Source organism: [Clostridium] clostridioforme AGR2157 (genome assembly GCF_000424325.1).
GTDB classification, from domain to species: Bacteria; Bacillota; Clostridia; order Lachnospirales; family Lachnospiraceae; genus Enterocloster; species Enterocloster clostridioformis_A.
The window spans coordinates 1-57,671 of record NZ_AUJR01000029.1; the positions used below are offsets into that span (position 1 = coordinate 1).

Annotated in this window: 46 protein-coding genes and 2 pseudogenes (1 of these 48 running past the window's edge); 42 read left to right on the plus strand and 6 right to left on the minus strand. The window is 52.7% G+C overall.

Annotation, left to right across the window (positions count from 1 at the left end; translation table 11 throughout):
• The 6 genes from G614_RS27430 to G614_RS0112960 form a co-directional block, all read left to right on the plus strand.
• Window positions 1-166 (plus strand): transposase (locus tag G614_RS27430; RefSeq protein WP_044917739.1); only part of this gene is annotated, 166 nt, incomplete at its 5' end.
• 225 nt (window positions 167-391) lie between these two features.
• Window positions 392-1,711, plus strand: a complete 1,320-nt coding sequence (locus G614_RS0112940; protein WP_027642281.1) for an aspartate kinase — start codon at window positions 392-394, stop codon at window positions 1,709-1,711.
• Window positions 1,712-1,959: 248 nt separating this feature from the next.
• Complete coding sequence (pap, locus tag G614_RS0112945; RefSeq protein WP_027642282.1) at window positions 1,960-3,462, plus strand: polyphosphate:AMP phosphotransferase; 1,503 nt, start codon at window positions 1,960-1,962, stop codon at window positions 3,460-3,462.
• Entirely contained in the window at window positions 3,459-4,700 is a 1,242-nt protein-coding gene (locus G614_RS0112950) for an NAD(P)/FAD-dependent oxidoreductase (RefSeq protein WP_027642283.1), read from the plus strand. Before pap ends, G614_RS0112950 begins: the two co-directional genes overlap by 4 nt.
• An 87-nt stretch (window positions 4,701-4,787) precedes the next feature.
• Complete coding sequence (gene cmk / locus G614_RS0112955; RefSeq protein WP_027642284.1) at window positions 4,788-5,465, plus strand: (d)CMP kinase; 678 nt, start codon at window positions 4,788-4,790, stop codon at window positions 5,463-5,465.
• A gap of 2 nt (window positions 5,466-5,467) precedes the next feature.
• Window positions 5,468-7,459 carry a bifunctional 4-hydroxy-3-methylbut-2-enyl diphosphate reductase/30S ribosomal protein S1 gene (locus G614_RS0112960; protein WP_027642285.1) on the plus strand — a complete coding sequence of 664 codons (1,992 nt, stop codon included), beginning with the start codon at window positions 5,468-5,470 and terminating at the stop codon, window positions 7,457-7,459.
• 108 nt (window positions 7,460-7,567) lie between these two features.
• Here G614_RS0112960 and G614_RS0112965 read toward each other — a convergent pair.
• Window positions 7,568-7,915 (minus strand): annotated as a pseudogene (locus tag G614_RS0112965) (ATP-binding protein); the annotation flags it as partial.
• 8 nt (window positions 7,916-7,923) lie between these two features.
• Window positions 7,924-8,652: a LytR/AlgR family response regulator transcription factor gene (locus G614_RS0112970; protein WP_027642287.1), complete on the minus strand. Its 729-nt coding sequence runs from the start codon at window positions 8,650-8,652 to the stop codon at window positions 7,924-7,926.
• 224 nt (window positions 8,653-8,876) lie between these two features.
• Between G614_RS0112970 and G614_RS0112975 the strand changes: the two genes are divergently transcribed.
• The 15 genes from G614_RS0112975 to G614_RS0113045 all read left to right on the plus strand — a co-directional run bounded on the left by G614_RS0112975 (window position 8,877) and on the right by G614_RS0113045 (window position 24,146).
• Window positions 8,877-9,089, plus strand: coding sequence for a small, acid-soluble spore protein, alpha/beta type (locus tag G614_RS0112975; protein ID WP_002567278.1), 213 nt, complete (start codon window positions 8,877-8,879; stop codon window positions 9,087-9,089).
• A gap of 55 nt (window positions 9,090-9,144) precedes the next feature.
• The gene (locus G614_RS0112980; protein ID WP_027642288.1) at window positions 9,145-10,284 is read left to right on the plus strand and encodes a cobalt-precorrin 5A hydrolase; all 1,140 of its coding nucleotides are present in this window, start codon (window positions 9,145-9,147) and stop codon (window positions 10,282-10,284) included.
• Window positions 10,285-10,350: 66 nt separating this feature from the next.
• On the plus strand, window positions 10,351-11,553 hold the full coding sequence (gene cbiD / locus G614_RS0112985) for a cobalt-precorrin-5B (C(1))-methyltransferase CbiD (RefSeq protein ID WP_027642289.1): 1,203 nt from the start codon (window positions 10,351-10,353) through the stop codon (window positions 11,551-11,553).
• A gap of 13 nt (window positions 11,554-11,566) precedes the next feature.
• Window positions 11,567-13,081: a precorrin-4 C(11)-methyltransferase gene (gene cobM, locus G614_RS0112990; protein WP_027642290.1), complete on the plus strand. Its 1,515-nt coding sequence runs from the start codon at window positions 11,567-11,569 to the stop codon at window positions 13,079-13,081.
• Window positions 13,068-13,889 carry a precorrin-6A reductase gene (gene cobK, locus G614_RS0112995; protein ID WP_027642291.1) on the plus strand — a complete coding sequence of 274 codons (822 nt, stop codon included), beginning with the start codon at window positions 13,068-13,070 and terminating at the stop codon, window positions 13,887-13,889. The genes cobM and cobK overlap by 14 nt, the downstream gene beginning before the upstream one ends.
• On the plus strand, window positions 13,861-15,180 hold the full coding sequence (locus G614_RS0113000; protein ID WP_027642292.1) for a bifunctional cobalt-precorrin-7 (C(5))-methyltransferase/cobalt-precorrin-6B (C(15))-methyltransferase: 1,320 nt from the start codon (window positions 13,861-13,863) through the stop codon (window positions 15,178-15,180). Before cobK ends, G614_RS0113000 begins: the two co-directional genes overlap by 29 nt.
• Window positions 15,165-16,712, plus strand: coding sequence for a cobyrinate/hydrogenobyrinate a,c-diamide synthase (locus G614_RS0113005; RefSeq protein ID WP_027642293.1), 1,548 nt, complete (start codon window positions 15,165-15,167; stop codon window positions 16,710-16,712). The genes G614_RS0113000 and G614_RS0113005 overlap by 16 nt, the downstream gene beginning before the upstream one ends.
• The gene (gene cobT, locus G614_RS0113010; protein WP_027642294.1) at window positions 16,709-17,767 is read left to right on the plus strand and encodes a nicotinate-nucleotide--dimethylbenzimidazole phosphoribosyltransferase; all 1,059 of its coding nucleotides are present in this window, start codon (window positions 16,709-16,711) and stop codon (window positions 17,765-17,767) included. Before G614_RS0113005 ends, cobT begins: the two co-directional genes overlap by 4 nt.
• A gap of 39 nt (window positions 17,768-17,806) precedes the next feature.
• Entirely contained in the window at window positions 17,807-18,451 is a 645-nt protein-coding gene (locus G614_RS0113015; protein ID WP_027642295.1) for a bifunctional adenosylcobinamide kinase/adenosylcobinamide-phosphate guanylyltransferase, read from the plus strand.
• The gene (locus G614_RS0113020; RefSeq protein WP_027642296.1) at window positions 18,448-19,281 is read left to right on the plus strand and encodes an adenosylcobinamide-GDP ribazoletransferase; all 834 of its coding nucleotides are present in this window, start codon (window positions 18,448-18,450) and stop codon (window positions 19,279-19,281) included. The genes G614_RS0113015 and G614_RS0113020 overlap by 4 nt, the downstream gene beginning before the upstream one ends.
• Before the next feature lie 2 nt (window positions 19,282-19,283).
• The gene (locus tag G614_RS0113025) at window positions 19,284-19,703 is read left to right on the plus strand and encodes a bifunctional adenosylcobinamide kinase/adenosylcobinamide-phosphate guanylyltransferase (protein ID WP_027642297.1); all 420 of its coding nucleotides are present in this window, start codon (window positions 19,284-19,286) and stop codon (window positions 19,701-19,703) included.
• A gap of 14 nt (window positions 19,704-19,717) precedes the next feature.
• On the plus strand, window positions 19,718-20,716 hold the full coding sequence (cbiB, locus tag G614_RS0113030) for an adenosylcobinamide-phosphate synthase CbiB (RefSeq protein ID WP_027642298.1): 999 nt from the start codon (window positions 19,718-19,720) through the stop codon (window positions 20,714-20,716).
• A gap of 55 nt (window positions 20,717-20,771) precedes the next feature.
• A complete protein-coding gene (locus G614_RS0113035) occupies window positions 20,772-21,896 on the plus strand; it encodes a pyridoxal phosphate-dependent aminotransferase (protein WP_027642299.1) in 1,125 nt (374 codons plus the stop codon).
• On the plus strand, window positions 21,869-23,533 hold the full coding sequence (locus G614_RS0113040) for a cobyric acid synthase (protein WP_027642300.1): 1,665 nt from the start codon (window positions 21,869-21,871) through the stop codon (window positions 23,531-23,533). Before G614_RS0113035 ends, G614_RS0113040 begins: the two co-directional genes overlap by 28 nt.
• Window positions 23,490-24,146 (plus strand): precorrin-8X methylmutase, encoded by a 657-nt coding sequence (locus G614_RS0113045; protein WP_027642301.1) that lies wholly within the window; start codon window positions 23,490-23,492, stop codon window positions 24,144-24,146. Before G614_RS0113040 ends, G614_RS0113045 begins: the two co-directional genes overlap by 44 nt.
• A gap of 36 nt (window positions 24,147-24,182) precedes the next feature.
• Here the strand turns inward: G614_RS0113045 and G614_RS0113050 are convergent, their stop codons facing one another.
• Complete coding sequence (locus G614_RS0113050) at window positions 24,183-25,589, minus strand: amidophosphoribosyltransferase (RefSeq protein WP_027642302.1); 1,407 nt, start codon at window positions 25,587-25,589, stop codon at window positions 24,183-24,185.
• A gap of 239 nt (window positions 25,590-25,828) precedes the next feature.
• Between G614_RS0113050 and G614_RS0113055 the strand changes: the two are divergent.
• The 8 genes and pseudogenes from G614_RS0113055 to G614_RS0113090 all read left to right on the plus strand — a co-directional run.
• Window positions 25,829-26,167 (plus strand): annotated as a pseudogene (locus G614_RS0113055) (pectinesterase family protein); the annotation flags it as partial.
• A 4-nt stretch (window positions 26,168-26,171) separates the two neighbouring features.
• Window positions 26,172-27,809, plus strand: a complete 1,638-nt coding sequence (locus tag G614_RS0113060) for a response regulator (protein WP_027642304.1) — start codon at window positions 26,172-26,174, stop codon at window positions 27,807-27,809.
• 65 nt (window positions 27,810-27,874) lie between these two features.
• Entirely contained in the window at window positions 27,875-29,671 is a 1,797-nt protein-coding gene (locus G614_RS0113065; RefSeq protein WP_027642305.1) for a sensor histidine kinase, read from the plus strand.
• Window positions 29,661-30,629, plus strand: coding sequence for a substrate-binding domain-containing protein (locus tag G614_RS0113070; protein ID WP_027642306.1), 969 nt, complete (start codon window positions 29,661-29,663; stop codon window positions 30,627-30,629). Before G614_RS0113065 ends, G614_RS0113070 begins: the two co-directional genes overlap by 11 nt.
• A gap of 50 nt (window positions 30,630-30,679) precedes the next feature.
• Window positions 30,680-31,732: a galactose ABC transporter substrate-binding protein gene (locus tag G614_RS0113075; protein ID WP_304053075.1), complete on the plus strand. Its 1,053-nt coding sequence runs from the start codon at window positions 30,680-30,682 to the stop codon at window positions 31,730-31,732.
• Between the two features lie 158 nt (window positions 31,733-31,890).
• Window positions 31,891-33,231, plus strand: a complete 1,341-nt coding sequence (locus G614_RS0113080; RefSeq protein WP_027642308.1) for a substrate-binding domain-containing protein — start codon at window positions 31,891-31,893, stop codon at window positions 33,229-33,231.
• 98 nt (window positions 33,232-33,329) lie between these two features.
• Window positions 33,330-34,838, plus strand: coding sequence for a sugar ABC transporter ATP-binding protein (locus G614_RS0113085; RefSeq protein ID WP_027642309.1), 1,509 nt, complete (start codon window positions 33,330-33,332; stop codon window positions 34,836-34,838).
• Between the two features lie 15 nt (window positions 34,839-34,853).
• Window positions 34,854-36,509, plus strand: coding sequence for a galactose/methyl galactoside ABC transporter permease MglC (locus tag G614_RS0113090; RefSeq protein ID WP_027642310.1), 1,656 nt, complete (start codon window positions 34,854-34,856; stop codon window positions 36,507-36,509).
• 638 nt (window positions 36,510-37,147) lie between these two features.
• On the opposite strand, the gene G614_RS0113095 is transcribed toward G614_RS0113090, so the two are convergent.
• Window positions 37,148-37,600, minus strand: a complete 453-nt coding sequence (locus G614_RS0113095) for a CYTH domain-containing protein (protein ID WP_027642311.1) — start codon at window positions 37,598-37,600, stop codon at window positions 37,148-37,150.
• Between the two features lie 157 nt (window positions 37,601-37,757).
• Here G614_RS0113095 and G614_RS0113100 point away from each other — a divergent pair, with 157 nt between their 5' ends.
• From G614_RS0113100 to G614_RS0113130, 7 genes are all read left to right on the plus strand, one after another.
• The gene (locus G614_RS0113100) at window positions 37,758-38,312 is read left to right on the plus strand and encodes a DJ-1 family glyoxalase III (protein ID WP_027642312.1); all 555 of its coding nucleotides are present in this window, start codon (window positions 37,758-37,760) and stop codon (window positions 38,310-38,312) included.
• A gap of 181 nt (window positions 38,313-38,493) precedes the next feature.
• On the plus strand, window positions 38,494-39,780 hold the full coding sequence (gene tig / locus G614_RS0113105) for a trigger factor (protein WP_027642313.1): 1,287 nt from the start codon (window positions 38,494-38,496) through the stop codon (window positions 39,778-39,780).
• Between the two features lie 184 nt (window positions 39,781-39,964).
• Window positions 39,965-40,546: an ATP-dependent Clp endopeptidase proteolytic subunit ClpP gene (gene clpP / locus G614_RS0113110; RefSeq protein WP_027642314.1), complete on the plus strand. Its 582-nt coding sequence runs from the start codon at window positions 39,965-39,967 to the stop codon at window positions 40,544-40,546.
• A gap of 71 nt (window positions 40,547-40,617) precedes the next feature.
• Window positions 40,618-41,937 (plus strand): ATP-dependent Clp protease ATP-binding subunit ClpX, encoded by a 1,320-nt coding sequence (gene clpX / locus G614_RS0113115; RefSeq protein ID WP_027642315.1) that lies wholly within the window; start codon window positions 40,618-40,620, stop codon window positions 41,935-41,937.
• Window positions 41,938-42,086: 149 nt separating this feature from the next.
• A complete protein-coding gene (gene lon, locus G614_RS0113120; protein ID WP_027642316.1) occupies window positions 42,087-44,393 on the plus strand; it encodes an endopeptidase La in 2,307 nt (768 codons plus the stop codon).
• Between the two features lie 85 nt (window positions 44,394-44,478).
• Window positions 44,479-45,060: a ribosome biogenesis GTP-binding protein YihA/YsxC gene (yihA, locus tag G614_RS0113125; protein WP_027642317.1), complete on the plus strand. Its 582-nt coding sequence runs from the start codon at window positions 44,479-44,481 to the stop codon at window positions 45,058-45,060.
• A gap of 207 nt (window positions 45,061-45,267) precedes the next feature.
• Window positions 45,268-46,167 carry a metallophosphoesterase family protein gene (locus G614_RS0113130; protein ID WP_027642318.1) on the plus strand — a complete coding sequence of 300 codons (900 nt, stop codon included), beginning with the start codon at window positions 45,268-45,270 and terminating at the stop codon, window positions 46,165-46,167.
• A gap of 42 nt (window positions 46,168-46,209) precedes the next feature.
• Here G614_RS0113130 and G614_RS0113135 read toward each other — a convergent pair whose 3' ends face one another.
• Both G614_RS0113135 and G614_RS0113140 read right to left on the minus strand, forming a co-directional pair.
• Window positions 46,210-46,728 (minus strand): DUF4364 family protein, encoded by a 519-nt coding sequence (locus tag G614_RS0113135; protein ID WP_027642319.1) that lies wholly within the window; start codon window positions 46,726-46,728, stop codon window positions 46,210-46,212.
• Between the two features lie 29 nt (window positions 46,729-46,757).
• Window positions 46,758-47,912, minus strand: coding sequence for an NAD(P)-dependent malic enzyme (locus G614_RS0113140; protein WP_027642320.1), 1,155 nt, complete (start codon window positions 47,910-47,912; stop codon window positions 46,758-46,760).
• Window positions 47,913-48,199: 287 nt separating this feature from the next.
• On the opposite strand from G614_RS0113140, the gene G614_RS0113145 reads away from it, so the two are divergent.
• The 6 genes from G614_RS0113145 to G614_RS0113180 form a co-directional block, all read left to right on the plus strand.
• Window positions 48,200-51,790, plus strand: coding sequence for a DUF5717 family protein (locus tag G614_RS0113145; RefSeq protein ID WP_027642321.1), 3,591 nt, complete (start codon window positions 48,200-48,202; stop codon window positions 51,788-51,790).
• A gap of 14 nt (window positions 51,791-51,804) precedes the next feature.
• On the plus strand, window positions 51,805-53,028 hold the full coding sequence (locus G614_RS0113150; protein WP_027642322.1) for a DUF5716 family protein: 1,224 nt from the start codon (window positions 51,805-51,807) through the stop codon (window positions 53,026-53,028).
• Window positions 53,025-53,837 (plus strand): tetratricopeptide repeat protein, encoded by an 813-nt coding sequence (locus G614_RS0113155; protein WP_027642323.1) that lies wholly within the window; start codon window positions 53,025-53,027, stop codon window positions 53,835-53,837. Before G614_RS0113150 ends, G614_RS0113155 begins: the two co-directional genes overlap by 4 nt.
• Before the next feature lie 61 nt (window positions 53,838-53,898).
• Complete coding sequence (locus tag G614_RS0113160) at window positions 53,899-54,381, plus strand: YbaK/EbsC family protein (protein ID WP_027642324.1); 483 nt, start codon at window positions 53,899-53,901, stop codon at window positions 54,379-54,381.
• A 505-nt stretch (window positions 54,382-54,886) separates the two neighbouring features.
• Window positions 54,887-57,526, plus strand: a complete 2,640-nt coding sequence (locus tag G614_RS0113170) for a valine--tRNA ligase (RefSeq protein ID WP_027642325.1) — start codon at window positions 54,887-54,889, stop codon at window positions 57,524-57,526.
• Between the two features lie 111 nt (window positions 57,527-57,637).
• A protein-coding gene (locus tag G614_RS0113180) for a BTAD domain-containing putative transcriptional regulator (RefSeq protein WP_027642326.1) crosses the window boundary here: on the plus strand, window positions 57,638-57,671 show its 5' portion. Its footprint extends 1,178 nt past the window's final position; 34 of the gene's 1,212 nt are visible here — the first part of the coding sequence; its start codon is at window positions 57,638-57,640; its stop codon lies off the right edge, out of view.

The following is a 57,671-nucleotide window of genomic DNA, read 5'->3' on the forward strand; positions in this document are numbered from 1 at the left end:
GGAAGAATTCCCGAAGTTGAAAAAGAAATATTGGGGACAGCATATATGGGGAAGAGGATATTTTTGCGGAACGGTAGGGGAAGTAGATCAAAAAATGATAGAAGAATATATAGAGAAGCAGGGAAAAGAAGAAGGCTACGATAATTTTTCGATAGGAGAAGAATGACTACTTCAGTAGGGCTTTAGTAGACTACAGTCTAAGAAGAAAGGGCTTCAGCCCTGCTGTGAGTTCAGTCGCAAAAGCAGGGGCTTTAGCCCCCACTGCGACTTTCAGTCGCTTAACGGCGGCCTTTAGGCCGCATCAACCCACCGGCTTTAGCCGGTGGTAGTTGAGTTTATGAAATACGTTCCATATCCGGCGCATAGCAAAGAAACAAGGGAGACAGACAAGATGAAAAAAGTGGTGAAGTTCGGCGGAAGTTCATTGGCCAGTGCAAGACAGTTTAAGAAAGTAGCGGATATCATTAAATCGGATAAGTCCAGAAGATACGTGGTTCCTTCCGCGCCAGGCAAGCGAAGCGACAAGGATGAGAAGGTGACGGACCTGCTCTATGCCTGTTACGACGCAGTGACAGAAGGAAGGTCCTATAAGAAAATCCTGGAGAAGATTAAGAGCAGGTATATGGATATCATCGACGGCCTGGATTTAAACCTGAACCTGGACCACGAATTTGACAGGATAGAGGAGAATTTTCTGGCAAAGGCAGGCAGGGATTACGCTGCTTCCCGCGGGGAATACTTAAACGGCATCGTGGCAGCCCACTTCCTGGGATTTGAATTTGTGGATGCGGCGGAAGTCATTTTCTTTGATGAAAACGGAAATTTTGAGTCAGATCACACCAACCGGGAGCTGTCCGAGCGCCTGGAGCATGTGGAAAAGGCTGTCATCCCTGGTTTTTATGGTTCCAAGCCGGACGGGACCATCAAAACATTTTCCAGAGGCGGTTCAGATGTTACAGGATCCATTGTGGCCAAGGCCATTCACGCAGATATGTACGAGAACTGGACAGACGTATCCGGTGTTCTGGTGACAGACCCCAGAATCGTGGAGAATCCGGAAGTCATTGAGACCATTACATACAAGGAACTGAGGGAACTTTCATACATGGGAGCCAGCGTCCTTCACGAGGACGCCATTTTCCCGGTGCGCAAGGAAGGCATCCCCATCAATATCAGGAACACTAACCGTCCTGAGGACAAGGGAACCCTTATTGTGGAGAGCACCTGCCGCAAGCCGCGTTACACCATCACCGGCATTGCAGGCAAGAAGGGATTCTGCTCCATCAACATAGAAAAGGCCATGATGAATGCCGAGGTTGGTTTTGGGAGAAAGGTGCTCAGCGTGTTTGAGCAGTACGGCATCTCCTTTGAGCACATGCCCTCCGGCATCGACACCATGACCGTCTATGTGCACCAGTCGGAATTCGAGGAGTTTGAGCAGTCCGTCATAGCCGGAATCCACAGGGCTGTGGAGCCGGACACAGTGGAACTGGAGTCAGACCTGGCGCTGATTGCAGTGGTGGGACGGGGCATGCGTTCCACCAGAGGAACAGCCGGCCGCATCTTTTCCGCCCTGGCCCATGCAAGAGTCAATGTGAAGATGATCGACCAGGGATCCAGTGAGTGGAACATCATCATCGGCGTGGAGAACGATGATTTTGAGACGGCAATCAGGGCCATCTATGATATATTCGTGACCACGGAACTGTAGGAAGTCTGCTTATTGTATAGTACACAAGAAGCTTCGCGGGGAATGATTTCTCTGCGGGGCTTTTTCTGAGGTGAGGCAGAGCGGGCTTCCTCTGTCCGGGTTTCCTCTGTCCGGGTTTCCCCTGTCCGGGTTTCCCCTGTCCGGGTTTCCCCTGTCCCGCCTTCCCCTGCCCAATTTTTCATTTTATTATAGTTGAAAGTGTGATATACTGGATAAAATAGTAAACAGGAAGAGAAGGAGGGGGTCATATGCTTGAAAAGATTGATTTAAGTAAAAAAGTTGACAAGAAGACTTACCGCAGGGTCATGGACGAGGCGGAAGAGAAGCTGGGGCTTTTGCAGAGAGAGTGTAAGGATGCGGGAATTCCGGTCATTCTGGTGTTTGAGGGAATGGGAGCTGCCGGCAAGGGAGTGCAGATTAACCGGCTCATACAGGCCCTGGATCCCAGGGGCTTTGATGTCTATGCCTGCGACCGCCCCACGGAGGACGAGCAGATGCGGCCCTTTCTGTGGCGCTACTGGACAAAGACGCCTGCAAAGGGCAGAATCGCTGTCTTTGACCGATCCTGGTACCGCAGTGTCCAGGTGGACCGTTTTGACGGCCTTACCCCGGAGGATAAGCTTGGGGATGCGTACCAGGATATCCTGTCCTTTGAGAAACAGCTGTGCGATGACGGCACTGTCATCATGAAGTTTTTCCTGTATATAGACAAGGATGAGCAGAAGAAGCGTTTTAAGAAGCTGGAGGGGTCCAAGGAGACCTCCTGGCGGGTGACGGACGAGGACTGGAACAGGAATAAGGACTTTGACCGGTATCTGAAGATGAATGAGGAGATGCTGGAGAAAACAGATACAGACTATGCGCCCTGGGTCATCATAGAAGCAGTGGACAAGGATTATGCCGCCCTTAAAATCGTCAGCTCGGTTATGGACCGCCTGGAATATGAGCTGGAGCACCGCAGGCCGGAAGACGAAAAAACGGCGCAGAGGCAGGAAGCCAAGACCAGGGAGCGGTTTAAGAACGGCGTGCTCTCCGGCATCGACCTCTCAAAGAGCCTTACGGAGGAGGAGTATAAGACCCGCTTGAAAAAGCTTCAGAAGCGTCTGGCAGAGCTTCACAGCGAACTTTACCGTCTCAGGATTCCGGTTGTCATCGGTTTTGAGGGCTGGGATGCCGGAGGTAAGGGAGGAGCCATCAAACGTCTGACCAGCAATCTGGACCCCAGAGGATACAGGGTGAATCCAACGGCGGCCCCCAATGACATTGAGAAGGTACACCACTATCTGTGGCGATTCTGGAACAATGTGCCAAAGGCAGGCCACATCGCCATCTTTGACCGCACCTGGTATGGAAGGGTCATGGTGGAGCGGATTGAAGAATTCTGTTCGGAAGCCCAGTGGAGACGGGCCTACCAGGAAATCAACGAGATGGAATCCCATATGGCCAATGCCGGAGCAGTGGTTCTTAAATTCTGGCTCCACATTGATAAGGATGAGCAGGAGCGCAGGTTCAGGGAACGCCAGGCCAATCCTGCCAAGCAGTGGAAGATTACGGACGAGGACTGGCGCAACCGTGAGAAATGGGACCAGTATGAGGAAGCGGTCAACGAGATGCTCATACGCACTTCCACCACCTATGCCCCATGGATTGTGGTGGAGGGCAATGACAAACGATATGCCAGGGTAAAGGTCCTCCAGACTGTGGTGGATGCCCTGGAAAAGAAAATAAAGGAAGTAAAGACAGACAAATGAGTGAGACGAACCATGTAATTGTAATTGGCGCAGGGGCGGCCGGCATGCTGGCCGCCATAGCTGCAGCCAGGGAAGGCGCTGCCGTGGAGCTGTGGGAACAGAACGAAAAGCCGGGTAAAAAGCTGTTCATCACAGGCAAGGGCCGGTGTAATGTGACCAATGCCTGCGATATGGAGGAGCTGCTCGGCTCGGTGGTAAGCAATTCCAAATTCCTGTACAGCAGTTTTTACGGTTTTACAAACAAGGACATGATGGATTTGCTGGAACAGGCAGGGCTTCGCCTGAAGGTGGAGCGGGGAAACCGGGTATTTCCCCAGTCCGACAAGTCGTCAGACGTCATCAGCACCCTGTCCGGCCTTTTGAGACAGGCAGGAGTCAAGGTGCGCCTGAATCAGAAGGCGGACGGGCTGGCGGTGGAGGACGGCGTGTGTAAGGGCGTACGGTGCGGCGGCAGGATACAGGCAGCCGACCGTGTCATCGTGGCTACCGGCGGCCTGTCCTATCCCACCACCGGATCCACCGGGGACGGCCTTAAATGGGCTGTGGACAGCGGCCACAGACTTACGGAGCTGTCGCCGGCCCTGGTTCCCTTTGAGGTAAAGGAGACAGAGACCGTTAAGGAGCTGCAGGGCCTTTCCCTTAAAAATGTGGAGGCGGCTGTATATGACGGAAAAAGGGAGCTGTACAGGGAGTTTGGAGAAATGCTGTTCACCCATTTCGGGGTCAGCGGACCCGTGCTCTTAAGCGCCAGCTCCTTCTGCGCCAAGGCCATAAGGAAGAAGCCCCTGCGCCTGGTGATTGATTTGAAGCCGGCCTTGTCATGGGAACAGCTGGACGAGCGCATCCTCAGGGATTTTTCAGACAGCAGGAACAGGCAGTTTAAGAACGCCCTGAGCCGCCTCTATCCGGCAAAGCTGATTCCGGTTATCATTGCCCTCAGCGGAGTGGACCCGGATAAGAAGGTGAATGAGGTCACCAGGGAGGAACGGCGCGGACTGGCAGAGGCAACCAAGGCCCTGGAGTTTACCCTGACCGGGCTCAGAGGCTATAAGGAAGCCATCATAACCCAGGGCGGCATATCCGTAAAGGACGTAAATCCCTCCACCATGGAGTCCAAGAAAGTCCGGGGCCTGTATTTTGCGGGGGAGATATTGGATTTGGACGCAGTGACAGGCGGCTTTAACCTTCAGATTGCATGGTCCACGGGCTGGGCGGCCGGAAAGGCTGCGGCGTCATAGCGCCGGGAACACCGGGGATGCCTGGCTCGGCAGAATACATGAGTACAATAAAATTACATGAACACAGGACAGGAGAGAATGCAACACATGGAGTATTTCAATATTGCCATTGATGGTCCGGCAGGCGCCGGTAAAAGCACCATCGCGAAGCTGGCTGCTGAAAAGCTGGGATTTGTATATGTGGATACGGGAGCCATGTACCGTTCCATGGCCCTGTATTTTATCAGGCAGGGCATATCGCCGGAGGATGAGGAGGCCATAGCCAGGGCCTGCTCTCAGGTGGAGGTCACCATCCGCTATGCGGACGGAGCCCAGCAGGTCATTTTAAACGGAGAGGATGTATCAGGACTGATTCGGTCAGAGGAAGTGGGACGCATGGCGTCCGCCACGTCTGTGTACGGGCCTGTCAGGCAGAAACTGGTTCAGCTCCAGAAGCAGCTGGCCAGGGAGGCGGATGTAATCATGGACGGCCGGGATATCGGCACCTGCGTGCTGCCGGACGCTCCGGCTAAGATTTACCTGACTGCCTCTGTGGAAATCCGCGCCAGACGCCGCTTCAGGGAGCTGGAGGAAAAGGGGGAGGCCTGCGATATCAGGGAAATCGAGAAGGATATAGAGGAGAGGGACTACCGGGACATGCACCGGGAGAACTCGCCTTTAAGGCAGGCGGAAGACGCGGTGCTCCTGGATTCCTCCCACATGACCATCGACCAGGCAGTGGATTCCATCATACGCATAGCCAGGGAGCGGGGGTATGAGGGATAGCCATGGACAGGAAAGTCACAGTAGCAAAGAGCGCCGGCTTCTGCTTTGGCGTGGAACGTGCAGTGGACCAGGTCTATGAACAGATCGAAGCCCTGAAGAGCAAAAAGGCATCCGGCCCCATCTACACCTACGGCCCCATTATCCACAATGAGGAAGTGGTAAAGGATTTGTCGGATAAGGGTGTTATGGTTCTGGAGACAGAGGATGAGCTGAGAGCGCTTCCCAAAAACCAGGGAACGGTCATCATCCGGTCCCACGGCGTCAGCAGGCATGTGTATGAGATCTTGAAGGAGCGGAACGTGGCCATCGTGGATGCCACCTGTCCCTTTGTGAAGAAAATACACCGCATTGTGGCGGAGCACTCCGCGGCCGGGGAGGCAGTGGTAATCATCGGAAGCCCGGACCATCCTGAGGTGGAAGGAATTAAGGGATGGGGGAATGAACATACTACGGTTATAAAGGATGGGGAGGGGGTAGACAGCTACCGCCTGCCCGAGGGCCGAAAGTTATGTATCGTGTGCCAAACGACATTTAATTACAACAAATTTAAAGAATTAGTTGAAAAATTTTTAAAAAAGGGTTATGATAGTAGTGTTTTAAATACGATTTGCAATGCAACACAGGAAAGACAAGTGGAGGCAGCAAGAATTGCTTCGCAGGTGGACGCTATGATTGTGATTGGCGGCAGGCATTCTTCCAACACCCAGAAGCTTTACGAGATATGCCTCAAGGAGTGTAAAGACACTTTTTACATTCAGACACTCGGCGATTTAGATCCTGACAGTGTATCTTCTGTGCGCAGCGTAGGTATTACAGCTGGGGCATCCACCCCAAGAAAAATTATTGAGGAGGTTCATACCAGAATGGCAGAGCAGAGTTTTGCAGAGTTATTAAAGGAAGAGGAAGAATCAACCAAACCAATACGTACAGGAGAGATAGTCACCGGTCAGGTCATCGAAGTCAGCAAAGATGAGATAATACTGAGTATTGCAGGTAATAAGTCCGAGGGAGTTATCACCCGTGACGAATACAGCAACGACAGCAACGTGGATTTGACCACAAAAGTACAGATTGGTGAAGAGATGGAGGCCAAGGTCATTAAGCTTAATGACGGCGTAGGCATGGTTTCCTTATCCTATAAGCGTATGGCAGCTGACAGAGGCAATAAGCGTCTTGAAGAGGCATTTGAGAATCAGGAGGTTCTGACGGCAAAGGTAGCACAGGTATTAGACGGCGGCTTAAGCGTTGAGGTTGAGGGCGCAAGGGTATTCATTCCGGCCAGCCTTGTATCTGACAGCTATGAGAAGGACCTGTCCAAGTATGCAGGTCAGAATGTTGATTTTGTTATCACAGAATTCAATCCTAAGAGAAGAAGAATCATCGGCGACAGGAAACAGCTTCTGGTTGCACAGAAGGCGAAGCTGAAAGAAGAACTGTTCGCAAGAATCCAGCCAGGCGATACCGTTGACGGAACAGTTAAGAACGTAACTGACTTCGGCGCGTTCATTGATTTGGGCGGTGCAGACGGACTTCTTCATATTTCCGAGATGAGCTGGGGCCGTGTTGAGAATCCTAAGAAGGTATTCAAGGCAGGCGACCAGGTAAGGGTACTGATTAAGGATATCCAGGGAGAGAAGATTGCCCTGAGCCTTAAGTTCCCTGAGGCTAATCCATGGGTCAATGCAGCTGACAAGTACGCGGTTGGCAACGTGGTATACGGCCGTGTGGCACGTATGACTGATTTCGGCGCTTTTGTTGAGCTGGAGCCAGGTGTGGACGCACTGCTTCATGTATCCCAGATTTCCAGGGAGCATGTTGAAAAGCCTGCTGATGTTTTAAGGATTGGCCAGGAGATTGAGGCTAAGGTAGTAGACTTTAACGAGGCTGACCACAAAATCAGCTTAAGCATCAAGGCCATGCTGGCACCTGCTGCACAGGATGCGGATGTGGCTGACGTGGACATTGATGCCATGTCACAGTACACAGAAGCATAAGATTTGAATTTATGAGGACTGGTTATGGGCTTTGGCCCATAGCCGGTTTTTTTGATGCTTAATTGCCTTTAATCTCCATATCAGCTTGTGATTGTGCCTGGTTCCGTGCTATACTGGAACAAAAACGTTGCTGTAATCGAATTTCAATATGCCGTGATACCGTTCCGCCAGATACCGCACAGAGGTGGTGCCGGTTCCCATATCCTCCCGTTTGGATGAGAGGAAACGTCCGTCCTTCATCCGTATGAGATGGGAATAGGTGTTCTGTATGGAAAGGGCAATCATGGATTCGCCGGCCTGACCGATGTTGATGGTGATGGAGGGCGTTCCCTGGGTCTGCCTTTGACATGCCTCCACTGCGTTGGAGAGAAGGTTGCCCAGGATGGTGCAGAAGTCTATCTCCGGGACAGGAAGGCTCTGAGGCAGGGAAATGGAAGAATTCACCGCGTTTCCCTGGGACCTCATCAGATGCCTCCGTTTAGTTTGGAGAACTGGTAATCTGCATACTGCTGATGAATCTGCGACCGCATGGTCCTGGTAATAGGCAGATGTTCTCCGGTTGTCAAAATAAACTCTGATTTCTCTATGGAGAAAACCTTGTCCATGTTGATGATGCAATTCCGGTAGCAGCATATGAACTGGGTGTAGATAAGGAGCATACCGGAAAAATCTTCAAACCGCATATAAGTGCGGACCGTCTTGTCGGGAAGATGGATTTGTATGTAGTGGTTTGAATAATCTGTGTAAAGGATAGAGTCAACGGGAATCTTAAGCATGATGCGGCTTTCCTTTACCTCTATATAATGACTCTGCTTCCTGCGGGATACAGACATAAAATACTCCATGGTATGGCTGAACTTCTCATAGCGGATGGGCTTTACCATGTAATCCAGAGCCCGGACCTCATATCCCTTCAGGGCAAAATCCGTACTGCTGGTGGTGAACACGATGGTACAGGAATCATCATCCTTACGGACCTTTTCAGCGATTCGGATGCCGGAAGTCTCATTCCGGAGAAAAATATCTAAGAATATAAGGTCAAAGCTGCCCCTTTCCCAGCAGCGAAGGAAATCGGCGGCAGTATTGAAGATGGTCGTCTGCTGGCAGGTATGTGTGTCAGAACAATAGGTAGATATAAAGCCGGCTAACTGACGAGCCTCATCTATCGAGTCGTCGATGACTGCAATGTTCACGGTGCCCTTCCTTTCTTTTGTATATCAACAGGGTAACAAAAGCCATATAAATTATCCTGTGACGGTACGTTATGAAACAATCCATATAGGTTCAGTATAATATACAACAAATTAAATTGCAAGGGCAATTGGAATAAGTTGTAAGAGCGGTATAGGCAGGCCCCTGCCTGGGTATAATCCATTTGTACTTATTTTGTATCAGCAAGAAAGGAGCAAGAACCTACATGGGAAAGTCTAAGAAGAATGAGGCATTTGATCCCCATAACCTGAGTGCACAGGACCAGCTTAAGTTTGAGATTGCCCAGGAACTGGGGTTGGACGCAAAGGTCATGGAGGGCGGATGGAGAAGCCTGACAGCCAAGGAAAGCGGCAAGATAGGGGGCCTTATCACAAAGCGCAAACGGGAACTTAAGAAAGAGGCATTGCAGCAGGAATGATTTTCCGATATACTGTTTTATATCTGTAATCAGGAATGATACAAAGGAGACGGGAATGAAGATAGGAATGATCTGTTTTACGGCAAGAGGCGCCGGAATATGCCGCCTGCTGTGCCGCCGGTTCAGGGATACAGGAACAGAGTGCCAAGGATATGTGCCGCGGCGCTTCTGGAAGCCGGAATGGGAGGCGGAGGGTATCCTGCCTCAGGACAATTCCCTTTCGGAATGGACCGGATCCATGTTTGGACAGAAGAGGGCGCTGGTGTTCATCGGCGCGGCCGGTATTGCAGTCAGGGCTATTGCGCCCTTTGTCCGGGATAAGATGACAGACCCTCCTGTGGTGGCGGCTGATGAAGCCGGGCATTTCTGTATCCCCCTGTTGTCAGGCCATGTGGGGGGAGCCAATGAGCTGGCTGAAAGGATGGCGGGCTGGCTTCAGGGCATACCGGTCATAACCACGGCAACGGATGTCAACGGTGTATTTGCGGTGGATGTCTTTGCAGCCCGCAGCGGTCTTTGCATAACAGACAGAAAAGAGGCCAAAGAGATTTCTGCCTGGCTGCTGGATGGCGGGAAGGTGGGTTTTTTCTGTGACGCGGAGTGCCATGGGGCGGAGAGCGCGTCCGGCGCCGGGTCTTGGAGAAACTGGATTTCAGACAGAGAAACAGGAATCTTTGGGGAGGGCGCCAAGGGCATATGCAGACATAATATATGCATGAATAGCGTGTGCAGGCATAACATATGGATTACATTCCGAAACAGTGAAAGGCCTTCCTTCCTTCGCCTGGTTCCAAAGATGGTTGTGGTGGGCGTGGGCTGCAGGAAGGGAACCCCGCCGGATGTCCTGGAACGCCGTGTCCTGGAAGCGCTGGAGGATAGTGGCATTGACCCGGCGGCGGTAAAGGCATTGTCCACCATTGACATTAAGGCCAAAGAGGCAGCGGTGTCGCAGCTGGCCGGCAGGTACGGGTGGGAGCTTCGTACATTTACATCCGGGGAACTGCTGGCTGTGGAAGGAGAGTTTGAGGAATCCGAGTTTGTAAGATCCACGGTGGGCGTGGGCAATGTCTGCGAAAGGTCCTGTACGGCCGGGGGAGGAATCCTTCTGATACATAAGCGGGCCGGAGAAGGGGTGACGGTGGCGGCAGCCATAGAGCCGGTTGCAGGAGCCGGTCACAGGGAAATTAGACATTGAGAAATGCAGTTGGATATGATATACTTTTCCATAGTTTAAGTCAGATGTTGGACAGCAGGTGGGACTATGGCAGATTCGTACATCTATAAGAATCAGAAAAAATTGAGATGGGGATACACCACAGGTACTTGTGCGGCAGCGGCTTCCTTGGCAGCTGCCGTTATGTTGTTGCAGGGCAGGAGAATGGAGCAGGTATCCCTGACAACGCCAAAGGGAGTCCGTCTGGACCTGGAGGTGGAGGAAATGGATACGGGGGAGAACCGTGTATCCTGCGGTGTCAGAAAGGATGCAGGCGACGACCCGGATGTGACGGACGGGCTTATGGTGTATTCACAGGTCCGGCTGCCGGATGCGGACAGCGTTGATGTCAGCGGTGCCGGTGGGGATTATGTGTATGAGAAGGACGGATTACGGCTGAATTTATCCGGAGGAGTGGGAGTGGGAAGGGTAACTCAGTGCGGTTTGAGCTGCGAAGTGGGAAAGGCGGCCATTAACCCGGTTCCCAGGCAGATGATATTTGAACAGGTGGCCGGTGTGTGCCGGGAATCCGGTTTTAAGGGTGTGCTTTCCATTGAAATCCGTGTACCGGGAGCTTTTAAGGTGGCGGATAAGACCTTTAACAGCCGTCTGGGAATCCAGGGAGGCATATCCATACTGGGGACCAGCGGAATGGTGGAGCCCATGAGCGAGACAGCGCTTCTTGACACCATACGGCTGGAGCTGAGGCAGAGGATACGTAAGGGGGAGAAGAACCTCCTGGTGACACCGGGAAATTACGGTGAGAACTTTGTAGGCAATGTACTTGGTCTTGGCCTGGGACAGGCTGTGAAATGCAGCAACTTCATAGGCAGTACCATTGACATGGCGGTGGAAGAAGGTGCTGAGTCCATACTGCTCATAGGCCATGGCGGTAAGCTAATCAAACTGGCAGCCGGTATCATGAATACCCATTCCTCCTGGGCGGATGGGAGAATGGAAATCCTGGCAGCCCACGGAGCTGCCTGCGGCGCGAAAAGAGAGCTGGTGGAACAGATTCTGGAAGCAGTGACCGTGGATGAGGGGCTGCGCCTTCTGGAGACAGAGGATGGCCTGCGTGAACAGGTGATGAAGCGGGTGATGGGGCGGCTGGAACAGCATATGAAACGGCGGGCCGGTGAACGTCTGAGGGCAGAGGCCATTGTATTTACCAATGAACGCGGAATACTGGGCGCAACCACCGGCGCAGATGATTTGCTTATGTTTTTTACGGACAGAATGAGGAATAGATGAAAGGCGGAATGAGATGATACATATAGTAGGAGCAGGTCCGGGCGCAGTTGATTTGATTACGGTCAGGGGAAAGAGACTCTTGTCAGAGGCAGATGTGGTCATATATGCGGGTTCCCTGGTCAGCCGGGAGCTTTTAGACTGGGTCAGGCAGGATGCCAGGATTTATGACAGCGCCTCCATGGACCTGGAGCAGGTCATGGAAGTGATGGAACAGGCGGAACGGGACGGTCTTACCACGGTGCGCCTTCATACCGGGGATCCCTGCCTCTACGGTGCCATACGGGAACAGATGGACGGTCTGGATGCTAGGGGGATAGGTTATGATATATGTCCCGGGGTCAGCTCCTTCTGCGGAGCCGCCGCAGCGCTTGGGATGGAGTATACCCTGCCCGGCATCAGCCAGAGTGTAGTCATAACCAGGATGGCCGGTAGGACACCTGTGCCGGAACGGGAATCCATAGGGAAATTTGCTGCCCACGGCAGCACCATGGTGATATTCCTGAGCGCCGGCATGACGGGAGAATTGTCAGAGGAGCTGATGAAGGGCGGATATCCGGGGGATACGCCCGCAGCCATTGTATATAAGGCAACCTGGCCGGACCAGAAGGTGGTCCGGTGTACGGTAGCTGCCTTAAAGGAGACGGCAGACAGGGAAGGAATCCATAAGACCGCGCTTATTGTGGTGGGAAATACCGTGGCCCAGACCGGCTATGAGCGATCAAAGCTTTACGACCCCGCCTTTACCACCGGATTCCGTGTGGGCCGTGAAGATATCCAGAGGAAACAGGAGCCCGGAACACTCTATGTGGTGGGGATGGGACCAGGAGAAAAAAAGCAGATGACGGGACAGGCCCTGGAAGTGATGGAGCAGTGCCAGGTCATAGCCGGTTACACGGTCTATGTGGACCTGGTAAGGGGATTGTTCCCCCAAAAGGAATTTTTGACCACTGCCATGACCAGGGAAGAGGAACGGTGCCGGAAGGCGTTTGAATGCTGTATGGAGGGAAAGAATACAGCCATGATATGCAGCGGGGACGCAGGGGTTTATGGAATGGCGGGCCTCATACTGGAACTGGCAAAGCAGTATCCCGGCGTCAGCGTCAGGACAGTGCCGGGAATCACGGCTGCCTGCGCGGGGGCGGCGGTTCTGGGAGCCCCGCTGATGCACGATTTTGCTGTCATAAGCTTAAGCGACCGGCTTACGCCCCTGGAGGTCATATGGAACCGGGTAGAGGCCGCGGCCCAGGCGGATTTTGTCATATGTCTGTACAACCCGGCCAGCAAGGGACGGCCTGACTATTTCAGGCAGGCGTGCAGCCGTATTCTTAAGTACAGGGCAGGGCATACCGTGTGCGGGCTGGCTGTGAACATCGGCAGGGAAGGGGAAGGGACGGAGGTCCTTACCCTGGAGGAGCTGAAGGAACGCCGGGTGGACATGTTCACCACGGTCTACATCGGCAATTCCCATACCAGGCAGATTGGCCCCTATATGGTCACGCCGAGAGGTTACAGGTATGAAGGAAATTAAGAGGAGTATCATACTGTTTGCAGGGACCACGGAGGGGAGGCTGCTGGCTGAATATCTTCAGGAGCTTAACCGACCCTTTGTAATCTGTGTGGCTACCGGATATGGAAGGGATTTGCTGGAGGATATATGCAGGCCGGACCATGACGGATGCATGGAGATACGCCAGGGGCGTCTTAATGTTACGGAAATGGAGCGGATGTTTGATAAGCTGCGGCCGGAACTGGTCATTGACGCCACCCATCCATATGCGGTGGAAGTAACCCGAAACATAAGAATTGCCTGTTCCAAAAGAAAGGGCCTGCGGCTTATAAGGTGCCTGCGTGAACCGGGGGCCGGGGACAGCCGGCCGGGAGTAATCCATATGCCGGATGTGGAGGCGGCAGTCACATGGCTGTCCTCTGTGACGGGAAATATTCTGGTGACCACGGGCAGCAAGGAGCTGGCCGCGTACACAAGAATAAGGGATTATGAGCAGAGGATTTATGCCAGGGTCCTGCCCTCGGCGGAGGCCGTGGCCCAGTGCAGGAGTCTGGGATTTGAGGGCCGCCATATCATCGCCATGCAGGGACCTTTTTCAGAGGAAATGAATCTGGTACAGCTCAGGGAATACGGATGCGCTTATCTGGTGACCAAGGACGGCGGCGCAGCCGGAGGCTTTTCGGAAAAGATAAAGGCAGCGCACAGGGCCGGTGCTGCGGCAGTGGTGATTGACCGGCCGGGCAGCGGGGAAGGCATATCCCTGGATGAGATAAAGGGACAGCTAAAGGAGTGGATGGAACATGAAAAGAAAGGAAGCATATATGGATGATTTAAGGCCAATCGTATATCTGGTGGGCATAGGAATGGGGGGAGAGGACCAGCTGACGGGCCGGGCAATGGATTGCCTGGAGGCGGCCCAGGTGGTGATGGGGGCGGACCGGATGCTGGACAGCGTCAGCGCGTACACCGATAAGAAGCGGGTATTTTCAGCCTATAAGCCCAGTGAGATGGTACAGTGGCTGGGCAGCTTCCGGTGGGATGAGGCAGCCCTGGTGCTGTCAGGAGACACCGGCTTTTACAGCGGGGCTGAGGCGGCGGCCAAGGCATTTGTGCGGGAGGGATGGGACGTGGAATTTGTTCCGGGTGTGTCCAGCCTGTCCTATTTCTGCGCCAGGCTGGGAAAGAGCTGGCAGAATGTCCATCCGGTCAGCAGCCATGGACGGGACTGCGATGTGGCTGCCCATATCCGCAGCTTCAAGAGCTGCTTTATCCTGCTGGGCGGAGCCGGCAGCGTGCCGGATTTGTGCCGCCAGCTGGTCAGCAGCGGAATGAGCAACGTGACCATATGGGCCGGAGAAAATTTTTCATACGAGGATGAACGCATTGCTTGGGAAATGACTCCTGCCGAGCTTTTAATGGAGGATGAGCGCCTTCCCTTTGGCAGCCTGGCCTGTGTACTGGTGGAGAATACAGAGGCGGCGGAAGGACAGCTTTATCCCCAGCCCGGTCCCGAGGATCACGACTATATCCGGGGCCAGGTGCCTATGACAAAAAAGGAGGTACGGAGGATATCCCTTGAGAAGCTGTGTATCGGCACCCAGGCCGTGTGCTATGATATCGGGGCCGGCACCGGCTCCGTGGCGGTGGAGATGGGAATGGAGATACGCAAGCGGGGCGGCAGCGGCCAGGTGTATGCCATTGAGCGGAACCGGGAAGCCCTGCAGCTGATTGAATCCAACTGCCAGAAGTTCCACGGAAGCTGGATGGGATTTCACATTGTGGAAGGCGAGGCGCCTGAGGCCATGAAGGGACTGGAACCGCCCACCCACGCATTCATCGGCGGAAGCGGCGGCCGTATGCGTGAAATCGTGGCAGCCCTTCTTGACGCCAATCCCCATGTGAGAATCGTGGCCAATGCCATTACACTGGAGACAGTGGGCGAGATTCTGGCGTGTATGAAGGAATTTGAATTTGCCACAGGAGAGATAACCCAGGTATGGGCGGCCCCCGTGGATGCGGTGGGAAGCTACCATATGCCAAAGGCGCAGAACCCGGTATATGTGGCGGTCATGCAGGACCCAAAAGACGACGGGGGAGATATACAATGGCAGGAGTTATGATAGCGGCTCCGGGAAGCGGCAGCGGGAAGACCATGGTAACCTGCGGCCTGCTGACCCTTCTTAAGAGAAAGGGATATAATCCGGCTGCATTTAAGTGCGGACCGGACTACATTGACGGCCTGTTCCACCGCAGGGTGCTGGGAGTGGAAAATGGCAACCTGGACAGCTTTTTTGAGACCGGGACACATATGAGACAGAAGCTGTCCCGGAGCATGGAACACCATTTTGTGGTGGCAGAAGGTGTCATGGGATATTTTGACGGTCTGGGGGGCGTGTCCGTTCAGGGGAGTTCCTTTGAGATTGGAAGTATTCTTGAACTTCCGGCCATTCTGGTGGTGGATGGAAGAGGAGCCAGCTTATCGCTGATGGCTTTGATTCAGGGATTTTTGGAGTATGATATGATGGCGGAAACAGATAGTGAGAAAAAAGCTCACAAAGCACATGGAGGTATTTGCGGAAACTCAGGCTGCCGTGGGAACAGTGATAAAGAAAATAACATAAAGGGCATCTTTTTCAACCGCATGTCCCCCATGATATATAACCGCCTAAAACCCATGGTGGAGGAACGGTTTCAGATTCCGGTCATAGGATATTTGCCTGAACTGAAATTCCTTCAGGTGGGAAGCCGTCATCTGGGGCTGGTGCTTCCGGATGAGATAGATGGAATCAGGGAGCAGCTGGAACAGCTGGCCGACCGGATGGATGACAATTTGGAGTGGGAACCGCTTTTGAGGATTGCTGCTGACGCAGGCGGCTGTGACAGGGCGGTACTGGTCCGGGCAGAGGCATGCTTCGTCGGGAAGCCGTGGAACGGGCCGGGAACTGAGTCCAAAACTGGAACCGTACCGCATTTTCGTCTGGGAATTGCCAGGGATGAGGCATTTTGCTTTTATTATGAGGACAACCTAAGGGCCATGGAACAGGCTGGAGCCGAGCTTGTATATTTTAGCCCGCTCCATCAGAAGGAACTGCCGGAGGGACTGGACGGGCTGATACTGGGGGGCGGTTATCCTGAAAACCATGGGGAGGCTCTGGCGGCGAACAGGACCATGCGGGATTCGGTGGCGGCAGCGGCCGCATCCGGGATGCCCATTCTGGCAGAGTGCGGGGGGTACCTCTATCTGCTGGACAGTCTGGAGGGGGATGGCGGAAAGGAATATCCCATGGCAGGTGTTTTGAGGGGCCATGGATACAGGGCCGGAAAAACCGGCAGGTTTGGATACATAACCCTGCGGCCCAATCGCAGCCTTCCCTTTCTTCAGGAAGGGGCAGAGATAAAAGGCCATGAATTTCATTACTGGGACTGCAGGTGCGGGGAGGATGAATTTTGCATGAGGGCTGTCAAGCCAAATGGCGGCCGTTACTGGCCCTGCATGAGAACAGCGAAACGGGTGATGGCCGGATTCCCCCACCTTTATTATCCTTCCTGCCCTGAACTGGTTCAAAGGTTTGCCGGACAGTGCGTGGAATATGGAAAGGAACATGGCGAGGAACACGACGAGGAACATGACGGAAAGGAACATGAGCTATGACATTGAAGGAAGCAATGAAGAGCATTAAGCCCGCCAGCCAGGCCCTCAGGCGTCAGGCAAAGCAGCGCTGGGATAAGGTGGCCAAGCCTTTGGGAAGCCTGGGAGTCCTGGAAGAGGATATCATACGCATAGCCGCTGCATCCGGCAGCCTGGCAGTCAGCCTGCATCCCAGGGCCATTGTGGTCATGTGTGGGGACAATGGCGTTGTAAAGGAAGGCGTGACCCAGACAGGACAGGAGGTTACCGCCATTGTGGCAGGAAACATGGCTCAGGGAAATTCATGTGTCTGCCTTATGGCCCGTCAGGCAGGGGCCGATGTGATTCCTGTGGATGTGGGTATGGCCTGCCATGACGCGGTTCCCGGCATGGTGAACCGGAAAGTGGCATATGGGACAAAGGACTTCCTGGAGGAACCTGCCATGACCAGGGAGGAAACAGTGAAGGCCATGGAGGCAGGAGCAGATATGGCCGCGGAACTGAAACAAAGGGGGTATGTGCTGGCCGGCTCCGGAGAAATGGGAATCGGCAATACCACTACCAGCAGCGCCCTTCTTTCCGTACTTCTGGATATGGACCCCGAACTGGTGACGGGCCGGGGGGCAGGTCTGACCACAGCCGGTTACAACCGCAAGGTGCAGGTCATAAGGGAAGGAATCCGTATCCGCAAGCCGTCCGGGAAGGATCCGGTGGACGCGCTGTCCAAAGTGGGCGGCCTGGATTTGGCGGCCCTGACCGGCTTTTATATTGGCTGCGCGGCCTGCGGCCTGCCGGTGGTGCTGGACGGACTCATAACAGGGGCAGCCGCTCTGGCTGCCGTCAGAATCTGCCCGGATGTAAAAGGATATCTGCTGGCCTCCCATATTTCAGCCGAGCCTGCCGGGGCAATGGTCCTTGATGCCCTTGGCCTTAAACCCGCCATTTCTGCGGGAATGTGTCTGGGGGAGGGCACCGGCGCAGCGGCCCTGTTTCCGCTTTTAGATATGGCGGCGGCTGTGTACACGCAGATGAGCAGCTTTGATGACATCCATATGGAAGCGTATGAGCATCTGGTGTGATTGGGATTAACATGATGACATGATGATAGGAGACCAAGGATGATTACTCTGGTGACAGGCGGAAGCGGCAGCGGAAAATCAGAATATGCAGAAGGGCTTATTCTGGATTCATCCTGTTCCCGCCGTTTTTATGTGGCTACCATGATTGCATATGGAAAAGAGGGAAGGGATAAGGTGGAGCGTCACCGTATGCTCCGAAAGGGAAAGGGGTTCATCACCATAGAAAAACCCTGGGATGTGGGAAGGGTGATGTTTGAAGAGTATGAGGCCGGTTCAGGCGCTTCATCCCGGACAGACCGGACCCTTTTGCTGGAGTGCGTATCCAACCTGGCGGCCAATGAGATGTTTAAGGAGGAGGGGACAGAGAAAACGGAAGCAGGAGAGCAGCAGGGCAGTCCGATCCAATACCTGTCCCATAAGATTGCGGGGGACATCATTTCCCTGGCCGGACAGGTTCGGGATATGGTGATTGTCACCAATGAAGTGGACCGGGATGGAATCTGTTACGGACCTGAGACAATGGAGTATATCCGTCTCATGGGCTGCTTGAATCAGAAGCTGGCCGCTGCCGCAGACCGGGTGGTGGAGGTGGTTTATGGCATTCCCGTGTTCTGGAAGCCTTCCTCCTCCGGACAGGCAGCGGTTGGGGTTGACTTGATAAGAAGGGAGTGTCAGGGAGAATGAACGGACTTTATTCCTGTATCATAGCGGTTTCCACGTATTCCAAGATACCCATGCCCAACGTGGAGTGGACCGAGGATCGTATGCGCTACGTTATGTGCTTTTTTCCTCTGGTAGGGATCGCGCAGGGAGCGGTTCTGGGCCTTTGGCTTTATCTTTCACTGGATGTGCTGAAGCTGTCCGTGGCCGCTGCGGCTCTCATTGGGGCAGCCGTTCCCCTGCTGGTAACCGGAGGGATTCATATGGACGGTTTTCTGGATACCATGGATGCCATTCATTCCTATGGTGACAGAAGCAGAAAGCTGGAGATTCTGAAAGACCCGCACCTGGGAGCCTTTGCGGTCATTTCCTTTGGCGTTTACATGATGCTCTATCTGGGTGTTTTTCTCGAGTACCTGTCTCTTGTCCTGAGGGTGGACATGGGGGACAGATATTTTCTTTACGCGGTTCCCTGCCTTGTGTTTGTGATGGAGCGGGCCTTCAGCGGCCTTTCCGTGGTCACATTTCCCCGGGCCAAAAAGCAGGGCCTGGCAGCCGGATTTGGCGGAGCAGCAAAAAAAAAGACGGATTCCCTGGTGCTGCTTCTGTGGATGCTTATTTGCCTGGGAACAGGCGCGGCAGCCGTTAAGATGGGCTGTCACGGGGCAGGTATACTGGCAGGAGTACTGCTTATGACCCACCTGGCCGTGTTTATATGGTATTACAGGATGTCTGTGAAACAGTTTGGCGGAGTGACGGGAGATTTGGCCGGATGCTTTTTGCAGGTATGCGAACTGGCCGGTCTGGCGGCAGCCACAGTCCTTTTAAAGGCAGGCTTGATGGGAGGAATGTAGGAATGATTTTGGTAACAGGAGGAAGTTCCCAGGGTAAGAGGGAGTTCGTCAGGCAGTACCTGGGGGGACAGGATACGGATGTATTTGTTTGGACAGAGGGCGCAGAGGCCTCCTGGGAGGAATTTATGGACGGCAGGTTCTGCCGTGATTTCCAGTTCTTTGTCAGGCGGGTGATGGAGGGCAGCGCAGTCCCTTGTGGCCATGAACGCAAGGGACCGGTCACGGAACAGCTTCTGGAGGAGCTGCTTGCCGGACCAAAGGACCGCGTCCTGGTGACAGACGAGACAGGCTGCGGCATCGTGCCCGCAGATGCGTTTGAACGCCTGTACCGGGAGGAGACGGGGCGGCTCTGCTGCCGGATTGCCGGGGAGGCAGAGGAAGTGTGGCGGGTGTGCTGCGGGATAGGGATGCGGATTAAATGACGAGGTAGGTAGACATGGACATTACGTGGCTGGATATATGGAAATTTCATGGTACGGCCCTGCTGGCGGGATGTGTGATTGACTGGATGATAGGGGATCCCTTATGGTTACCCCATCCGGTGCGCCTCATGGGAACCATGATTGCCGGAATGGAATCGCGGCTTAGAGGATGGACAGAGGGGACGGGAAAGAAAGGGCAGTCCCGGGCAGGGCTCATCCTCACCGCCTCCATGTGCATGATATGGTGGTGCGTTCCATGGGCAATCGTTCACGCGGCGGAGCATCTGTGGCTGACCGGGGCCTGGGCAGTGCTTCTGCTGGCAGAGGGATTCCTGTGCAGTCTCATGCTGGCAGCCAGGGGACTGTATACAGAAAGCATGAAGGTGTGCCGCAGCCTGGAGGCAGGGCGCACAGAGGCGGCCAGATACAATGTGTCCATGATTGTGGGAAGGGATACCTCGGTGCTGGATGAGGGCGGAATTGCCAGGGCAGCAGTGGAGACAGTGGCTGAAAATGCCTCTGACGGTGTCATTGCCCCCTTTTTGTTCATGGCTCTTCTGGGGCCGGCAGGAGGCACGCTGTACAAGGCCGTCAACACCATGGATTCCATGGTGGGATACAAAAATGACAGATACCTGTACTTCGGCCGCTGTGCAGCCAGGCTGGACGACCTGCTTAACCTGGCGCCGGCCAGGCTGACCGGTATCCTGATGGTCCTCGGTGCATGGGTCCTGCCGGGCATGGACGGGGCTCATGCCTGTAAGGTGTTACTTCGGGACAGGAAACGCCACGCCAGCCCTAATTCCGCCCACGGCGAGGCTGCCTGTGCAGGCGCCCTTCATCTGCGCCTGGCCGGGGATGCCTGGTATTTCGGAACCCTTCATAAAAAGCCATATATCGGGGATGACGACAGGGTAATAGAACCGGCGGACATAAGGCGTGCAAACCATCTCATGTTTTTTGCGGAGGGGATGATGGTTCTTGGGCTGGCTGTGCTGATTCTGCTTTTGTAATATCAGCCGGTAAGTTTTTGTATTATAGCTGTAAAAAGGGCATATGGAGGTTATTATGGAATATCAACACGGCGGGGACATATACAGCCAGGACATACAGATGGATTATTCTGCCAATATCAATCCCCTTGGCATGCCGGAGGCGGTCAGGCAGGCTCTGAGGGACTGTCTGGACAGGGAAGTCTGCAGCCTGTACCCGGACAGCCGGTGCAAAAAGCTGAGACAGGCCCTGGGCAGGCATCATGGGGTGGAGGATAAATGGATTATCTGCGGAAACGGGGCAGCTGACTTGATATTCGGCCTGGCGTCCGCCCTGCGTCCTGTACGCGGGCTGGTGACAGCCCCCGCCTTTTCCGAGTATGAGCAGGCATTGAGGTCGGTGGGATGCAGGACCGACTATTATTATCTCAGGGAGGATGCGGGATTTGCCCTGGACGCTGCGGGGATGTGCAGCCGTGTACAGGAGGCGGCAGAGAGGGGCGAGCCCTACGATGTGGTGTTCCTGTGCAATCCCAACAATCCCACAGGATTACCCGTAAAAAAGGAAGAAGTGGAGCAGCTGGCAGGTACCTGTGAGCGTCTGGGGGTTTATCTGGCAGTGGACGAATGTTTCTGCGATTTCCTGGATGATTCAAAAGCATATTCCGTCATACCCGTCCTGGCCCGGTTTAAGCATCTGTTTGTGCTTAAGGCATTTACAAAGCTGTATGCCATGGCCGGGTTACGGCTGGGTTACGGCCTGTGCAGTGACAGCGCCCTTCTGGAGCGGCTTCAGGAGGTCCGCCAGCCCTGGTCCGTGTCGGGCCCGGCCCAGTGCGCCGGCCTGGCGGCCCTTGGAGAGACGGATTTTGTGGAGCACACCAGAGCAGTGATTAAGGGGGAACGGGAGAGGCTTTCAGGCGCCCTCCAAAACCTGGGCTTTCAGGTATATCCCTCCCGGGCCAATTATCTGTTCTTTCGGGACCGGGAAGAGGACGGGATTTTGGAAAAAGGCCGGCTTTACCGGGAACTGCTGCGCCGCCGCATCCTGATTCGCAGCTGCGCCAATTATCCGGGGCTGGACTCATCCTTCTACCGTATCTGTGTTAAGCTGAGACAGGACAATGAACAGCTCATCCGGGAAATGGCCCGGGTGCTTGAGAGGAGGAAACCATGTCCGAACATACAAAGTCAATCATGATTCAGGGAACCATGTCCAACGCGGGAAAGAGCATCCTGGCAGCCGGGCTGTGCCGCATCTTTTACCAGGACGGCTACAGGACAGCGCCCTTTAAATCCCAGAACATGGCCCTTAATTCCTACATAACCCCTAAAGGGCTGGAGATGGGACGGGCCCAGGCCGTGCAGGCGGAGGCAGCGGGAATTGTCCCCGATGCGGACATGAATCCCATTCTATTAAAACCTACCACGGATGTGGGCAGCCAGGTTATCGTCCATGGGATTTCCAGGGGCAATATGAAGGCCAGGGATTATTTTGCCTGTAAGAAATCCCTGGTGCCGGATATCATGGCCTCCTACCGGCGGCTGGAGGAACAGTACGATGTCATCGTCATAGAGGGCGCCGGAAGTCCGGCTGAGATTAACCTGAAATCCGATGATATCGCGAACATGGGCATGGCGGAGATGGCGGACGCCCCGGTGCTTCTGGTGGGGGACATTGACAGGGGCGGCGTCTTTGCCCAGCTCTACGGCACGGTGGCCCTGCTGACAGAGGAGGAGAGGAAGCGTATAAAGGGATTAATCATCAACAAATTCAGGGGCGACAGATCCATACTGGAGCCCGGAATTTCCATGCTGGAGGATCTGTGCCATATACCGGTGGTGGGGGTGATACCTTACATGGATGTGGATATCGAGGATGAGGACAGTCTGAGCAGCCGGCTGAACACAGGAAACAGCAAAGCTCCTGCCGGGGTGGATTTGGCGGTGATTCGTTTTCCGCGCATATCCAATTTTACGGATTTTAATGTGTTTTCAGGAATCCCCGGGGTGTCACTGCGCTATGTGACAAAGGCTTGTGACCTTGGAAACCCTGACATGGTCATCCTTCCCGGTACAAAGAATACCATCCATGACCTGCTGTGGATGCGCCAGAACGGGCTGGAGGCGGCAATCCTTAAGCTGGCGGACCGCCAGGTGCCTGTGTGGGGAATCTGCGGAGGTTACCAGATGATGGGGGAGGTGCTGGAGGATGCAAAAGGGGTGGAGTCAGGCCTTCCTTCCCGGACAGCCGGAATGGGCCTGCTCCCCCTTAAGACGGAGTTTGAGGAAGAAAAGATAAGGACCCAGGTGGAAGGCGCCTTCGGTGAGCTGGACGGCTGCCTGGGCGGCCTGTCAGGAAAATCCATTGGGGGATATGAGATTCACATGGGCCGCACGTTTATTGACCGGGAAGAGGGGGCCGCTGACACGGCCAAAATCGTTTCCTGGCGCAGGGAACCGGAAATATGCCGCCCCATGGACTATGTGATGGAAACAGGAAAGGACAGGCTTTTATCCAGGAAGGCCAGGATGGATGGGTGGAACAGGGGAAATATCTACGGCACCTATGTCCATGGAATCTTTGACAGCCCCGGAATTGCCAGGACAGTGGCAGAGGCCCTGGCCGCGGCAAAGGGCCTCTGCCTGGAACAGGCGGCGGATATGGATTACAGCACTTACAGGCAGCAGCAGTATGATAAGCTGGCAGAATCGCTCAGGGAGAATCTGGACATGGAGGCCGTGTACAGAATTATGGGCATCAGCCGAAAAGGAAAAGGAGAGGAGAAGCCGGATGACGGATATACAGTTGGAACAGGTACTGCCGGGAGATATTGAGAGGCGCAGTTTTGAGATCATACAGGAGGAACTGTCCTTGCAGGGCATACATCCGGAGCCTGAAAATGAAATGGTTATCAAGCGGGCCATCCACACCACGGCGGATTTTGACTATGCACAAAACCTGTTATTTTCCGGTCAGGCTGTGAAAAAGGGGATGGAGGCATTAAAAGCCGGCGCTGTCATTGTCACGGATACCAATATGGGGCTGTCCGGGATCAATAAAAAAAGGCTGTCCGCCCTGGGCGGGGAAGCCTTCTGTTTCATGGCAGATGAGGATGTGGCGTTACAGGCAAAGGAACAGGGCACCACCAGGGCTGTGGCCAGCATGGAAAAGGCGGCCAGGCTCTATGGATTGCAGGGGCGTCCGCTGATTTTTGCCGTGGGCAATGCTCCCACGGCCCTGGTCCGCATTTATGAGCTAATAGAGGAAGGACTGGCCGCCCCCGCCCTTGTCATCGGCGTGCCGGTGGGATTCGTGAATGTGGTCCAGTCAAAGGAACTGATTCTGACCCTGGAGGATACGCCGTATATTGTGGCAAGGGGAAGAAAAGGCGGCAGCAATGTTGCCGCCGCCATCTGTAACGCGCTGTTATACCAGATTCCGGTGTAGTGCGCGGCTGAAAGCAGTTTTCAGACACGCCCCGGCCTATTTCCGGCCGCTCCAGCAGTAGGTGCAGAGCTTGCAGGGGGAGATGCCGATGGACTTCACCAGGTCATCCAGCCTGTGGTAACGAAGGGTGGTGAATCCCAGGCGCTTGCGGATTTCCTCAATCATCTCTTTGTAATTGGCGCTGTCCGGGTCCGTGTAAGTGTTTAACACATCGCGGGACACATTATCGCCCTCCCTGTCCCGGATGATGCGCCTGGTAATCAGGTCCAGCTCTGAGGTGGAACGGGAGAAATTAAGGTAGGGGCATCCGAACATAAGGGGAGGGCAGGCCGGACGTATATGCACTTCCTTTGCCCCGCTCTGGTACAGGAATTCCGTTGTCTCACCCAGCTGGGTGCCTCGAACTATAGAGTCGTCGATGAGCAGCAGCTTTTTGCCGCGGATCAGCGCGTCCACAGGAATCAGCTTCATGCGGGCGATCAGGTTTCTCTGGCCCTGGTTCTGGGGCATGAAGGAGCGGGGCCAGGTGGGGGTGTATTTGATGAAGGGACGGGCAAATGGAATGCCGGATTCATTGGCATACCCGATGGCGTGCGCGATGCCTGAGTCAGGCACGCCCGCAACCACCTGGGGCTGCGCGTCATCCCTCTTTGCCAGCAGCTTCCCGCACTCATAGCGCATGCTCTCCACATTGATGCCCTCGTAACTGGATGTGGGATAGCCGTAATATACCCACAGGAAGGAGCATATCTTCATTTCTTCCCTGGGAGGGCTGACCGTCTCCACGCTCTCAGGCGTCATATATACGATTTCGCCGGGCCCCAGTTCTTTGTAGTCCGTATATCCCAGATTGATGTAAGCAAAGCTTTCAAAGGAGGCGCAGTAGGCATCGTCCTTGTGCCCGATGACAATGGGGGTTCTTCCGAATTTATCCCTGGACGCATAGATTCCTTCCGGAGTCAGCAGCAGGATGGACATGGAGCCCTCTATCTTTTCCTGGGCATAAAGAAGACCCTCCACCAAGGTGGATTTCTGGTTGATGAGGGCAGCCGCCAGCTCCGTTGCATTGATGCGCCCGTGGCTCATTTCCATGAAATGGATATGGCCGTTTTCATAGGCTGAGGCCACCAGCTCTGCCTCGTTGTTGATTTTTCCCACTGTGATTATGGCAAAGCTGCCCAGGTGGGACTGAATCAGAAGGGGCTGGGGTTCGTTGTCGGAGATACATCCGATTCCCAATGTTCCCTCCAGCTCGTCCAAATCTCCGTCAAATTTCGTACGGAAGGGAGTGTTTTCAATATTGTGGATGGACCTTGTAAAGCCCTGGCTGCCGTATACGGCCATTCCGCCTCTCTTTGTCCCCAGATGGGAGTGATAATCCACTCCGAAAAACAAGTCCAGGGTACAGCTGTTTTTTGATGCAACACCAAATATTCCGCCCATATGTCATACCTCTTTTATCTATGTGTTTGTTTTATGCCTTCACGATTGATTACGGCTCTGTCTGCCGGTTACGGACTTATCATAACATATATTAGTAGTACAGGACAATATGATTGATATATTATTTATACTTATGAGAAACTATAAGCACGCCTGGAAGAGCCTTCCGGAGAATATTCACTTTTGCACCGGGATGACAATTTCATGCATTTGAGGTATACTTGTGATAAATCTCCTGGACCCGTAAAAGCGTCTACCTGGGCAGGCCCTGGAGGGATTACGCCAGGACGGTGCTCATTGACTGCTATCTGGGGCCCCACATATGCCGTGAGGGATGGCATGACTGGGATAAAAAGGACGCGCGGTCCACCCTGTTTTACGGTGAATACGGAAGCTATGGACCGGGGGCGGCGGGCCGGGAGGCATCGGAACAGGGTAAAAGGGACCGGGGTACATCAAGGCCGGACTGGGTTTCCATGCTTACCCGTGAACAGATACAGGACTACACCATGGAACAGGTTCTGGGCGGAACGGACGGGTGGAATCCCGGGGCATATATTGTAAGAAGGAAGGGATAAACGCATGGAATTATACCGTATCATACTGGTGGACGACGAGGAAGAGGTCAGGCAGAGTATCATCAGGAAGATTGACTGGACGGGAGCCGGTTTCTGCGTGGTTGGGGATGCGGAAAACGGGGAGGAGGCCCTGGAAAAAGTGGAGGCCCTGGAGCCGGACCTGATACTGACGGACATCAGGATGCCCTTTATGGACGGCCTTTCCCTGGCTGAACGGGTGAGGCAGAAATATCCCTCGGTTAAAATCGTGATTTTTTCAGGCTACGATGATTTTGAGTATGCCAAGCAGGCCATAAAGCTGAATGTGACGGAGTACATCCTGAAGCCTGTGAATGTGGAGGAGCTGACTGCCATCTTAAAGCGCATCAAATCCAACCTGGACGATGAGATCGAGCAGAAAAGGAATGTGAGCCTGCTGCGTGAAAATTATATTCGCAGCCTTCCCATTCTCAGGGACCAGTTTTTAAACGAGCTGGTGGGAAGCACTGTGCCCGGAAATGTACTTAAGGAAAAGCTGGCTGAGTATGATATCCCGCTGGCAGGAGCCAAGAAATGGGTGGCCGCGGCCATTGACATAGAGCCGGAGGAGATCCGGGAGGGGAATATGCTGCCTCTCCACAAGGAGAGGGACCTGATTCCCATTTCCGTCATGCAGATAGTGGAGGAGAAGCTGGGGAACTATTGCCGTTCTTCCGTATTCACTTCCTCCAGGACCTCCTGGTCTGAGCTGGCCCTTATTGCTGCCATTGATGAGGATAACAGCCAGACAGGACTGATTGACGTTCTGGGGGATATCTGCAAGGAGACAAAGAAGATTCTGGAGGTGCCCATCACCATTGGCATCGGCCACAGCTGCCAGGACCTGGGGGAGATCAGCGGCTCCTATAAGGCGGCCGTGGACGCCCTTGGCTATAAGGCCATCGTGGGAGCGGGAAGCACCATCTACATCAATGACGTGGAGCCTGTAAGCGGGGGAAAACTGAGTTTTGACAGCAAGGACGAAGCGGAACTCATTGCGGCCATCAAGTTCGGCCCCAGGGAGAAGATAGAGGAAGCAGTACAGGCAGTCATGGATAAAATGAGCGATGCAAAGGTGCATTTCAGGCAGTGCCAGGCATATATGCTCAGCGTGTCCAGTTCCATTGTCCAGCTGATTCAGCAGTATGACCTGGACCTGGAACAGCTGACGGAGGAGGGGGAGGAGCAGGGGGATACCTTTGCCGTCATACCCAGGATGATGAAAAAGGAGGACTTTGCCCACTGGCTTCTCTCGGCCGCCCTCAGGATGAACCAGGCCATGAACCGGGAGCGGGATAATACCATGAAGCAGGTCATCCAGAAGGCCAGGGAATATATTATTGACAATTACCAGGACCCGGATTTATCCGTGGAGAAGATATGCCGCCAGCTGCACATGAGCCCGGCCTATTTCTCCACCATGTTCAAGAAGGAGACAGGGCAGGCATATACCGCCTACCTGACCCAGGTCCGCCTGGACAAGGCAGTGGAGCTTCTCAACAAGACCGATGACAAGACCTATGTTATAGCGGCCAAGGTGGGATATCAGGAGCAGAATTATTTCAGCTATGTGTTCAAAAAGCGTTTCGGGGTCTCGCCCACCAAGTTCAGAGGGGCAAAATAGATACAAAAGGCCTGCCGCGCCGCGTATTGCGGGAACGCGGCAGGCAGCGTAAAGGAGCAGGGGACATGTTGTTTGAGAAGCAGAGGATTAAGCTGCAGAAGGCCAGTATACGGTACATCATATTCATCTACTTTACACTGACGGCCCTGGCCGCCAGTATATTCATAGGCATTTCCCTGTATTCCAGGCTGTCGGGCCAGATGTCCGCCACCATCCGGGAGGAGAACCAGATTCTGATTAATCAGATCACCAGGTCCATGGAGGATTACCTGCGGACCGTGATGAAGCTGTCTGATTCCCTGTACTACGGGGTGGTCAAGAATGCGGACCTGGCCAGCGGTTCCATCGGAAGCGAGATGACTCTTCTCTATGACAACAACAAGGACAATGTGGAGAATATTGCCCTTTTGTCCAAGGAGGGAAAGCTGTTAGAAGCCGTGCCTGCGGCCCGACTTAAGACAAATATGGATGTCACCGGGGAAAACTGGTTTACCTCCACCCTGGAGAAGACGGAGAACATGCATTTCTCCACGCCCCATGTCCAGTACATCTTTGACGGCAGCGAGAACCAATACCGGTGGGTCATTTCCCTGTCAAGGGCAGTGGAAATCACCCAGGGACCTTCCACGGACCAGGGAGTCCTGCTGATTGACATACGCTACAGCAGTCTGGAGCAGCTCTTTGACGGGGTAAATCTGGGGAACGGAGGCTATGTCTACTTAATCAGCAGCAGCGGGGAAATCATATACCACCCCCAGGCCCAGCTTATTGACTCGGGAATCGTCCGGGAGAACAACCTGGAGGTATCCGGACTCAGGGACGGCAATTACCGTCAGACCGTGGACGGGGAGGAACGGACCGTCACGGTTAAGACCGTGGGATACACAGGCTGGAAGGTGGTGGGGGTGACGCCTCTTGACGGCGTGTCCCTCAACAATATCAAGACAAAGCTTCTGGTAATTTTCATGATTGCCTTTGTCCTTTTTATCATGACCATCATCAATTCCTATATCTCCTCCAGGATAACGGACCCCATCAAGGAGCTGGAGAAATCCGTCAATGAAATTGAGGCAGGCAATCTGGAGACAGAGGTCAGGAGCGGAGGTTCCTACGAGATACAGCATCTGGGCAATTCCATACAGAACATGGCCCGGCAGATAGGGCGGCTTATGGACGATATTGTGGCGGAGCATGAATCCAAGCGAAAGAGCGAGTTCGACACCCTCCAGGCGCAGATTAACCCCCATTTCCTATATAACACCCTGGATATCATTGTGTGGATGATTGAAAATGAGAACCTGACCGACGCGGTGCGGGTCGTGACGGCCCTGGCCAGGTTTTTCCGAATCAGCCTCAGCAGGGGAAAAAGCATTATAGCTGTCAGGGATGAGCTGGAGCATGTGCGCAACTACCTTATGATTCAGCACATGCGCTATAAAAATAAGTTTACCTATACCGTGGAAGCAGAGGATGAGGTCCTTGACCTGGCCAGTCTCAAGCTTATCCTCCAGCCTCTGGTGGAAAATGCCATCTATCACGGCATGGAATTCATGGACGGCGACGGGGAAATCCGCATCCGGGCATGGCGCCAGGATAAGGATTTATTCATGAGTGTATCGGACAACGGCCTGGGGATGACCCGGGAGCAGGTGAAACGGCTGTTCGGGGATACGGACCACGTGCCGTCAGGCAGGGGATCCGGCATTGGAGTGAAGAATGTCAACGAGCGTATCCGTCTGTATTTTGGAAATGGCTACGGACTGGAAATCGAGTCGGAGCCGGATGAAGGGACCACGGTCACGGCCCATCTGCCGGCCATCCCCTACGAGAAAGTAAAGAAAGAGGGATCCTATGTTAAATAAAGGAAAAATACTCTGGTGCATATGGGCCGGTATCCTGGTCCTGCTGTTTTTGATGTCCTCCACGGATCTGATTATCAAGGAAAAGAAAAATGAGGTATATCCGATTTCCGTCATCATAGAGGGGGACAACGACGACTACTATGTGAATTTCAAAAAGGGTATGGACCAGGCCGCGGTGGAGTTCCATGGGGATGTCAGTTTTATCACCCTTTATGCATCCGATGACCAGGCGCAGCAGATGGAGCTGGTAAAACGGGAAATCAGGGACGGTACCAGGGCGGTGCTCCTTGCTCCGGTGAAGCCTGAGGAGGCGGTAAGGGAACTGGAGGATATGAACCCCGGCTGCCCCGTCATCCTTCTGGGCCAGTCTCCGGATGAGAGAGGGGATCTGGATACTATCGGTGTGGACGGCAGAGAGATTGGAAGGCTGCTGGGCGAGGCGGCTTCCAAGGCCCCCAGGGATGTGCCGGTCTATCTCTTTTGCAGGGGGCTGGACTATGGGAACAGCGCCCGGGTCTATGAGGGTGTCAGGACTGTGCTGGATGCGCAGGGGTATCATTACCGGCTCATTGAGAGGAAAGACCAGGACACATACCGTCAGGCCATACAGGAAACGGACTCTATCGGAGGCGGCAGGATTACCATTATAGCCCTGGATGTACAGTCGCTGGACCAGGCGACCCGGATACTGGAGGAAAACACCATATACCAGGGCAGGGTGGCAGGACTCTACGGCGCCGGAAGCACCACATCCCTGCTCAGGGCTCTGGACCAGGGAGTTATCACGGGGCTGACTGCTTATAACCAGTTTGACGAGGGATATTTAAGCGTGAAGCAGGCAGTGGAAGCCATCCAGGGTACGCGCCAGAAGCAGCAGACCATGCTGGAGGCCATCTATGTGGATGAGGATAAGCTGAGGGATAAGACATACGAGAAAATGCTCTATCCCATTGAGTAAGCGGGAGCGGCTGCGATAAGAAGAAACGTGATAAGGAAAGGGGCATTGCGGTGAAACGGAATTGGATGTATCTATTGGCAGCCTGTATGGGGGCGGCTGTCCTCATAGGGTTGTGGCAGTACAGGGGAAGGGAAGACGGGCGGCAGGGGGATAAGAACTCCATCCGCATCGGGGTTCTGCTCTACCGGGGGGACGATACCTTCATCGGTACCCTGCGCTCCGGCCTGGAGGACAGGGCAAAGGAATATGAACAGGAAACAGGGATCAAGGTGAAGTTAGATATCATGGACGCCAAGGGGAGCCAGAATACCCAGAACAGCCAGGTGGAACGCCTGATTTCCCTGGGCTGCGATGCCCTGTGCATCAACAGCGTGGACCGTTCGTCGGCTTCCATCATCATTGACAAGGCCATGGATGCAGGCACTCCGGTGGTGTTCTTTAACCGGGAGCCGGTGGAGGAGGACATGAACCGCTGGGAAAAGCTGTACTATGTGGGAGCGGACGCCAAGGAATCGGCCATGCTCCAGGGAAACATCCTGGTGGATGCCTACCGCCAGGATTCACGTATCCTGGATGCCAATGGCAACGGCCTGGTAAGCTATGTGCTCCTGGAGGGGGAGACCAGCCATCAGGATTCCCTGATCCGCACGGAGTGGTCCATCCAGACACTAAAGGACGGGGACGTTCCGCTGGAGAAGATTACGGGAGGAATTGCCAACTGGGACAGAAGCCAGGCATCAGCCCTGATGGAGCAGTGGCTGAAGGAGTATCCGGGCCAGATTGAACTGGTGGTCAGCAACAATGACGACATGGCCCTGGGAGCCATCGACGCCATGAACCGGGCCGGAATCGGGGCCAATTCCATCAAGGTGGTGGGTATCGACGGCACCCCTGTGGGCATAAAGGCCCTGGAGGAAGGGTATCTTTTCGGTACAGTGGAATCAGATAAGGAACGCTACGCCCAGGCCATATTTGACATTGTCTGGAGCCTGTCCCTGAACCAGGACCCAAAGGACAGGGTGCCGCAGCTGGATGGAAATTATTACTGGTGTCCTCAGAGGGCTTTGACCCAGGCTGAGGCAAAAGTGCTTAAAAATCAGTGAGTCATATCAAAAACACCGATGAAAAAAGATAAAATCGAAGAAATTTTATAATTATTCTATAAAAATCATATGGAAAAATGCACAACCAGGTCGTATAATAAACTTGTTGTTAAGCAAAAACAACCAAAGACAACAAAACTATAAGGGAGGAATTAAAAATGAAGAAAGCATTAAGTGTTGCTCTTGCGTGTTCCATGGCATTATCACTGGTTGCCTGCGGAGGCGGCAGCAAGCCAACGGAAGCACCAACCACAGCCACTGCAGGGGATACCACAACCGAGGCAGCAGCAGACACAACCGCGGCAGACTCAGCAGCGGCACCGGAAGCAGGCGCAGAGGTGGCAAACAAGGATAAGCCTTTAGTATGGTTCAACCGCCAGCCATCCAGCAGTGCGACAGGACAGCTTGATATGACAGCCTTGAATTTCAATAAGGATACATATTATGTAGGTTTCGACGCAAACCAGGGTGCTGAGCTTCAGGGAATCATGGTTAAGGACTACATCGAGAAGAACATCGACTCAATTGACCGCAACGGCGACGGAATCATCGGCTACGTTCTGGCAATCGGAGACATCGGACATAACGACTCTATCGCACGTACAAGAGGTATCCGTAAGGCTCTTGGCACCGCGGTAGAGAAAGACGGCAACATCAACAGCGATCCTGTTGGTACAAACGCTGACGGTACAGCAACTGTTGTACAGGACGGCTCCATCGAAGTTGGCGGAAAGACATATGTTGTCCGCGAGCTTGCTTCCCAGGAGATGAAGAACTCCGCAGGCGCTACATGGGATGCTGCCACAGCAGGTAATGCAATAGGCACATGGTCTTCTTCTTTTGGCGATCAGATTGATGTTGTTGCATCCAATAACGACGGTATGGGCATGTCCATGTTCAACGCATGGTCCAAGGACAATAAGGTTCCTACATTTGGCTATGATGCAAACAGCGATGCAGTAGCTGCTATCGCAGAGGGCTACGGCGGCACAATCAGCCAGCATGCAGACGTACAGGCTTACCTGACTCTTCGCGTACTGCGTAACGCACTGGACGGAGTTGATATTGATACAGGTATCGGCACAGCAGACGATGCAGGCAATGTCCTGAGTTCTGATGTATATGTTTACAAGGCAGATGAGCGTTCCTACTACGCACTGAACGTTGCTGTTACTGCTGAAAATTATACAGATTTCACAGATTCCACAATGGTATATGCACCTGTATCCAATCAGCTGGATGAGGCTGCCCATGCCACAAAGAATGTATGGCTGAATATCTACAACTCAGCTGATAACTTCCTTGGATCAACCTATCAGCCTTTGCTTCAGAAATACGATAAGCTTCTCAACCTTAAGGTTGACTACATCGGCGGCGACGGGCAGACAGAGTCCAATATTACAAACCGTCTTGGAAATCCAAGCCAGTATGACGCATTTGCCATCAACATGGTTAAGACAGACAATGCAGCTTCATACACATCTCTGCTTGAGCAGTAATATTTATTAAAATAAAGATGTACTGTTATTAGGGAGAAGAAATTCTCCCTAATATTAAATACTGAAACCTATCAATCTACATATACAGGAGTAAAATAATGGCAGATAAGAAAGATGATATCGTCTTATCAATACGCGGTATGAGCAAGTCCTTCGGCCGGAACAGAGTTCTGGACCATATCAACCTGGATGTGAAGCGCGGAACCGTTATGGGGCTTATGGGTGAGAACGGAGCTGGTAAGTCAACCATGATGAAGTGCCTTTTCGGCACCTACCAGAAAGACGAGGGAAATATCTTCCTGAACGGCAAGGAAGTAAGCTTTTCCGGACCAAAGGATGCTCTTGAAAACGGCATTGCAATGGTTCACCAGGAATTGAATCAGTGTCTGGAACGGAATGTAATTGACAATTTATTCCTCGGACGTTATCCGGTCAATTCCATGGGTGTAATTGATGAAGGCAGGATGAAAAAGGAAGCAGCCGAGCTCTTTAGAAAATTGGGAATGACCGTTAACCTCACTCAGCCCATGAGCCGCATGTCCGTATCACAGAGGCAGATGTGCGAAATCGCCAAGGCCATCTCCTACAATTCAAGGGTGATTGTTCTGGATGAGCCCACATCCTCCCTGACCGTGCAGGAGGTTAATAAGCTCTTCGAGATGATGAGGATGTTAAAGGAGCAGGGAATCGCCCTGATTTATATTTCCCACAAGATGGATGAGATTTTTGAAATCTGCGATGAGATATCAGTGCTTCGGGACGGCAATCTGGTTATGACAAAGAGCACCAAGGATGCAAACATGAATGAGCTGATTGCGGCAATGGTCGGCCGTTCCCTTGATAACCGGTTCCCGCCTGTTGACAATACCCCCGGTGATGTGATTCTGTCCATCCAGAATCTGTCCACAAAGTTTGAGCCTCACTTGCAGGATGTTTCATTTGACGTAAAAGAAGGAGAAATATTCGGGCTGTACGGCCTGGTAGGAGCAGGGCGCACGGAACTTCTGGAAACAATCTTTGGTGTCCGCACCAGAGCGGCGGGACGTGTTTATTTTAATAACCGTCTTATGAATTTCAGCAGCGCAAAGGAAGCCATGGAGCATGGTTTTGCCATGATTACCGAGGAGCGGAAGGCAAATGGCCTGTTTTTAAAAGGGGACCTTACCTTTAATACCACCATTGCCAATCTGCAGCAGTATATGTCGGGCATAGCGCTTTCCGATGCAAAGATGATAAAGGCCACGTCAAACGAAATTAAGATCATGCACACCAAGTGCATGGGCCCCGACGATATGATTTCCAGCCTTTCCGGCGGAAATCAGCAGAAGGTCATTTTCGGAAAGTGGCTGGAGCGCAGTCCGCAGGTGTTTATGATGGACGAACCTACACGAGGAATCGACGTGGGCGCAAAGTATGAAATATATGAGCTTATCATCAATATGGCGAAGCAGGGGAAGACAATCATCGTTGTTTCTTCTGAGATGCCGGAGATTCTCGGAATTACAAACCGTATTGGTGTTATGTCAAATGGACGTCTTTCCGGAATTGTTAATACAAAAGAGACAAATCAGGAAGAACTTTTAAGGCTCAGTGCAAAATACCTATAAGGGGGATTCATGGATATGGCGAAAGGAAACAATGAGACTCTTACGGCTGAACAGGAAATGCGGCTGCGCCAGCCAATTGAGGATTATGTTGGCGAAATTCAGAAAAAAATCGACAGTCTCAGAGCGGACGGCACAAACAAGGTAGTCGCTCTGCAAAATAGTATTGATGCAACAAAGAGAGACCGTTCCCTTACAAAGGAAGAAAGGGAAAACAGAATTGCGGCTAACAGCACGGAGATGGAGAAAGCAAAGGCTGTTGAGTCAAAGAACAAGGATGAGATTGCAAAATTAATCTCCGATGCGGAGAGTTACCTTAAGGCACATTTTGATAAGGATTATTATCTGCCGTTAAAGGAAAGCTGTGAGCGGGAAAAAGCGCTTGCAAAGGAAAAATACGACATTAAAGTTGCGGAACTGAACAAAGAACATGAAAATACCCTCTCAAAGCTTACGGACCATCAGGAGATAAAGGATGAGAAGTATGTTCATAAGAACCGCCTGTTTGACGCAAAGATGGACCTGGACAAGGAGCTTCAGCGGATCAAGGACAGAAGGCATGCGGCATTTGTCTGGCAGTATCACCTGATTGACATGCTCCGCCTGTCTAAATTCACCTTCATGGAGACCAGGGCGCAGAAATGGGAGAACTATAAATATACATTCAACCGCAGGACATTCTTACTGCAGAATGGACTGTATATCGCTATTATCCTGATTTTCATCGGACTGTGTATCGCTGCGCCGGTGATAAAGAATGTTCAGCTGCTTACCTATAATAACGTTTTAAATATCTTGCAGCAGGCTTCTCCGAGAATGTTCCTGGCTCTGGGCGTTGCTGGACTCATCCTCCTTACCGGTACGGACCTTTCCATAGGACGTATGGTTGGTATGGGCATGACCACCGCGACAATCATCATGCATCAGGGCATCAACACAGGCGCTGTGTTCGGACACGTGTTTGACTTCACAGGCATGCCCATTGGAGTAAGAGTGGTATTTGCCCTGGTAATGTGTATCATCTTATGTACATGCTTTACGGCCATCGGAGGTTTCTTTACCGCTAAATTCAAGATGCATCCGTTCATTTCAACCATGGCCAACATGCTGGTCATTTTTGGACTTGTAACATATGCCACAAAGGGTGTATCCTTTGGTGCCATTGAACCGGCTATTCCAAAGATGATTATTCCAAAAATAAACGGGTTCCCAACCATTATCCTGTGGGCAGTGGCTGCCATCGTAATCGTATGGTTCATCTGGAACAAGACCACCTTCGGCAAGAATTTATACGCAGTAGGCGGTAACCCGGAAGCAGCAGCTGTTTCAGGTATCTCCGTATTCGGAGTAACCATGGGAGCATTCATTCTGGCAGGCATCCTTTACGGATTCGGATCCTGGCTGGAATGCGCAAGAATGGTAGGTTCCGGCTCCGCTGCTTACGGCCAGGGCTGGGAGATGGATGCAATCGCAGCCTGCGTGGTTGGCGGCGTATCCTTTACCGGCGGTATCGGTAAGATTTCAGGCGTAGTAGTCGGCGTACTTATATTCACCGTACTCATCTACTCCCTTACCATTCTCGGTATTGACACAAACCTTCAGTTCGTATTCGAGGGCATCATTATTATAACCGCTGTAACACTTGACTGCTTGAAGTATGTTCAGAAGAAGTAAGTAAGTTAGGTGTTTCCGTCCGTGATTGAAATAAGTCTGGGGGCTGTGGATACGGCTGCGGGACTAGTATTTCTAGGACGCTGAAAATCGGCTAAATACAAGAGGCTGGCTGCCAAAACTCGCGGCCAAGCCTCTTTTTATATTTAGGTACTGAGCTCAAACAGTTGTCAGCCAGCCTCTTAACGCCGCTTTCCACCGTCCAAGAACTACACGCCCCTGTAGATGCATCCACATCCCCCAGCCTTATTTCAATCACCCACCACGCACCTCCCTTCACCAAAAAAAGGAGTGATGCGACAGCAGGACTATCTGTTTTTTCGTTTTATCTGCGCCATGGATGCAAGTGATGCAGGAGCGATGGGTACGTAGTGGGTGAGGGAAAGGGAGAGGGGGGAGTGGGATGCATCTACAGGGGCGTGTAGGGGTTAGTCTGCGGGAACCGGCGTTAAGAGGCTGACTGACAACTGTCTGAGCCCGATACCTGAAGGCAGAAAGAGACTGACCGCGAGTTTTGTCAGTCAGCCTCTTGCATTTAGCCGGTTTCCGGAGGCTTAGCCCTACTAGCCCCGCAGCCGTATCCCACTCCCCCCTCTCCCTTTCCCTCACGGACGGAGGAACCTCCCCCTCCCCCGCATCTACTACCTCCCACAAGCCAACCTACTATTTTGATACTCCCTGGTAAACGTAACATCCTTCCCAAACCACTTTGGGGGCTGGAAGGACAGGGCTTCTTCTTCGGTGGGGAATTCCACCTCGGCCAGAATGAGGCCGGCGTAGCGGCCTTCGAAGACGTCCAGTTCAATGGTCAGATGGACGGAGTCATCCAGGGGGATGAGATAGCGTTTTTTTGTGAGTATAACGCCGTCGGCCTTGGGCAGAAGGTGGGAGTAGGCTTCGCGGGTCAGCGGAAGATTGTATTCTTCCCTGGACAGGAGCCCCCTGCCCTTATAGGTGAGATAGAAGTCCTCATCCTCCTGACGGATGCGGACCACCGGGTCAGTGCAGAGATAGGCCTGTTCAATCTGATGGAAGGGATGGGTGTCATAGCCCTCCGGAAGACAGGGAACCAGGAATTTACGTTCGATTTCCATATGGGAAAACCTCCTTGCTGTGATTGTCGATTAGTGGATTTTACTAACTATTTTCATTTTTTCCATTTTACAATCATATCATTTAACTCTTTTCCTGAAAAGTGATAAATGATAAAATAAAACTACTATGCGGTAAATGGCGGAAAGGGAGATTATTATGGCAAAGGTTTATGCATTTCTTGCGGATGGACTGGAAGAGGTTGAATGTCTTGCGGTTGTGGACGTGCTCCGGCGTTCCGGTGTGGAGGTGACGCTGGTGTCTGTTACAGGGAACAGGAAAGTAACTGGTTCTCATGGAATTGAGTTGGGGACTGACGCCCTGTTTGAGGATGTGGATCCGGATGTGGCAGATGTGCTGTTTTTGCCCGGAGGAATGCCGGGAACGAACAATCTGAAAGCACATAAGGGTCTGGGAGCGGCTGTGGAGTGTGCCAACAAGCAGGGCAGAAGGATTGCGGCCATCTGCGCGGCGCCAAGCATCCTGGGGAGCATGGGGCTCTTAAAGGGCAGGACGGCCACCTGCTATCCGGGATTTGAGGACCAGCTCACAGGCGTGTCCTACACCAGCCAGGGTGTTGTGACGGATGGCAACATCACCACCGGCAGGGGCCTGGGATTTGCCCTTGATATGGGACTGGAACTGATTCGCCTGCTTCAGGGTTCCCAGCAGGCCCAGAAGATTGCAGCGGCGATCCAGTACAACTGGGGATAGCATCCGGACGAGGGAAACTCCCGTTCTGTTCCATATCATGTGTATGTGGGATGGAATGGAAGTTTTTTTTGTAAAAAACGCTGGTGTTTTTAAAATGAGCATGCTATAATGGTACATTGAAGTGTAGCGCCCTCATGGATTATGGGCGAACCACATATATTTTAAGGAGGAACCCGTAAAAATGAGTGTACAAGTAGAAAAATTAGAAAAAAACATGGCCAAACTGACAATAGAGTTAAGCGCAGAGCAGTTTGAGGATGCAATGAAAAAAGCCTTCAATAAGAGTAAGAACAAGTTTAATATTCCAGGCTTCCGTAAGGGCAAAGCACCTCGCGCCATGATTGAAAAGATGTATGGCGAAGGCATCTTTTATGAGGATGCTGCTGATGAAGCCATCAACGCAACCTGCATGGAGGCAATGAATGAAAGCGGACTGGAGATCGTTTCCAGACCGGAAGTTGCCGTTGAGCAGATTGGCAAGGACAAGCCGTTCATCTATACCGCAACCGTAGCCGTAAGACCGGAAGTGACCCTGGGCGAGTACAAGGGCATCGAGGTAGAGAAGGTGGATGCAGCTGTTAAGCCGGAGGATGTGGAAGCCGAGCTCAAGAAGGTTCAGGAGCAGAACGCAAGACTTCTGACTGTAGAGGACAGGCCGGTTGCTGACGGCGACCAGACAGTCATTGACTTCGAGGGATTTGTTGACGGCAAGACATTTGACGGCGGCAAGGCAGCTGATTACCCATTGACCATTGGTTCCCATTCCTTCATCGATACATTTGAGGAGCAGCTGGTTGGCAAGAGCATTGGCGAAGAGTGCGAGATTAACGTAACCTTCCCGGAAGAGTATCATGCAGCTGAACTGGCCGGAAAGCCGGCAACCTTTAAGGTGACTGTAAAGGAAATCAAGGTAAAGGAACTTCCGGAACTGGATGATGAGTTTGCAGGAGAGGTTTCTGAATTTGACACTCTGGATGAATACAAGAAGGATATTGAGACAAAGGTTCTTGAGAGAAAGCAGAAAGAAGCTGCTTCCGAAAACGAGAACCGTGTAGTTGACAAAGTAGTGGCAGGCGCTTCCATGGAGATTCCTGACAGGATGGTGGAAGGCCAGATTGACAACATGGTTCAGGAAACAGCCCGCCGTATGGAGAGCCAGGGTCTGTCCATGGATCTGTACCTGAAGTATACTGGCATGACCATGGAGCAGATGAGAGAGCAGATGAAGCCGCAGGCCTTAAAGAGAATCCAGACCAGACTGGTGCTTGAGGAAGTTGTAAAGGCTGAGAACCTGCAGGTTTCCGACGAGAGACTGGATGAGGAGATTGCCAAGATGGCGGCCGCTTACCAGATGGAGGCTGACAAGTTAAAGGGTTATATGTCAGACCGTGATAAGGACCAGATGAAGGAAGATATTGCTGTTCAGGAAGCTGTTGATTTCCTGGTGGCAGAAGCAAAACTGGTATAATTCACATATGATACGGGGGGTTCACAGCGCTTATTTAACTGGCTTTGAATCTCCCTGGTTTCTTATAAGTGAACTAGCCACTGCACTAGACTCGCGAAATACCTCGTCAAGTGCCAGTGACATATATCGCACGTAAGTGTCTGAAAGACAGACACTAAGTGCTCATAACTAGGAGGATGGTTAAATGAGTTTAGTACCTTATGTCATTGAGCAGACCAGCCGCGGCGAGCGTTCTTATGACATCTATTCAAGATTACTGAAGGAGAGGATTATATTCCTGGGCGAGGAAGTAAACGATGTGTCCGCAAGCCTTGTGGTGGCACAGCTCTTATTCCTGGAGTCAGAGGACCCAGGCAAGGATATCCATCTGTATATCAACAGCCCGGGCGGTTCTGTATCTGCGGGATTTGCCATCTATGACACCATGAACTATATTAAGTGCGATGTGTCTACCATCTGTATCGGCATGGCAGCCAGCATGGGCGCATTCCTTCTTTCCGGAGGCGCCAAAGGCAAGCGTTTCGCTCTGCCTAATGCTGAAATCATGATTCATCAGCCTTCCGGCGGGGCCAAGGGTCAGGCCACAGAGATTAAAATTGTGGCGGAGAATATCTTAAAGACAAGAAAGAAATTAAACGAAATCCTGGCAGCAAACACAGGGAAGCCCCTGGAAGTGATTGAGCGCGATACGGAGCGTGACAATTACATGTCTGCATCGGAGGCCAAGGAATACGGCCTTATTGATGAAATCATCGCACATCATTAGTGCTGCGGCGCTAAGGCATCAGGCCGGTAACGTAAAACAGCAAGTAAAGGATATGAAAGGTTAGGTATCGTATGCCAATGAGACCAGATGACACGATTCGGTGCTCCTTCTGCGGAAGGACACAGGATCAGGTACGAAAGATGATTGCCGGAGCGGGCAACAACAATGTGTATATCTGTGACGAGTGCATAGAATTGTGCTCTGAGATTCTGGAAGAGGAGCTGGAAGGCCAGGATGAAGGGGGGAGCCCTGCACTGGCCGATATACGTCTTCTGAAGCCAAAGGAAATCAAAGCATTTTTAGACGAATATGTCATCGGACAGGATGACGCCAAGAAGGTGTTGTCCGTTGCGGTTTACAATCACTACAAGAGGGTGACGGCATGCCAGAACATGGACGTGGATGTGCAGAAGAGCAACATCCTCATGGTAGGGCCCACTGGCTCAGGTAAGACCTATCTGGCCCAGACCCTGGCTAAGATTCTCAATGTTCCCTTTGCCATTGCAGACGCTACTGCACTGACAGAGGCCGGATATGTGGGCGAGGATGTGGAGAACATTCTGTTAAAGCTTATCCAGGCAGCTGATTATGACATCTCCCGTGCCGAATACGGCATTATATATATTGACGAGATTGATAAGATTACCAAGAAGTCCGAAAATGTATCCATCACCAGGGATGTTTCAGGCGAGGGCGTCCAGCAGGCGCTTCTCAAGATTCTGGAGGGTACAGTTGCCAGCGTTCCGCCTCAGGGCGGCAGGAAGCATCCGCACCAGGAGCTTCTTCAGATTGATACCACCAACATCCTGTTTATCTGCGGCGGTGCCTTTGATGGCCTGGAGAAGATTGTGGAGCAGCGCATCAGCGCCGGTTCCATTGGTTTCAACGCCGAGGTGGCAAATAAGAACGACCTGAACATCGATGAGCTGCTCAAGAAGGTGGAGCCAAAGGATTTGACCAAGTTCGGGCTGATTCCCGAGTTCATAGGCCGTGTGCCGGTGATGGTTTCTCTGGAACAGCTGACAAAGGACGCCATGGTGCGCATCCTGTCAGAGCCGAAAAATGCCCTGATGAGACAGTACCAGAAGCTGTTTGAGCTGGACAATGTGAAGCTGGAATTCACCCAGGAGGCTCTGGAGGAAATTGCACAGCTGGCAGTAGACCGCAAGATTGGCGCCAGAGGACTGCGCTCTATCCTTGAATCAGTGATGATGGACCTTATGTATGAGATTCCGTCCGACGATTCTATCGGAATCTGTACCATTACCAGAGACGTAGTGAGAAAAGCAGGACAGCCGGAATTAGTATACCGCGACATGCCTCCTGCATCTGCCCGAAAACCGTTGTCAGAACGGCTTAGAGGGGACAGCAAGACAGGAGAAATTGCGTAGGCTGTCATGCTCCTGTGACAATTTAGAAGAAAGAAAGGGCCGCTGCAAATCAGATATGACCCGGACCAGAAGGCCTGTTTTCCGGCCGGTCCGGCACCTGCATTGCAGCGGCTTTTAAATGGTTAAGATACAAGAGGTGAAGATTGAGAATGGGAGAACAAGTGATTACGATGCCCGTGGTGGCCCTCAGGGGTCTGACCATACTTCCGGGTATGGTATTGCATTTCGATATAAACAGACCGAAATCAGTGGCAGCCGTAGAGCGGGCCATGGTGGGAGACCAGAAACTGTTTCTTGTGGCCCAGAGACATCCTGAAATTGTGGAGCCGGAGCAGGGGGATTTGTTCCAGGCAGGTACTATCGCAGTGGTGAAGCAGCTGGTGAAATTGCCGGGCAAGGTGGTACGTGTGCTGGTGGAAGGACTGGAGCGCGCCGAGCTTCTGTGTCTGGAGGCCGAGGGACCGGCCATGATGGGCGAGATTGCCCCCATAGAATCGGAGGAGGACCTGGACAACCTGACTCAGGAGGCTATGCTGCGCATCCTGAAGGACAAGCTGGAAGAATATGGAAGGGTTAATTCCAAGATTACAAAGGAAATTCTGCCCAATCTGTTGATTATTACAGATCTGAATGAGATGCTGGACCAGATTGCCATTCAGCTGCCATGGGATTATACCATCCGCCAGACCGTGCTGGAGAACAGCTCTCTGTCGGCCAGGTATGAGGTAGTGATGCACACTCTGCTGACTGAGATGGAGATATACAGGATTAAGAAGGAATTTCAGGAAAAGGTAAAGGCCGATATCGACCAGAACCAGAAGGAATACATCCTCAGGGAGCAGATGAAGGTCATCCGCCAGGAGCTGGGAGAGGACGCTGTGTCGGACGCAGACGAATACCAGAAGAAGCTGGATGCACTGAAGGCTGACAAGGAAGTAAAGGAAAAGCTCTACAAAGAGATTGAGCGTTTCCGCAATATGCCGGCTGGAAGCCAGGAGGCCAATGTGCTGCGCACCTATGTGGAAACTCTGCTGGACCTGCCCTGGAAGAAGATGTCCAAGGACAATGACGACATCAAACATGCCGAGAAGATACTCAACGAGGACCACTATGGACTGGAGCAGGTAAAGGAGAGAATCCTGGAATACCTGGCTGTCCGCGCCCTGACTAAGAAGGGCACCAGCCCTATCATCTGTCTGGTGGGACCTCCCGGGACCGGCAAGACATCCATTGCCCGATCCGTGGCAAGGGCCCTGAATAAGAAATACGTGCGCATCAGCCTGGGAGGTGTCCGGGACGAGGCGGAAATCAGGGGACACAGGAAAACCTACGTGGGCGCCATGCCCGGCCGTATCGTGGAAGGCATGCGTCAGGCCGGTGTGAGCAATCCGCTGATGCTTCTGGATGAGATTGACAAGGTCAGCAGCGATTACAAGGGCGATACCTCCTCCGCGCTTTTGGAGGTACTGGACGGGGAACAGAATGTGAAATTCAGGGACCACTATGTGGAACTGCCCATTGACCTGTCCCAGGTCCTGTTTATTGCGACGGCCAATACCACCCAGACCATACCGGGCCCTCTGCTGGACCGTATGGAACTGATTGAGGTCAACAGCTACACGGAAAATGAGAAGTTTCACATAGCCAGGGACTACCTGGTGTCAAAGCAGATGGAGCGCAGCGGCCTGAAGGACAGTCAGATTACATTTTCCGATAAGAGCCTGGAAAAAATCATACACAACTACACCAGGGAAGCAGGCGTCAGGAATCTGGAGCGCCGCATCGGGGATGTGTGCCGCAAGGCAGCCAGACAGTTCCTGGAGGATAAGAAGAAATCCATCAAGATTACGGAGAGCAATCTGGAGAAATACCTTGGCAAGGAAAAGGTGACCTTTGAGAATGCCAATGAGGAAGATGAAATCGGCATTGTGCGCGGCCTGGCCTGGACCAGTGTGGGAGGCGATACCCTTCAGATAGAAGTCAATGTGATACCGGGCAAGGGAAGCCTTCTGATGACCGGACAGCTGGGAGATGTGATGAAGGAATCCGCCCAGACAGCCCTGACCTATGTGCGGTCCGTATGCCCGGAATATGGGATTGCCGACGATTATTTTGAGAAGCACGACATCCACATCCATATCCCGGAAGGGGCAGTGCCAAAGGACGGACCATCTGCGGGAATCACCATGGCCACAGCCATGCTGTCCGCGGTGACAGGTAAAAGCGTCCAGGCCAAGGTGGCCATGACCGGGGAGATAACCCTCCGGGGACGGGTCCTGCCCATCGGAGGACTGAAAGAAAAGATACTGGCAGCCAAGATGGCCCATATAGAGAAGGTACTGGTACCTGACAAGAATCGGCCGGATATGGCGGAGCTGTCCAAAGAAATCACCAATGGACTGGACATCGTGTATGTAAAGGCCATGGAGGATGTGGTCTCGGAGGCGTTTGTTTAAAGCGCGGATGAGGCTGGTTCTGAGCGGGCTCCGGGAGGGCCGGTGACAAGTTACGGCGAACGGATATGAATTAGGAGAAACAAATATGATTATAAGAGACGTGAATCTGGAGACAGTATGCGGCGTGACCAGCAAGCTGCCGGAGAATACACTGCCGGAGTTTGCATTTGCGGGCAAGTCCAATGTGGGGAAATCATCCCTCATCAATGCGCTGATGAACCGCAAGGCCTATGCAAGAACCTCCTCGCAGCCGGGCAAGACCCAGACCATCAATTTTTACAACATTAACGGAACATTGTATTACGTGGATCTGCCGGGTTACGGCTATGCCAAGATAGCGGTTGAGGTCAAGGAAAAATGGGGCAAGATGATAGAGCGGTATCTCAGGAATTCCCAGATGCTCAAGATGGTGTTCCTGCTCATCGATATCCGCCACGAGCCCTCAGCCAACGACAAGCTGATGTATGAATGGATTATCTTCAACGGATACCACCCCGTCATCATTGCCACCAAGCTGGACAAGATTAACCGCAGCCAGATACAAAAACACGTGAAGATGGTGCGGGAAGGCCTTGGGATGGAAAAGGACGGCATCATCATTCCTTTCTCGGCAGAGACAAAGCAGGGCAGGGATGATATATGGGACCTTATAGAGGGGAGCATGTAGGCTGCCCGTATCCCTGTGGTCCTGAAGCCGGCCTCCGGTAAGATTAAGGAAATGCATACGTATTGACGAAACATCGGAGACTCGCATCTGATTCAAATCGACTTATCCGGCATTTATCGTATAATATATAAGGGTATGAATGAAAAATAAGACAGCGGGCGGAATGGTAATCCAGACGCGTCCGGCTGTATCTGGAGGTATTATGTAATGGAAACGGGACCAATACGGGTGGCTGTCATGGCAGACACCCATGGAGTGCTCCGGCCGGAGGTGGAGAGGATTCTTGAAACCTGCGATGTGATTGTCCATGCAGGGGATTTTGACAATCAGATGCTGTATCACAAGCTGAATGTGGACCAGCCCCTGTATGCGGTAAGGGGCAATAATGACAGGGGATGGTCGGGGGGCCTTGGCCTGGTGAACCGGTTTGAAATCGGCGGGGTAAAATTCATCATGGCCCACGAACGTGTGGATATTCCCAGTATGCTTAAGGATATACAGGTGGTCATATTCGGCCATTCCCATATGTACTATCAGCAGGAAATCAGCGGAAGGCTTTGGCTGAACCCGGGAAGCTGCGGTTATAAGCGTTTTACCCTGCCCCTTTCCATGGCAGTGATGACCATTGAGGACGGAAAATATGAGGTGGAGACTATCTGGCTGGAACATGGATACGGCACGCCCGGAGCAGCCGCCATCCAGAGGGAGAAGACCAGGGTCAGCAAGTATGAAAAGCAGCAGAAGCGCTATAAGCAGAAGGCGGGAAAGACAGCCGGCCAGAACCGGGCTGCCAAGGAAGCCGTCCGGGCAGAATTGGCTGAGGGCGCGCCAAAGGCAGCTAAGTATGGCGGACATCCGGCGGCCAAGCCGGAGGCTCCTAAGGCGGAAGCCCATCTGATTAACGGTCCGGAGCAGGAGAAGGAGTATTTGTTCCTGATAGCGAAAATATTACGCCTTAGAAAAGCAGGTGAGTCCAGAGAATGGGTCATCCAGAATCTGGGAGAGAATTTCAGGCTGGCGGCAACCATCTACGACATATGCGAAAAAAAGCCGGACTCAAATGCCCGGCAGATTTTGGAAATGTTATTGGAACAGCTTTCTTTTTAATCGGTACAGGTAATGGACTGATAGGGCAGGCATGGATAAAAGTCAGGATAAAAGTGACCGCATGACGTGGGCATAGATTTCCTGGCTTTTTGTTTTCCAGGTATTGCACATGGATTCGGCCTGCTCCCTGTCAGGGACGGACAAATCCAGCCGAATCAGGGTCGTCTTATTCTCCCGGACCTCACAGTGGACAATGTAGTCCTGATTGGTCCCCTTGTAGAAGTCGGCCGTGGTGCCCACCTCCTCCCGGAGACGGAACTTATTCTCCTTAAGGTAATGGTCCATGTCCTCAATGATGGCAGAGGATATGTTCTTGCCAAAGAAGTTAAGGGTTTCCTCGCCCTCCTTGGTGATGTCATACCGGGTGCTGTTGTGGCTGGCCTCCTTGTGCACCAGGCCGGCGTCTTCCAGCTCATTTAAGGCCTGCTGGAGGGTAAAATAGGTGGTGTATTCATGCTCTGTGAAAAAGTTGGTGAGCTGGGCATTGGTCAGGGGGAAGTTCACCTGCTTCAACATATAGAGATTCATCAGTTTGTACAAGGTCATAGGTTCAGTCAGCATATCATACACACTCCATCAGGGTTTTCTTATTATTTTCTAATGTGGTCCTTTACCGCGCTGCTGACCACGTCCGCCACGCGGGGGTCAAAGGCTTCGGGAAGTATATTCTCGTCGCTTAAATCCGTTTCATCCACCAGTCCGGCAATGGCTTCGGCGGCAGCCAGCTTCATTTCCTCGGTGATAGAGGGAGCGCGGCCTTCCAGTGCGCCCTTAAAGATTCCGGGGAATACCACCACGTTGTTTACCTGGTTGGGGAAGTCGGAACGGCCGGTCCCGACCACACGTGCCCCGGCAGCCTTTGCCAGGTCAGGCATGATTTCCGGAACAGGGTTTGCCATGGCAAAGAGAATGGCGTCCTTATTCATGGATGCTACCATGTCCTGGGTCACGATTCCGGGAGCAGATACGCCGACGAATATGTCAGCGCCCTTCATGGCATCTGCCAGGGTACCGGTCCTGTGCTCTAAGTTGGTCACGTCCATCATCTTTTCCTGCATCCAGTTAAGGCCTTTTGCGCCCTTGTTTAGTATACCGCTCTTATCGCACATGGTAACATGGGCAAATCCATAGGTCAGCAGCAGCTTTGTGATGGCAATGCCCGCGGAACCGGCGCCGTTTACTACCACGTAACAATCTTCCTTCTTTTTGCCGGTCAGCTTGAGGGAGTTGATGACACCGGCCAGGACCACGATGGCAGTGCCGTGCTGGTCGTCATGGAATACGGGAATGCTCAGCCTCTCTTTTAATGCTTCCTCTATCTCAAAACATCTGGGGGCGGAGATGTCCTCCAGGTTGACGCCGCCAAAGGCAGGGGCAATGCGCACAACCGTCTCAATGATTTCCTGGGTGTCCTGGGTATCCAGGCAGATGGGGAATGCGTTGACGCCGCCGAATTCCTTAAAGAGCACTGCCTTGCCCTCCATGACCGGCATGGCTGCCAGGGGGCCTATGTTGCCCAGGCCCAGTACGGCGCTTCCGTCGGAGACAACGGCAATGGTGTTGGATTTGATGGTGTACCGGTAAGCTGCCTCCGGGTTACCGGCAATCACCTTGCAGGGCTCGGCAACGCCTGGGGTATAAGCAAGGGCCAGGTCTTCCCTGGATGCCACCTTTGCCTTTGATGTGGTTTCAAGTTTTCCCTTCCATTCCTCATGGAGCAGCAGTGCTTTTTCATTGGTTGTCATAATCCATTCCGTCCTTTTTCTTAATAGTAGAAACACAAAAATGCATTTTTATATATCATAACAATTTTGGAAGTGTTTATCAAGTTCCTTTTGAAATCAGTTCGGTTTGGCGGCACTTGTGCGGCGGTACAGGCCGGGGAGGGGAGGACAAAGGAGAAATGGAAGAACATGGAACCCATGGTTTGAACAAAAGATGTAATTAAAACTTTTAAAACCACCTGAAATGTGATATCATGTTACGTGAGTGTGGACATTTTACACAGAAGGATAAAGATACAGGTGGTACTATGAGGGAACGTATTAACCGTCTGGCCAGGGGAATCATTGACAATGGTTCGCCGGAGCTGGTGCTGACACCGGATCGGGTAGAGGCTTCGGTTCCTGCGGGTGAGGTCATCCGTGGCGAGATATTGGTGAGCAGCGGCAATAACCTGCATATAAAAGGGCTGGTGTATTCCAGCCATGAAAGGGTCCGGGTGGTGAACAGCGCCTTTGGCGGGCTTCGCAACCGGATTATATATGAAGTCAACGTGGGTTTTTCAGAGCATGGGGACGAAATCAAGGGATCTTTTTACCTGGTCACCAATGGTGGTGAGAGGGAGATTCCTTATTCTTTGCGCGTACAGGCCGGTGATTCAGGGGAGGTTCTGGGAAATTTAAAGACTCCCAGGGACTTTGCCCTGCTGGCCAAGAAGGACCTGGAAAAGGCGCTGAGGATTTTTGAATACCAGGATTTTACAGAGGCCCCCTTCATGCAGGATTCCCGGGTCCGTACCATCTATGACGGGTTAATGGGAAGGGCGGGCAGGAGGAATCTTCTGGAGGAATTCCTGGTGGCCCTGCAGGTGAAGGAACCGGTAAAGCTTACGCTGGAGACCGGAACCAGGACCTATGAGAATCTGACAGGAATCGCAGAAGATTATATAGATATAGCAGCAGGAACCTGGGGGTATGTGACGGCGGACATAACCGCGGACGCTTCCTTCATTGAACTGGGGACTTTCCGGATTACGGACCAGGATTTTGTCCAGGGCCGGTGCAGGGTAGGATACCGCATTGTTCCGTCCGGGCTTCACAGAGGAAGGAATTTTGGGTGCATCCGCATTAAATCCCTGCGGGAGGAATTTCTTATTTTCGTGGAGGCGGAGAGGCATCATGCAGCCGGAAGCGCGGAGCGTGAATCCGGAACGGATCGGTTCATGGACCATGGGAGCTTATATAAATACTTATCTCTGCGCCTGGACTATGAGGCAGGGGTTTATGAGCCGGCCCTTTTCTTAAACCAGATGATGAAGGAGACAGAGCATCTCAGGTCGGATTTTCCGGGGGATGAGAGGGCCAAACTGATACAGGCAGAGCTTCTTATATTAAACGGCAGGGAGGACAACGCCTCCCTGGCTTTAGACGATGCCAGGGACCATGTGCTGGCCCACAGGGAAGAGCAGGTGGAATTATACTGCTTCTACCAGTATCTTCGTCTGGAAATCAAGCCGTCTGTCCAGCAGAAGGAATCCCTGGTCCGCTATTTACGCAAGCTTTTGTGGGAGGATGGGGAGATACGGCCGTACCTCTTCCTGATGCTGATGAAGTTAGACGAAACCATGGCCCAGAATCCTCTGGAGCTGTACCGGTCCATGGCATCCCTTTTCAATCAGGGCTGCAGCAGCCCGTTCCTCTATGCATCGGCCTGCCGCCTGATGGAAGCCCACCCGGATTTGTTTGTGCGCCTGGGAGATTTTGAGATACAGGCTCTGTATCTGGGCGTACAGAAGGGAATCGTCAGCCGTTTAACCGCCCTGAGGGCGGCGGGACTGGCACTGGGGATTAAGCATTACAGGAAGCTGGTGGAACGCTTATTTGCAAAGCTGTACCAGACATATGAGGAGCAGGCGGTTCTGGAGGCCGTGTGCAGCCTGCTCATCAAAGGGGACTGTAAGGAAAGGGACGCATTCGCCTGGTATGAGAAGGCCCTGGAACAGGGCATAAACCTGACCAGGCTATATGAGTATTTTCTTTATTCCCTGCCGGAGGATTACGGACATCTGCTGCCTAGGGAGGTGCTGCTGTATTTCTCCTATGATAAGGATTTGGACAGGCACAGCCGCCAGGTGCTCTACCGGAACATATTGGAATACATGAACCCTTCCGCGGAGCTGTACCAAAATTACACCAGGCATATGGAGCAGTTTGCCATGGAACAGCTGTTCCAGTCCAGAATCAACCGCTCCCTGGCCGTTATTTACGAGCACATGATTTATAAGGATATGATAGACAGCCGGGTGGCCAGGGTTCTTCCGGGCATCCTTAAGTCCTGCCGCATCCGGTGCGGGGATTCCAGAATGAAGTATGTCATTGTCCGCTATGAGGAGCTGGAGGACGAGGAAGCATTTCTACTGGAAAACCAGTCTGCTTATGTGCCCCTGTTTTCCGACCGCAGCGTCCTTCTGTTCCAGGATGCATACGGCAACCGGTATCTGGACGTGAAGCACTGGAAGCTGCCTGTCATGGACCGCCCGGAGCTGCTGGCCCAGTGCTATGAGGTGTATCCGGACCATCCCATGCTCAAGCTTTCCGAATGCAGGGACATTGTGAACCGCGGGGTGGAGACGGACGAGCAGGCTGCACTGTTGGAAGAGATCGTGACGCAGATGCATTTGAGCCCTGTCTTTGAGGGCAGGCTGATGCAGGCGGTGACGGATTATTACTGTCAGAAGGCGTCTGAGGATAAGGACGGCGACGGTGTATTTAACTGTGCCTATCTGGTGCAGATTGATAAAAGGCCCATGGCTGCCAGGCAAAGGCAGCAGATATGCGAGACCCTAATCAGCCAGAATTATATGCGGGAAGCTTATAACATGATTCGGGATTACGGAAGCCAGTATATATCCACGCCGCGGCTGATGAAGCTGTGCACCAAGACTATACTGATGAACCTGTTTGACCAGGACGACCTGCTTCTGGGTCTGTCCCATCAGGTGTTCAGGCAGGGTTGCTATGACAGCGTGATCCTGGACTATCTGTGTGAGCATTTCAACGGAACAGTATCCCAGATGTATGAGGTGCTGATTCAGGGCGTCAGGGAGCATGTGGAGACTTATGACCTGGAGGAGCGGCTGCTGGGGCAGATGCTGTTTACCGGCTGCTGCGACCAGATGGATTCCGTGTTTGAGCTGTACATGAAGCGCAAGACCGCCAAGGAAATGGTGGTGAAGGCGTATTTTACCCAGAAGAGCGTCCAGTACTTCCTGGAAGAAAAGGATATGGACCAGAGGGTGTTTGAATATCTGAAGCAGGCAGTGGGAAATACCTTTGACAAGGACAGGATGCCTACTATCTACCTGCTGGCCCTGACGCGGTATTTTTCCACGCTGGACAAGGTGGAGGAGGGGGATGCGGAGCTGTTAAAGACCATGACATCCCTGCTTTTGGAGGAAGGGCTGGTATTCCCATATACCAGGGAGCTGTCAAAGCATATTCCGGTGCCGGAGGACATCATGGACAAGGCCATGGTGGAGTACAGGGGCAGGAAGGACGCTCATCCGGAGCTTCAGGTGAGAATTCTGCCGGAGGAAACAGGATTTCACAGCGAGGACATCCGCCGTGTATACCAGGGGATTTTTGTGAAACAAAAGGTACTCTTTGAGGGAGAAATCATGGAGTACAGGATATATGACTATCTGGACGGACACCGCAGGCTTGCGGCAGAGGGACAGGTGGAGTGCGACCATAAGCTGGAGGGAAAGGAGAACAGCCGTTTTGCCTGCCTGAACGAGATGGGAGCAGCAATCAAAGACAGGGATGACAGCAGGCTTTTAAACGCGATGGAAGACTATCTCAAGAAGTCAGCGGCGCTTGGCAGGCTGTTTCCCATGGAGTAATGGAGGAACTGTCTATGGACGGTCTAGTGATTGGTCTGGATTTAAATGACGACTATACCCAGATATGCTGTTATGATAAAGAAAAGTCGTGGACCATTCCTACGGTCATCTGCCGGAGGAAGGAAGAGGAAGTCTGGCTCTCAGGGGAGGAGGCCTATGCGGCCACCCTGTTGGGAGAGGGCGTTATCGTGGATAAGCTTCTTAAGATGGCGGCCAAGGATGGGACATCCACCATCGGAGGCATCTGCTACGGCGGCGGTACGCTGCTTAAGCTGTTCATAGAGAAGATGTTAGGGTATCCCAGGAAGGAATACGGGACAGATGAGGTGGCGCAGCTGGTCATCACTCTTCAGAGCGTGGACTGCAGGCTGCTTGACACCCTGATGTACTGTGCCGACTATCTGGAGATACCAAGGGACAGGGTCCATGTAATCAGCCATACTGAGGGCTTCATATACTATGTTCTGAGCCAGAAAAAAGAGCTGTGGACCAATCAGGTGGGACTGTTTGAGCTGTCCAGCGAACGCCTGTGCTATTATGAGATGAAGGTGCAGAGGGGCATGCGGCGCAACATGGTCCAGGCAGAGGCCCAGAACCAGGAGGAGGCATTTAACCTGGATATCCTGGATTCGCCCTCAGGCAGCCGTCTGGCAGATAAGATACTGACGGCCTGCGGAGAGAAGCTTTTAAACAGGAAGCTGTTTTCGACGGTGTTTCTGACGGGTAAGGGGTTTGAGCGCCAGGACTGGGCCGGTGGATTTATGCGGTTAATCTGCAACCGGAGAAAGGTATTTGTGGAGTCCTGTCTCTTTGCCAGGGGGGCAGCTTTCAAGGGCGCTGACTACACCCATCAGGAGACTTCCTATCCCTATGTATTTATCTGCGAGGGAAGGCTTAAGGCGGAGGTGTCCTTAAAGGTCATGCGCAGAGGGCGGGAAAACCAGCTGGTGGTTGCTTCCTACGGCGACAACTGGTATGAATCCAAAAGCTCCATGGATTTGATTGTGGACGGACAGAAGGAGATTGAGTTTACCATCAGTCCGCTGGACTCCAAAAAGAAAAAGCTGGTTAGGATTCCGCTGACCGGATTTCCGGAACGCCCTCCAAAGACCACCCGGATTGAGCTTAAGGTGGCTTTTACAGATGAGGGTACCATGACAATGTCTATCCGCGACAAGGGATTCGGGGAGCTGTTCCCATCCTCCGGCGCGGTGGTGAAACAAGAGGTGAATTTATGAGCCTGATACTTTGCAGGCAGGAACCTGTGAAACATCCGTATTATATCGATGTGCTGGGAATCCATATCCACTCCTCACAGGAGCTGTGTTATATAGTATACAACCATCCGGTTCTGGTGATGGATGATTTCCTGGATGACCTGTTAATTGATTTTATCCGCAGGGATTTGGATATGGATTATCTGGCAGGCCGAATGGAGAAGCTGGTGGAAACCGGCACCAGACCGGAGGAGGTCCTGGCCCTGTTCCTGTCGGAATGCGATTATTACAGTGACAAGGAAATACAGAAATTCAAGCAGACCACAGCGGCCCTGCGGGCCCTGCATCCGGCCCAGTATGAAAAGCAGAGGGCGGATTATATGTTCGGACAGCAGCAGTACGGCAAGGCGGCGGCCAGGTATGGGAAGATTCTGGAATATCCCAGGGACAAGGTGGTGGAGGACCTGTTTCTGGCAAAGGTCTACAACAACCTGGGCGCCTGCTACGCCATGATGTTCCAGTTTCACAAGGCCCTGGGATGCTATGACAAGGCCTATGAGCTGGGAAAGGATGATGCTCTGTTAAAACGCGTTTATTTTCTTACTGTCTTTGCGCCGGAGCTGGATGTGAAGGACAAGTACCAGTCCGTGTTCACGGATGAGCGTAAGAGAAAGTGGAGCGAGGAGATAGACCTGGCCGCGCTGGAGGCAGGACAGGCAGAGGAAGTCAGAGCCCTGAGGGCATTATTTAAAAAGGATCCCATCAAACGGATGAGCGGCGCGGCTGAGATGGTGCGCAGGTGGAAGCAGGAGTACCGGATGATGGTCTGAGCCTATATGGCGTGAAAAGGTTCGGAGATTAAGAATACGATAATAACGGAGGTATTACATCATGGCATTTGACATAGCAAAGGAACATCTGAGGAAGGCCGGCCTGGATGACCGGGTTTATGAGTTTGAGGTTTCCAGCGCCACGGTGGAGCTGGCAGCCCAGGCAGTGGGATGTGAGCCGGCCCGCATCGCCAAGACGTTATCTTTTATGGTGGACCGGAAGGCCGTGCTGATTGTGGCGGCAGGGGATGCCAAGGTAGACAACCACAAGTATAAGGAGCAGTTTAAGACAAAGGCCAGGATGCTGTCGCCGGATGAGGTGACGGAGATGGTGGGCCACAGCGTGGGAGGCGTGTGCCCCTTTGGAGTGAAGGAAGGGGTAGCGGTGTATCTGGACGAGTCCCTTAAACGGTTTGATGTGGTGTACCCGGCCTGCGGCAGCGCCAGCAGCGCGGTGAAGCTTACGATACCTGAGCTGGAGACAGCTTCCGGGTATCTTGGGTGGATTGATGTCTGTAAAGGGTGGGGGGAAGAACGTATATAGTAAAAACACCAGCATAAGCTTCACCAAAAAACACTTGACAAATCCTCAATTAATTATTATGCTTGATAATCATAAATCAAAGTAAATAAACCCAACAAGCAAACAAAGCAATCCAACACAAACACAACGGTAATGAAGAAGAGGAGTACATCATATAAACCATCAGAGAGGGCAGCCCACTGGCTGAAAGGCGGCCCGGCAGAGTATGATGGAAGGTAGCTTCTGAACTGGAGCAGTGAAGGATGAAACTGAATGACTGGCTGGCGGATATTCCTGTTCTGTCTCCATCCAAAGTTACATTCTGCGTAGCTGCTTCCGACCAGCCTGCGTTAAAGGCCCAATGAGACTGCCGGGCATCCGGCAAAACAAAGGTGGTACCGCGGACACTCCGCCCTTTGCCTTCCCTTAACCGGGATTGGCAAAGGGCTTTTTATTTTCAGGCATGCAGGCCCTGCCGCCATCACGCGTCACCGGAATCAATTACAAAAAACAAGGAGAACAAACCATGAAGGAACTGGAGAAAATCTACAACCCGGCGGATATCGAAGACCGCCTGTACCAGAAGTGGCTGGACGGAAAGTATTTCCACGCAGAGGTAAACCGCAGTAAGAAACCATTTACCATCGTGATGCCGCCGCCAAACATCACCGGACAGCTGCACATGGGCCATGCCCTGGACAATACCATGCAGGACATTCTGATCCGCTATAAGAGGATGCAGGGCTGCGAGGCGTTGTGGCAGCCGGGTACGGACCATGCTGCCATTGCCACCGAGGTCAAGGTCATTGACAAGCTTAAGAAGGAAGGCATCGACAAGGCAGACTTGGGGCGGGACGGATTCCTTAAGGAATGCTGGAAGTGGAGAGATGAGTACGGCACCAGAATCGTAAAGCAGCTTCATAAGCTGGGTTCATCCGCTGACTGGGACAGGGAACGTTTTACCATGGACCATGGATGCTCTGACGCGGTTCTGGAGGTTTTTGTCAAGCTGTACGAGAAAGGCTACATTTATAAAGGGTCCAGAATCATCAACTGGTGTCCTTTATGCCAGACATCTATCTCTGATGCAGAGGTGGAGCATGTGGAGCAGAACGGCTTCTTCTGGCACATCAATTACCCTGTAGTGGGAGAGCCTGGCCGTTTCGTGGAGATAGCCACCACCAGGCCGGAGACCCTGCTGGGAGACACCGCAGTGGCGGTGAACCCGGAGGACGATCGCTATCAGGATATCGTGGGCAAGATGCTTAAGCTGCCTCTGACAGACAGGGAGATTCCTGTTATCGCCGACCCGTATGTGGACAAGGAATTTGGAACCGGCTGCGTGAAAATAACCCCGGCCCACGACCCCAACGACTTTGAGGTGGGCAAGCGCCATAACCTGGAAGAAATCATCATCTTAAACGACGATGCCACGGTAAATGTTCCGGGCCCATATTTTGGTATGGACCGCTACGAGGCCAGAAAGGCCATTGTGGCTGATTTGGAGGCCCAGGGCCTGCTGGTAAAGGTGGTTCCCCACACCCACAACGTAGGAACCCATGACCGCTGCAAGACCACGGTAGAGCCCATGGTGAAGCAGCAGTGGTTTGTAAAGATGGAAGAAATGGCGAAGCCTGCCATTGAAGCCCTAAAGAGCGGCGCCCTTACCTTTGTTCCTGAGAGCTTTGGTAAGACATATCTCCACTGGCTGGAAGGAATCCGCGACTGGTGTATCTCCAGACAGCTGTGGTGGGGCCACAGGATACCTGCCTATTACTGCCAGGAGTGCGGAGAAATCGTGGTTTCCAAGGAAGCGCCCCACGCCTGTCCTAAGTGCTGCTGCACCTGCTTAAAACAGGATGAGGATACCCTGGATACCTGGTTTTCATCAGCCCTTTGGCCATTCTCTACCCTGGGCTGGCCTGAAAAGACAGAGGATCTGGATTATTTCTATCCCACAGATGTTCTGGTAACCGGATATGACATTATTTTCTTCTGGGTCATCCGTATGGTGTTCTCCGGCCTGGAGCAGACCGGAAAGCTTCCGTTCCACACCGTGCTGATTCACGGCCTGGTAAGGGATTCCGAAGGACGGAAAATGAGCAAGTCCCTGGGCAACGGCATCGATCCGCTGGAAGTCATCGGCAAGTACGGCGCAGACGCCCTGCGCATGACCCTGATTACGGGCAATGCGCCCGGCAATGACATGCGCTTCTACTGGGAGCGTGTGGAGAACAGCCGCAACTTTGCAAATAAGGTCTGGAATGCTTCCCGCTTCATCATGATGAACATTGAGAAGGCTGCCCAGTCAGGCGAAGTGGCTTTGGACCGCCTTACCATGGCTGACAAATGGATTGTGTCCAAGGTAAATACCCTTACCGGGGAAGTGACGGAAAATCTGGATAAATACGAGCTGGGAATCGCCCTTCAGAAGGTTTATGACTTTATTTGGGAAGAATTTTGCGATTGGTATATTGAAATGGTGAAGCCAAGGCTGTACAATGAAGATGACGATACAAAGGCGGCCGCCATCTGGACTCTTAAGCATGTGCTGATTCAGGCGCTGAAACTGCTTCATCCGTTTATGCCGTTTATCTCAGAAGAAATATTCTGCAATCTTCAGGAGCAAGAGGAGACCATCATGGTATCCCAGTGGCCGGTTTACAGGGACGACTGGAGCTTTGCGGAGGAAGAGCAGTCCACAGAGACTATCAAGGAGGCCGTAAGGGCTATCCGGGGCGTGCGTTCATCCATGAACGTTCCTCCCAGCAAGAAGGCTACTGTTTATGTGGTATCGGAGGATCCAGGGCTGCTGCAGATATTCGAGCACAGCAGAAGCTTCTTTGCCACCCTGGGTTATGCGGGCGAGGTAATTCTCCAGAAGAATAAGGAAGGAATTGCAGACGATGCTGTTTCCGCAGTGATTCACAAGGCAGTGATTTATATGCCGTTTGAAGACCTGGTGGATATCGAGAAGGAGATAGAGCGGTTAAAGGGCGAAGAAAAGCGGCTGGCAGGAGAGCTGGCCCGTTCCAGAGGTATGCTGGGCAATGAAAAGTTCGTAAGCAGGGCACCGGAAGCAAAGATTGCCGAGGAGCGCGCAAAGCTTGAAAAATATGAACAGATGATGGAGCAGGTGAAGATACGTCTGGCACAGCTTCAGTGATGAGCCCGGTGAAGGATTAAGACGGATGGGACAGGCGGCGGAAGCCGCCTGTCCACAGGGAAAGGAAAACAGCAGCAAGTCAGATACAGGGGTAGAGAGGGAGAGCATAGCATGAATCAATCATCAGGAAATAAGCCGGTTATCC

Bases quoted from the DNA above. Each gene is read 5' to 3' on its own strand.
- G614_RS0112940 (WP_027642281.1), top strand. From the start codon at position 392: ATGAAAAAAGTGGTGAAGTTCGGCGGAAGTTCATTGGCCAGTGCAAGA.
- pap (WP_027642282.1), top strand. From the start codon at position 1,960: ATGCTTGAAAAGATTGATTTAAGTAAAAAAGTTGACAAGAAGACTTAC.
- G614_RS0112950 (WP_027642283.1), top strand. From the start codon at position 3,459: ATGAGTGAGACGAACCATGTAATTGTAATTGGCGCAGGGGCGGCCGGC.
- cmk (WP_027642284.1), top strand. From the start codon at position 4,788: ATGGAGTATTTCAATATTGCCATTGATGGTCCGGCAGGCGCCGGTAAA.
- G614_RS0112960 (WP_027642285.1), top strand. From the start codon at position 5,468: ATGGACAGGAAAGTCACAGTAGCAAAGAGCGCCGGCTTCTGCTTTGGC.
- G614_RS0112975 (WP_002567278.1), top strand. From the start codon at position 8,877: ATGGGAAAGTCTAAGAAGAATGAGGCATTTGATCCCCATAACCTGAGT.
- G614_RS0112980 (WP_027642288.1), top strand. From the start codon at position 9,145: ATGAAGATAGGAATGATCTGTTTTACGGCAAGAGGCGCCGGAATATGC.
- cbiD (WP_027642289.1), top strand. From the start codon at position 10,351: ATGGCAGATTCGTACATCTATAAGAATCAGAAAAAATTGAGATGGGGA.
- cobM (WP_027642290.1), top strand. From the start codon at position 11,567: ATGATACATATAGTAGGAGCAGGTCCGGGCGCAGTTGATTTGATTACG.
- cobK (WP_027642291.1), top strand. From the start codon at position 13,068: ATGAAGGAAATTAAGAGGAGTATCATACTGTTTGCAGGGACCACGGAG.
- G614_RS0113000 (WP_027642292.1), top strand. From the start codon at position 13,861: ATGAAAAGAAAGGAAGCATATATGGATGATTTAAGGCCAATCGTATAT.
- G614_RS0113005 (WP_027642293.1), top strand. From the start codon at position 15,165: ATGGCAGGAGTTATGATAGCGGCTCCGGGAAGCGGCAGCGGGAAGACC.
- cobT (WP_027642294.1), top strand. From the start codon at position 16,709: ATGACATTGAAGGAAGCAATGAAGAGCATTAAGCCCGCCAGCCAGGCC.
- G614_RS0113015 (WP_027642295.1), top strand. From the start codon at position 17,807: ATGATTACTCTGGTGACAGGCGGAAGCGGCAGCGGAAAATCAGAATAT.
- G614_RS0113020 (WP_027642296.1), top strand. From the start codon at position 18,448: ATGAACGGACTTTATTCCTGTATCATAGCGGTTTCCACGTATTCCAAG.
- G614_RS0113025 (WP_027642297.1), top strand. From the start codon at position 19,284: ATGATTTTGGTAACAGGAGGAAGTTCCCAGGGTAAGAGGGAGTTCGTC.
- cbiB (WP_027642298.1), top strand. From the start codon at position 19,718: ATGGACATTACGTGGCTGGATATATGGAAATTTCATGGTACGGCCCTG.
- G614_RS0113035 (WP_027642299.1), top strand. From the start codon at position 20,772: ATGGAATATCAACACGGCGGGGACATATACAGCCAGGACATACAGATG.
- G614_RS0113040 (WP_027642300.1), top strand. From the start codon at position 21,869: ATGTCCGAACATACAAAGTCAATCATGATTCAGGGAACCATGTCCAAC.
- G614_RS0113045 (WP_027642301.1), top strand. From the start codon at position 23,490: ATGACGGATATACAGTTGGAACAGGTACTGCCGGGAGATATTGAGAGG.
- G614_RS0113050 (WP_027642302.1), bottom strand. From the start codon at position 25,589: ATGGGCGGAATATTTGGTGTTGCATCAAAAAACAGCTGTACCCTGGAC.
- G614_RS0113060 (WP_027642304.1), top strand. From the start codon at position 26,172: ATGGAATTATACCGTATCATACTGGTGGACGACGAGGAAGAGGTCAGG.
- G614_RS0113065 (WP_027642305.1), top strand. From the start codon at position 27,875: ATGTTGTTTGAGAAGCAGAGGATTAAGCTGCAGAAGGCCAGTATACGG.
- G614_RS0113070 (WP_027642306.1), top strand. From the start codon at position 29,661: ATGTTAAATAAAGGAAAAATACTCTGGTGCATATGGGCCGGTATCCTG.
- G614_RS0113080 (WP_027642308.1), top strand. From the start codon at position 31,891: ATGAAGAAAGCATTAAGTGTTGCTCTTGCGTGTTCCATGGCATTATCA.
- G614_RS0113085 (WP_027642309.1), top strand. From the start codon at position 33,330: ATGGCAGATAAGAAAGATGATATCGTCTTATCAATACGCGGTATGAGC.
- G614_RS0113090 (WP_027642310.1), top strand. From the start codon at position 34,854: ATGGCGAAAGGAAACAATGAGACTCTTACGGCTGAACAGGAAATGCGG.
- G614_RS0113095 (WP_027642311.1), bottom strand. From the start codon at position 37,600: ATGGAAATCGAACGTAAATTCCTGGTTCCCTGTCTTCCGGAGGGCTAT.
- G614_RS0113100 (WP_027642312.1), top strand. From the start codon at position 37,758: ATGGCAAAGGTTTATGCATTTCTTGCGGATGGACTGGAAGAGGTTGAA.
- tig (WP_027642313.1), top strand. From the start codon at position 38,494: ATGAGTGTACAAGTAGAAAAATTAGAAAAAAACATGGCCAAACTGACA.
- clpP (WP_027642314.1), top strand. From the start codon at position 39,965: ATGAGTTTAGTACCTTATGTCATTGAGCAGACCAGCCGCGGCGAGCGT.
- clpX (WP_027642315.1), top strand. From the start codon at position 40,618: ATGCCAATGAGACCAGATGACACGATTCGGTGCTCCTTCTGCGGAAGG.
- lon (WP_027642316.1), top strand. From the start codon at position 42,087: ATGGGAGAACAAGTGATTACGATGCCCGTGGTGGCCCTCAGGGGTCTG.
- yihA (WP_027642317.1), top strand. From the start codon at position 44,479: ATGATTATAAGAGACGTGAATCTGGAGACAGTATGCGGCGTGACCAGC.
- G614_RS0113130 (WP_027642318.1), top strand. From the start codon at position 45,268: ATGGAAACGGGACCAATACGGGTGGCTGTCATGGCAGACACCCATGGA.
- G614_RS0113135 (WP_027642319.1), bottom strand. From the start codon at position 46,728: ATGCTGACTGAACCTATGACCTTGTACAAACTGATGAATCTCTATATG.
- G614_RS0113140 (WP_027642320.1), bottom strand. From the start codon at position 47,912: ATGACAACCAATGAAAAAGCACTGCTGCTCCATGAGGAATGGAAGGGA.
- G614_RS0113145 (WP_027642321.1), top strand. From the start codon at position 48,200: ATGAGGGAACGTATTAACCGTCTGGCCAGGGGAATCATTGACAATGGT.
- G614_RS0113150 (WP_027642322.1), top strand. From the start codon at position 51,805: ATGGACGGTCTAGTGATTGGTCTGGATTTAAATGACGACTATACCCAG.
- G614_RS0113155 (WP_027642323.1), top strand. From the start codon at position 53,025: ATGAGCCTGATACTTTGCAGGCAGGAACCTGTGAAACATCCGTATTAT.
- G614_RS0113160 (WP_027642324.1), top strand. From the start codon at position 53,899: ATGGCATTTGACATAGCAAAGGAACATCTGAGGAAGGCCGGCCTGGAT.
- G614_RS0113170 (WP_027642325.1), top strand. From the start codon at position 54,887: ATGAAGGAACTGGAGAAAATCTACAACCCGGCGGATATCGAAGACCGC.